Raw genomic sequence first — 54268 nt, forward strand, 5'->3', positions numbered from 1 at the left:
ACGCAGCTACAGCAACGCAAGACCCTGCTCGATGCGCCGCAGCGAGCCGGCGATACGCCGCTCGTCGCGAGCGCCGACACGCCCGGTCGACGGATGATCCGCCAGCGTTTCGAGCGCCGCGCCGGCAAAACCGAAGGCGAGTTCTTCCAGTGCCGCCGCTTCCGTCGCTACGGCGAGGCCGCTGGCGAACGGCAGCAGTTCGGGCAACGGTGGCAGGCGCGGCTGCGCGAAGTCTGCATGGCGCGCGCCCGGCACCGCGGCCACCACGCCCTCCCAGCAGGCAGCGTCGAAATGCACCGACAGGCAGCGGTCGCCACGGCCGTGCGCGTGGCCGCATTCGAAGCACTGGCCCTGGTTGCCCAGCAGCACCGCACCGGGCGCAAGCAGCGCGCGACCGTTCGGCGCGCGGTACTGGAACGTGCCGGCCAGCACCGCGGCCAGGCAGTACGAACCGTGCTGCTCCTCGAACACTGGGTCGGCAGGCCCTGCCGTGCAGCACACGTCGAACACCCTCCAGCCGGGGCCCGAAGCAAGCGGTGTCGAGGTGATCGCCATGCGCCGGAACATAGCAATTTTTCCCACGCCACCGCGCGACGCCCGAGGTACCTTGGCCGCTCCGCAACGAGGAAAGACCATGAACCGTTTCACCGACGCACTGCTCGCGCCCGGCCCGGCCGCCGACCGCGCGGCCGCGATGGACACCTACGGCTGGCTGGTCGGCGACTGGACGTTCGATGCCCGGGTGGTCGCCGAAGGCAAGACCACTGCCGTCGTCGGCGGCCGGATCCACGCCGCCTGGGTGCTGGAAGGCCGCGCCATCCAGGACGTGTGGACGCTACCGGGCGTCTTCGTCGGCAGCACGCTGCGCGTGTACGACCCCGGCATCGACGCCTGGCACATCCTGTGGAGCGACCCGTTGCGCCAGTACTACAACCGCCAGACCGGCCGCCGCGTGGGCGATCGCATTGTGCAGGAAGGCACCGACGCGACCGGTTCACCGACCCGCTGGAGTTTCCTCGACATGGCCGCCGACCGCTTCCGCTGGCTCGGCGAACGGCGCGCAGCCGACGGCGCGTGGGAAACCGTCGCCGAGTTCGCCGTGCAGCGCAGCTGATCCGATGCTTTCCAGCCCAAGGAGTCCGCAGATGATCGATCACCTTTCCCTTGGCGTGCGCGACCTTGCCGCCAGCCGCCGCTTCTACGACGCCGCGCTCGCCCCGCTCGGCTATCGCTGCCTGAGCGAGGACCCGGCCTCGCTGGGCTATGGCAGCGACACCGCCGTGCTCTGGCTGCTGGCCACCGACCAGCCGGTCGCCTCCGACCCGCGCTCGGGCCTGCACGTATGCTTCAAGGCACGCGATTCCGCCGGCGTCGACACCTTCCACGCGGCCGCCCTCGCGCACGGCGGCCGCGACCACGGCGCGCCGGGGCCGCGGCCCGACTACGGCCCGGACTACTACGCCGCGTTCGTGACCGATCCGGACGGCTACCGCCTGGAAGCGCACGCAGGTTGACGTCTCTCGCGGCGCCGGCCGAACGGGTGTTGCCTCTAGACGGGCCTGTCATCGCGAACCGGCGATCCTGACGCTTCGTCGCGTTCGCCGATATCGAAGCCGGAATGGACCCAGCGCAACACAGCCGCCTTTCCACCGCGGGCACGGCCGCCGATGCCACCGACGGCGACCCGCTGCTGCACTACTGTCGCCTGGCCGCCGACGGGATCGGCCTGTTCGCCGACAGCATCGAAGCGATGGCCGCCCAGATGCACGAGAGCGAGGCGGCGCACCTGTCCTCCCACGTGACGGACATGGCGGACGGCCTGCGCCGCCTTTCCGGCGGATTGCGCAGCCAGGGCGCCGAACAAATCCTGCGCGATGCACAACGCCTGGCGCGCGAACATCCGGCCCTGCTGATCGCCGGTGGCATCGCGGCGGGCCTGGGACTGGCGCAGCTCACGCGGGCATCCGTGGCGGAAGTGGCTGCGCTCGGCGACCGCTTGCGCTCGGGGATGGTCGAGCCCGGCGGGAGCGACTACCGGATGGATGACGACGCGGCCGATCCCCCTCCCGACGCATCCATCAGACCCGACACCGACGGATCGCACGACTAGGAACGACGCGGCCGCACTGCGCCCGGCCATGCGCACCACCTCGACCGAAAGGCACGACCATTGCGCAAGCGCGACCTTCAGCGCAGGCCTTGCCAGATCGCGTCCACCAGCTCCCCTTGCGGGTCCTGCGTCTGCTCCCAGTACATGATCCCGCCCAGTCGCTGCGCCTTGACGTATGCGGCCTTCGCCGCGATCGACTGCGGATCGTCGTAACTGATGAAAGCACGCGTGCGCGGGTTCCACAGCCAGGGCGCCATGGCCTTGGCATCCCAGTGGCGCACGAAGCCCTTGCGGCCGATGTAGTCACGCTTCAGTTGCGGCCACGGGTGCTCGCCCTGGTAATGGCCGTAGGCCTGGTAGACCCCGTCGTGCGCGGCCTGCACGTCGTCGAACTCGCGCCCGTAGAACGCCGCGCCGAGCAGCAGCTTTCCCGGTGGCACGCCGGCGGCGATGAACTGGCGAACCGCGGCATCCCCGCTGCGCGCATCGGCTGGCGCCAGCGGCGAGCGGTACAGCCCGGTGTGGTGGCCGGTGGTGGGCGTCATGCGGTTGACGAAGTCGTAGGTCATCAGGTTGAACCAGTCCACCACCGGTGCGACCGCGGCGATGTCGATGCCATCCACGAACGGCCCGTCCGCTACCGCGATGCTGATCGCGTAGTGGCGGCCGTCCTTGCCCGACTCGCGGTCCAGCGCCTGGCGCAGCGCCTTCAGCAGCAGCGTGAAGTTGCCACGGTCGGCCGGGCTGGAGGCGATGCCCGATTCGTGGTGGCCGGGGTATTCCCAGTCCACGTCCAGCCCGTCGGCACCGTGCGAGGCGACCAGTTGCGCCGCGCTCTGCGCAAAGCGTTCGCGGCCGTCGGCGGTCGCCGCGGCTTCGGAGAACCCGCCCGCGCCCCAGCCACCGACCGCGATCGTGACCTGGAGCGACGGCTTGCCGCGCTTGAGCGCAAGCACGCGTTCGAGCCGCGGAAGCGCACCGTCAGGCAGGACCACCCGCCCTTGCTCCACGTGGGCGAAAGCGAAGATCAGCGTGTCGATGCGATCGAGCGTGCGAGCATCGGTGGCGTTCCAGTCGGTGGCATAACCGACCACGCGGTAGTGGCCGGCCTGCGCGTCAGCGGCCGCACCGGCCGGCACGCATGCGAACAGGAGCAAAAGAAACGCGGACAGGCGCAGAGCCATGGCATGGATTCCTCGGTGGCCATGGGCCAGCATGCCATGCCGCGTCGAAATGATGACGAGTCGGCATCGCGGTCGCGAACAGCAGGGGCCATCGATCGAACAGCCCCTGCGATCGGTTTCAACCCTCTTCGCTTTTTTCGCAGTGGTCATTGGGACAGGCGAAATCCACTTCAGCGCCGCGCCCGACCTTGAGGCTGATGTTCGAGCGGGTATCGACCGGCTTGCCGTCCTTCTCCAGCGTCACCGTGTAGATGCCAAGCGGCAGCCGGCCAATGGAATACTGGCCGCTGTCCTTGACCTTGGCATGCCGTCGCGTACCCGATGTCACCCCTTTGACGGTGACGGTCTGGCCGGCCGGCGCCCAGCCAAAAATGCTGCCGCCGGTTTCCTGCGCCTGGGCAGGCATCGGTCCAAGCACGGCGGCGAAACCAGCAGCAGCCACGGCGGCCAGCATCCGGCCGCGAGTGGCGGGGCTGAAACACTTCCAATCATTCATCAGCATTTCTCTCCCTGTTCGCATAGCGCCGGAGTCGATTCCGGCAAGCGCAGGATACGGGAGACCGCCGAGCCGGAGATAGCAGGCCGGGCTCGAGGTTGGACTCGTCAGAAGCAGGCTTGCATGCGGCCTGCGCGCTGGTACCTTCGCCTGCGCGTTTTCCGCTTTCCCAAAGGACGATCCTCGTGGACGCAAGCTTCTGGCTCGACTGCTGGCGCGAAGGCCGCACCGGCTTCCACCGTTCCGAGGTGATGCCGCTGCTGGAAAGGCACTGGCCGGCGCTGGAGGTGCCCCGCGGCACGCGCGTGCTGGTGCCGCTGGCCGGCAAGACGCTGGACATGCTGTGGCTGGCCGCGCAGGGCCTGCGCGTGCTCGGCGTGGAACTGTCGCCGCTGGCGGTGCAGGCGTTCTTTGCCGAGCACGGGCTCGAGCCGCAGCGGCATGCCTCGGCCATTGGCGAACACTACGTGGCCGGCGAGATCGAGGTGATCCAGGGCAACGTGTTCGACCTGGACGCGGGCACCCTGGCCGGCTGCACGGCCATCTACGATCGCGCCGCGTTGATCGCGCTGCCGCCGGCGATGCGCCAGCAGTACGTGCAGTCGGTCTATGCGCGCCTGCCGCCGGCGTGCCGCGGCCTGCTGATCACGCTGGATTATCCGGCCGGCGACATGGACGGTCCGCCGTTCGCGGTGCCGCCGGCCGAGGTCGAGCGACTGTACGGCCCGCTCTGGCACATCGCGACGCTGGAGCATCGCGACATCCTCGCCGAACAGCCGGGGCTGGCCGCTCGCGGCCTGAGCGCGCTGGCGACCGACGTCTACCGGCTCGACCGCCGCGGGTGAGGCGCGCGGGCATCACGACCGCGTGCCTCCATGCGGCCATCATCCTCAGCTGGTGTGATCGAGGATGATCTTCCAGCCGCCGGCCGTCTTCTCCCACAGCAGCGAATAGATGCCGTCGTCCTGCGCCACTTCGCCATGCGCGGTGCGATCGAGGTGGAAGCGTCCGGTGACCACCGCATAGCGCACCTCGCCACCGGCGCCGGGCAGCAACCGCACGTCCAGGTCCGAATAGGTCAGCCGGCCCATCTGCGCGCGGGTGGCGTAATGGCGCCGATAGCTTTCCAGGATCGCCCGGTAGCCCTTGCGCACCGTGCGGCCGACGAAGGTCGTGTCCGGCGCATCCTTGTAGGTCTGCATGAACGCATCCACGTCGCCACGGTTCCAGGCGGCCTGTTGCGCGGCCATGGCCTGGCGGATCGCCGTCGCTTCATCGGAAGCCGCCATCGCACGCGGCGATCCGGCGAGCAGTAACAGCAGCAGCGCGAGCGCGCTTCCCCAGCGTGAATTCTTCATCGGTGCCTCCCTCCCTCTCATGGGACCGCCACGTCGAACGTCACCACCCGGTCCAGCGCCGGCGGCCCATCCGCGCGCAACCAGGACTCGCCGGCAACGATACGGCTGCACGGGCCGAAGGTGCACACCCGGATCGGCCGCCGGGCGGCCTGGGCGCGCAGCGCATCGAGCACCGCGCGCAGCACCGATCCACCGAAGGGCGTGTAGAGGAAGAACACCGTTCCTGCAGAGAGATCGACGTCGCGCGCGTCGGCGGCCACGAACCTTACGGCTTCCAGGCCCAGCGCGCGCGCCGCGTGCCGGGCGCAGGCGACATAGGCCGGCTGCCATTCCACGCCCAAGGCACGCGCACCGGTGCACAGCGCCGCCAGCATCGGCACGTGGCCCAGCCCGGAGCCCAGGTCCACCAGCACGTCCCGCGGGCCGAGCGCGGTGCGAACGAGCATGTCCAGCACGTGGCGCGCCGGCGTCGGCTGGTAGAACACCATCTCCGGCGCGAGCGGCCGCAGCTCGCTCCCCGGATCGGACAGCCGCAGCACGCCGGCGACCATCTCGTCCAGAGCGTCGTAGCCCTCGCCGCGCAGCGCCGTGTCCGCCTCCTCTCGCCAGCGCTGGAAGAGCGTAGGTCCAAGGCCGACACGGACCATGGCGCGAAGGCGCCGGTGCAGCAGGTCGTCGGCATGCTCCAGCCGCGCACGCAGCGCCTGCGCCGTGGCGTTTCCTGCCAGTTCCAGCCAGGCGCTTTCCATCCATTCGAGCGCCGCGGCGCGCCGCTGCCACTGGTCCGGCGCATCGAGCGCGGTATCGCAGGCTAGGCGGGCAAGCCTGGCGTCGGTGTCGTCTGGGGAGCTCATCGCGCCGCAGCATCGCACCGCGTGCGGCGATGCGCGAGCACCAAGGCCGAGGGAGTCGCGTTCCCGCCAGCGCCGGTGCGTCGCCTGTCGGCCCCTGCGCTGCAGCATGGGCAGGCCCTGCTTCGTATGGGACCGCTGGCGGGCGTGGCATGTCGCCAGAATCCACCCATTCGGAAATCCACTGAAGCCCATCCAATCATTTCATTGGGAAATGGCGCATCGGCTCGATAAGGTTGAACGTCGCCTGCCGGAGACCACCGCGCACGGCTGCATGCCGTGCTCCCCACGGAGCCTCCGCGACCCATCGGAGCACACCATGTTCGACCGCCTTTTCGACAACGCCGTCGACCGCTATGGCAACGCACTGCGCCTGGCCGTCCAGGATGGACGCATCGCCCGCCTCGCCTCCACCGGCGAGGCACTGCCGGCCGCGGAAACGGTCGACCTGGGCGGGCGGCTGGTGCTGCCGGGCTTCGTCGACGGCCATATCCACCTGGACAAGAGCTTCGTCGGCGACCGCTGGCAACCGCACCTGCCGGCGGCGACCCTGCGTGAGCGGCTGGCGATCGAGAAGCGCCTGCTGGCCCGCTCGCGCCCCATGGCGGAACGCGCCAGCGCCCTGATCGCGCAGGCCGCCGCGTTCGGAACCGTCGCCATGCGCTGCCATGTCGACGTGGACGCCAGCACCGGGCTGTCCCATCTGCATGCGGTGCTGGAGGCGCGCGAACGGTGGCGCGGCATCGTCGACATCGAGATCGTCGCCTTTCCGCAGGCCGGCGTGGTCTCCTGCCCCGGCAGCGCAGCCGTGCTCGAGGCCGCCATGCGCGAGGGTGCGACGGTGATCGGCGGCATCGATCCCACGACGTTCGACGGCGATGCCGAAGCGCAGCTCGACGTGGTCTTCGGCATCGCCGAGCAGTACGGCAGCAAGGTCGACATTCACCTGCACGAGCCGGGCGTGCAGGGCGTCGGCCAACTGCTGCGCATCGCGCAACGCGCCAAGGCGCTGGGGATGGCAGGACGCGTGGCCGTCAGCCACGCCTACTCGCTCGGGGAAGTGCCGCCCGAGGCCGTCGACCGGGCGGCGCGTGCGCTGGCCGATGCCGGCGTCGCCATCATGACCAACGCGCCCGGCGATCGTCCCTTCCCGCCCGTGCTGCGCCTGCGCGAGGCCGGCGTCCGCGTGTTCGCCGGCAGCGACAACATCCGCGACGCCTGGTGGCCCTACGGCAACGGCGACATGCTGCAGCGGGCCATGCTGGTCGGCTACCGCTCCGGCTTCTACACCGACGAGCACCTGCACGTCGCGCTGGACATGGTCACCCACGCCGGCGCCGAAGCCATCGGCCAGTCCGGCTACGGGCTGGCGGTCGGCAACGAGGCGACCTTCGTCGTCGTCGACGCGCCCAACGGCGCCGCGGCCGTGGCGGGCGCTCCCGCCGGCCGCCTCATCGTGCGGTGCGGCGAGTTCGAACGACCGGCGTCGGCCTGACGGTCCCGGCCGCTATCCGCGCCAGAGGCCCCGGCGCTCAACCGCGGTGCCGCCCGAGCATCAGGGCCAGTTCGCGTCCCAGTTCCCGGATGACCGGATCCGCCATCGGGCGATGGAGCATCGCGATGTCCATCGATTCGATCGACGGCAGCCCCTGTCGCCGCGTCAGCACCCGATGCTCGGACGTCGCCGCGCGGGCGGGCAGCAGGCTGATGCCGAGCCCGCCGGCCACGGCCGCCTGCACGCCGAAGAGGCTCGAACTGGTGAAGCTGATCCGCCACTCGCGCCCCTGTGCCTCGACCACCTTGATCATCTCGTCCCGATAGAGGCCGCGCGGCGGAAAGGTCACCAGCGGCAAGGGATCGAGGTCGATGGCGGGATGCCGTGCGCTGTCGATCCAGACCAGCTTCTCGGGCCAGCGGGCGACCGCTTCGCGGCTGTTGCGCCGCTGCTTGACCAGGACGAGGTCGAGCTCGCCATGGTCGTAGGCGTGTGCGAGGTCCCGGCTCAGGCCCGTGGTCACTTCGAGCTTGACCTGCGGATGCTTGCGGTTGAAGCCTGCGAGCAGGCGCGTGGTGCGTCCGGCGACGAAATCCTCCGGTACGCCCAGCCGCAGCGTCACCGCAGCGGCGCCGGCCAGCGCGTCGAGCATCTCGTCGTTGAGCGCCAGCATGCGCCGCGCATAGGCCAGCAGCTTCTCGCCCTGGTCCGTCGGCCGCACCTCGCGCTTGCCACGCACCAGCAACGGGTGGCCGGCCATCTCCTCCAGCCGGCGCACCTTCTGGCTCACCGTCGACTGCGTCGAATGCAGCCGCGCCGCCGCCGCGGTGAAGCTTCCGCAATCGGCCACCGCCAGCAGCGCACGCAACAGGTCGAGATCGAACAGCGACCGGTTCGCCTTTCCACCAACGGCCATGCGGGTCTCCGCCTTCGCTCCGGGTTCGCGACAGCTTCTACCGAGGCGCCGGCCGCGGACAAGCCTTCGCGAGGCGTGGTGCGGTCGGACGGCACGCCGCCTATGCGGCCCAGAAGCTCGCCACGGTGACGGCCGTCAGTCCGGAATCTCCGCCTCCACCAGCTTGCCCAGCAGCACGAGCGATTCCTGCCAACCCAGGTAGCAGGCCTCCGTCGGGATCGCCGCAGGGATGCCCTCCTGCACCACCGTGAGCTCGGTGCCGCAGGACACTTTCGCCAGCGTGACGGTGGTGACCATCTCGCCGGGCAGGTTGGGGTCGTCGAAGGTATCGGTGTAGCGCAGCCGCTCGCCCGGCTGCAGCTCGAGGTAGGTACCGCCGAAGGCATGGCCGTTGCCGGTCGAGAAATTGGTGAAGGACATCCGGAAGCTGCCGCCCACCCTGGCGTCCATGTGGTGCACCTTGGCGGTGAAACCGTTGGGCGGAAGCCACTTGGCCAGGGCATCCGGGTCGACGAACGCGCGGTAGAGGCGCTCGGGCGTGGTGCGAAGGACGCGGTGCAGTTTGACGGTACCCATGTCTTACTCCTCGTGAGGTGGCACGTGCTCGGGGTTCTTGCTCGGGTGAGAAGGAACACTGGCACGACGCTTTCGGGCCCTCGTTTTCGACAAGGCCACTGCCCGCTTCGTCTGCGGACCCGCAGCGTCCACCCTTCCGCCGCGAGGTACAAGCCGACCCCGAAGACCAGATGCGCGACCACGCTGCGCCGCCGCGCGGCGCTGGGACGCGGCGTGCGACGCCGCCACGCGCTCACAACGTCGCAAGGCTGCGCGCTGAACGCTGGCCGGTTCGAATACCGTCGCGTCGAGCGGCAGCTCAGTCCGACTGCGCGGCCGTATCGACGCCGAACGGACCACGCATCAGCAGCGCCGCGTAGACCAGCGCCAGCGCCCCGAACAGGAGCGTGAGCAGGCGCAGCACCGGCGGCGCCCCGGCGGTCATCGCCGGATGTCCCGTGCTGAAGGCGCTGACCATGTACAGCGCCAGGTTGGCGAGCACCATGGGCCGGCCGTAGATGCCGCCGATGACGAGATGGCGCTGGCTCCAGTCGAGCCACGCGACCGCCAGCCAGCCGGCGGCCACCAGTTGCCCCAGCACCGTGGCGCTGGTGGGCGTTCCCGGGATCAGCCGGGGAAGCAGCTCGTCGGAGGCGAACAGCAGGGCCACGCCTCCCGCGGCAAGTACGCAGGCGCTGAGCATGGTGATGGCGGTCGATGAGCGGGCAGCGTTCATTCCTTGACTCCACTGGCTTGTGTCGGTGGTGCGTGCCTCGATGGCGCGGAAAGCATGCACGGGCTCGAAGAGGGCACTCTACACAGTTCCATTGGCGGGCTTTTCGCAAACCCCAAAGGACGGCCCCGCGCCAGGCGGACGCCGCTCGCGACAATCGGCCCCTCACCCCAACCCTCTCCCCCGCAGGGGAGAGGGAGCGAGTCGGCGCGTGCGGGAGTCTCACGTTCCAGACAGCGCTTCGCCCCTTTCGCAATGGGAAAAAGCCCCGCGCCAGACAAGCGTCGCTCGCGACAATCGGCCCCTCACCCCAACCTCTCCCCGGTGGAGAGAGGGAGCGGGTTGGCGCGTGCGGGAATCTCCACATTCCAGGACAGCGCTTGGCTCCCTCTCCCCACCGGGGAGAGGGCTGGGGTGAGGGGCGGTTCTTGCGCCGGCATTTGGAGGAGCGATTGGCTCTTGTCGCTCCAGTCGCGCTACGGCAGCCTGTGCACTCTCCCGGCGAAAGCAGACCCATGTCCCGACCGACGCTCGACATCCCGCGCCTGACCACCGACCGCCTCCTGTTGCGCGGCCTTGCCCCGGACGATTTCGAAGCCTACGCGGCCATGATGGCCAATCCGGAAGTGACCCGCCATCTGGGCGAGGGGCGCCCGCTGGCGCGCGCCGATGCCTGGCGCCAGATGGCGATGATCACCGGGCACTGGGTGCTGCGCGGCTTCGGCTTGTGGGCCGTGGAAGAGCGCGCCACCGGGCGTTTCCTCGGCCGGATCGGCTGCCAGGAACCCGAGGGATTCCCCGCCTTCGAGATCGGCTACACCCTTGCCCCCGAGGCCTGGGGCAAGGGCTACGCGCGGGAGGGCGCGGCGGCGGCGTTGCGCTATGCGCGCGAGGTGCTGCGGCATCCGGCGATCACCAGCATCATTCGTCCCGCGAACACGGCCTCGATCCGCGTCGCCAGCTCGTTGGGCGCCGTGGCCGGCGAAACCGTCGAATTCTTCGGCGCGCCGTCCGTGCTCTTCCGTTATCCGCCGTGACGAACACTGGCGGATGAGGCCTTCGCCTGGGCGCCGATCGCATCCAACTCCGCCGTCACCACCGGATCCAGGTGCACCGACGCCGCCGCGAGGTTCTGGCGCAGGTGCGCCACTGACGAGGTGCCGGGAATGAGCAGGATGTTGGGCGCGCGCGCCAGCAGCCAGGCCAGCGCGACCTGCATCGGCGTCGCCCCGATGCGGCGGGCAATGGCCGACAGGCCGTCGGACTGCAGCGGCGTGAAGCCGCCCAGCGGGAAGAACGGCACGTAGGCGATGCCTTGCCGGCCGAGCGCATCGATCAGCGCATCGTCGCCGCGATGCACGAGGTTGTAGTGGTTCTGCACGCAGGCGACCTCGGCGATACCCTGTGCCTGCGCCACCTGCGCGACGGTGACGTTGCTCAGGCCGAGGTGGCGGATGAGCCCGCGCTGCTGCAGCTCGGCCAGCGCGGTGAACTGCGGCTCGATCGAACCCTCGCTGGGCGCGTGCACGCTGCCCATGACGCGCAGGTTCACCACGTCCAGCGCATCCACGCCGAGGTTGCGCAGGTTGTCGTGCACCGCGGCGGTCAGCTCGGCCGGGCTCTGCGCCGGGTTCCACGAGGCATCCGCGCCGCGCACTGCGCCGACCTTGGTCACGATCACCAGGTGCTCCGGATACGGGTGCAGCGCCTCGCGGATAAGCCGGTTGGTGACGTGCGGTCCGTAGAAGTCGCTGGTGTCGATGTGGTTCACCCCGCTGGCCACCGCTTCGCGCAACACCGCCCGCGCGGCCTCGGGATCCTTCGGCGGGCCGAACACGCCCGGACCGGCCAGTTGCATGGCGCCGTAACCCATGCGGTCGACGGTGAAACGGCCCAGGGCGTAGCTGCCCGCGTTCGTCGGCTTGCTCATGTCGTTCTCCAGGGAAAGGGCGGAGGATGCCCCATGGCGCGCACTGTACGGACAACGCGGCTGGCTGATAATCCGTTGCAATCGGCACGGCCGTACGGATATCCGGACAATGGACGCAGAGCTGCGGGATCTCTTCGCTTTCCTGGCGGTGGTGCGGGCCGGCGGCTTTCGCCAGGGCGCGCGCGCCAGCGGCGTGTCCGCCTCGCGCCTGAGCGAGAGCGTGCGGCGGCTGGAAACCCGGCTGGGCGTGCGCCTGCTCCACCGCACCACGCGCAGCGTCGCGCCGACCGAGGCAGGCGCGCGACTGGCCGAGCGGCTGTTCCCCGCCCTGGGCGAGGTGGAAGCGGCGCTGGACCTGGTCAACCACTATCGCGACCGTCCCGCCGGCACGCTGCGGCTCAACGTGCCCGCCACCGTGGCGCGACTGGTCTTGCCGCCGATCGTCGCGCCCTTCCTCAAGGCCTATCCCGATATCCGGCTGGACGTCGTCGTCGAGGAGAGCTTCGTCGACCTGCCGGCCGCCGGCTGCGACGCCGGCATCCGCTACGACGAGCGGCTGGAAAAGGACATGATCGCCGTGCCGATCGGGCCGCGCTTCCAGCGCATGGCCACCGCCGCGGCGCCAGCCTACCTGCAGGCCCATGGCCGCCCGCGCCACCCGCGCGACCTGCTCGACCATGCCTGCCTGCGCGGCCAGTTCGCCAGTGGCGTGATTCCCGCCTGGGAGTTCGAGCGCGGAGGCGAGATCGTGCGCGTCGACCCGACCGGACCCTTGCTGGTACGGCTCGGTGCGGGTGCCGACCTCGCGCTGCATGCGGCCATCGAAGGCCTGGGCATCGTCCACCTGTTCGAAGGCTGGCTGCAGCCGTACCTGGACAGCGGCGTGCTGGAACCCGTGCTCGAACCCTGGTGGCAGCGCTTCACCGGCCCCTATCTCTACTACCCGGGACGCAAGCACCTGCCCGCGCCATTGCGGGCGTTCGTGGACTTCGTGAAGCACGGGTCCTGAGGAAACGCCGCGGCGCTTCGGCTCGCGCCGGTCATCCCGGCCGTTCTCGAAACTGCCGATGGCCAGCACGGCGTCGGCCAGGACCTCGGCGATACCCCGCGATGCCCCGCGCGCCATGGGAGGATCCGCATGACGATGGGTTGCCGACTCACGGACCGTGCAGGCGCTGGGCCGGGCATGCCAAGATGCCTTGCGGCGGACACCGGGGGCGGTGAGGTCGCCAACGAACCATCGGGGGAAAACACATGCAAAGCTTGCGTGGAAGGCTCGGCCGCATCGGCAGGGAAGCGGCCGCATGGGCATGGATGCTGATCCTGCCGATCATTTGCGCTGTCCATGCCGTGCCGGGGCACGCAGCCACACTCGACCCGTCGCTGCTGCCGGGCATCCAGGCGGCCACGTTCGAGGTAGTGCAGGCCAAGCCCACTTCCGATCCGCTGACCTACGAAAAGCCGCTGCCGCTGAACCTGCTGCCTTTCCAGGAGCGCAACGACAAGTACTACTCGATCGGTACCGCCTTCGCCATCGGCAACAACCGCTACGTCACCGCGGGCCATGTGCTCCTCGCCGGCATGGACAGCCTGTGGGGCCCGCCGCAGCTGCGCGACGCCGCCGGACACGTGTATGCGATCGACAAGATCGTGAAGTTCTCCATGGGCAAGGACTTCGTGGTCTTCACGCTGGCGGGCAAGACCGGCGGCGACGTGCTGGCCACCAACGCCAGGCCCGAGCTCAACCACATCGTGTATGCCGTGGGCAACGCGCTGGGCACCGGGGTGGTGATCCGCGACGGGCTTTACACCTCCGACACGCCCGAGGAGCAGGACGGCAGCTGGAAGTGGATGCGCTTCTCGGCGCCGGCCTCGCCGGGCAACAGCGGCGGCCCGCTGCTGGACGAACACGGCAAGGTGATCGGCGTGGTGCTGGCCAAGTCGCCGAACGAGAATCTCAACTACGGCCTGCCGATCGGCGAAGTGCTCGACGCACCGGACAACCGCGCCGTGGTCGACAGGAATACCGTCTACCAGCTCGACATTTTCGACGCCCTGCAGAACGGTCACTGGAAAACCGATTTCGCCTTGCCGCTCGGGCTCGATGAGTTCTACCGCACCCTGCAGTCACGGTCCGATGCCAACGGCGCTGAGCAGCTCAAGGCCCTGCTGGCCAGGGAGGCGCCCAACCTGTTCCCGGCGGGCAAGGGTTCCACGCGGCTGCTGGTCGAGCAGACCCGGTTGTACGCCTTCCCCACCCTGATCGTGCGCGACGACAATGGCCAATGGCAGCGCGAGGGTCGGGCAGCCAAGCGTTTTTCGCTGGACGCCAATGGCTTCGTGGATCTGGGCCAGGTAGGCCATACGATGCTGCTGCACGTGAGTCGACCCGACAACATGGACGCGGCGCTGTTCTACAGCAATGCCAAGGCGCGCATGGACCTGCTCGCCAGCGCCGGCCTGTTCCAGCGCGCGGTGGCAGGCGAAAAGATCACGATCACCTCATTGGGCAAGCCGGCCACCGAATCCAGCTATACCGACCGCTGGGAGCGGCCGTGGCTCGTCGACACCTGGCCCTTCCCGTATCTCAACGGCGTGGTCGTGGCGTACACCCTGCCCGTGCCGGATGGCTGCGTGATGATGATGCGCATGGCGCCCGCCGCCCAGGAAAACGGCAACCGGCTGGACATGGACCAGCTCGCCAACTTCATCTACGCCACCTACCAGGGAACGCTGGCGCAGTGGAAGGACTATCTCAAGGCGCCCGCCGCCTTGCCGGCGGCCTTCCACAACATCCATCTGGACGCCGATTACGGCAAGCGCTTCGCCTACCGTTCGCAGCGGGTGGCGTTCTCCTATAGTTCCGCCGTGCAGCCGGTGGAACCGGAAAACCTGCTCAACCTCGGCTTCCGCTTCTTCATGGATCACGACAAGCCGGTGTGGGACGTGGGCGATATCCAGATCTGGAAGGACTCGACCCAGGACGACCAGGACAACATCAACGTGCAGCGCTATGTCGTGCCGCCGCAGGGCCTGGACACGGACCTGACCAGCCGCTGGCAGAAGTTGTCCGGGCGGCAGTATCCCTACAACGGCGTGGCGCGCTTCGAAGACAACCTGATGATGATCAACGCGGTGGTCGCGCCGCAGGACACCGAAAGCGCGCCTTCCACGGTGCTTTACACCGCCTTCTACGGGATAGGCAGCACCCGCCCGCAGGACTTCATGCACGAAAAGCTCGGCCTGCTGCAAAAGGACATGCGGGTGCTCGAGCACTGATCGCGGGCGTGCCGGTACGCGTCACCATGCGCGTGCCGGCACGCCCCGGATCCTCCAGGACCGGATCGGCGCCGCACGCAGGCATCGAGGCCCCGCCCTAGAAATCGGAGATGCCGAAACACGCCACACCCTTGTTGTGGCCGGGCGGATCCAGCGTATCCAGGTCCAGTTCGAGCGGTGTGCCGATCCACTCGGCCAGGCGGGTGTGGTCGGCCAGGTCGTCGTCGGTCAGTGGATGGACCAGGGCCCGGAGCCCGGTTGCGCGGAGGAACTCGCGCACCACCGGCAGCGCATCGGCGGTGAAGTGGATCTCGAACTGCGACTGTGGATGCGGACCGGCCTGGCCGTCGCGCAGACTGCCGACGAACAGCAGTTGGGCAAGCTCGCCCGAAGCCATCCGCTCGCGCAGCACGTGCTGCGCGGTCTCGGCCAGCGGCCGGCTGTCCGCGTCGTAGTAGATGTGCGCGTGATAGGGCGCGTGTGTCTGGCTCAATGCCTTTTCCTTACGTCCGGGAGCGCAGCCGGTGCGGACGCCTTCCCTGCCGGTTGCAAAGGTTGCGCTTCCCTGATCGATCCGCTGGAGCTACGCCATCGCGCCCACGGGTCCATGTGGCCACGGCTGCGGATCCCGAGCTTCCCGCCCGGACGCCCTGCCCGCAAGCCTGTCGTCCGGAGCTGGCGCACGGTCAGCGTCGGCAGGGCAAGCCTTGCCGCGGCCGGGCTTGCCGCCGCGCGGCGCGCGTTCGATCCAGTCGATGCTGGGAATGTCCAGGTGCAGGCTCGGCATGGTGGCGCTCCTCACGTCGGGAAGGCATGCGCACAGGATGAATCCACACCGGAGCTGGATAAACGTGCCAGACTTTGGTTCATACCAAACCCAATGGTTTTGAGTGATGAACAAGCTGGCCGGGATGGAAATGTTCGTTCGCGTGGTGGAATGCGGCAGTTTCGCGTCCGCGGCCGAGGCGAGCGGCGTATCGGCGACGATGGTCGCCAAGCACATCGCCGCGATCGAGCAGCGCCTCGGCGCGCGCCTGCTTCATCGCACTACCCGCCGGCAGCAGCTTTCCGACGTCGGCCACCTCTATTACGAACGCTGCAAGCAGGCGCTGGCCGAAGTCGCACTGGCCGACGCCAGCGCCTCGGAACTCCAGGCCGCCCCACGCGGACGGCTGCGGCTGGTGGCGCCGGTCGGATTCGGCAGCCACATGGTGCCCGTGCTGGCCGAGTACATGGCGAGCCACCCCGAGGTGAGCATGGAGCTGACCCTGGACAATCGCGCGCCGAGCCTCGCCGACGGCGGCTTCGAACTGGGCATCCTGGTCGGCGAGCCCACCGAGCCAGGAGTGGTGGCGCGGCCGCTGCGGCACTACCGGCGCATCCTCGCCGCCTCGCCGGCCTACCTGGAGCGCCATGGCCACCCGGCGCACCCGGACGAGCTGGTCCATCACCAATGCCTGGGCCTGTCCTACTGGCGCCGCTCGGACCGCTGGCGCCTGGTGGGCCCGGACGGGGCGACCTGCACCGTCAGCGTGCGGGGCCGCTTCACCGCCAACCAGGGCAATGCGTTGCGCATCGCGGCATTGAGCGGCATCGGCATCGCGCTGCAACCCGAGCCGCTGCTGGCCGAGGATCTCGCCGCTGGCCGCCTGCACCCGGTGCTGCCCGGCTGGTCGCTCACGCCCTCGCCGATGTACCTGATCTACGCGCAGGACCGCCGCCCCACCGCCAAGCTGCGCAGTGCGATCGATTTCCTGCTGGCGCGCTACGGGCAACACTCCCCGACGCCGGGCTGAGTTCGCCGCGGCTTGCGCATCGCGCCGGGCTTCCACACCATGCCGGCCATGAACACCGTGACCTACGAAGCGAGCGCGGACATCCACGCACCCGCGGAGCGCGTCTGGCGCCTGCTGTCCGCCGTGGCCTCCTGGCCGGAGCTGCTGCCGACGGTGACGAGCGTCGAGGCCCTCGACGGCGCGCTGCTGGAGCCCGGCCGGCGCTACCGCGTCGAACAGCCGAAACTACGCCCGGCCGTGTGGACCGTGACCATGCTGGAGCCCGGCCGCCGCTTCGTGTGGCACGTCCGTTCGCCGGGCATGACGATGGTCGCCGACCACATCGTAGATGCGATCGGCGTCGATGCCGCCCGCCTGCGCCTGTCGTTCGCCTTCGAGGGCTGGCTCGGCGTCCTGCTCGGCCGGCTGTTCGGGCGGCTCACGCGCGAGTACCTGGCGCGGGAGGCCGCGGCCCTGAAGCAGAAGGCTGAGGCTGGCTGACCAGCGCGTGCGGGGCGAGCCGCCGCCCGTCACCCGCGGACGGCGCAGCTCCCTTTCAGGCCGACATGTCGATCCGCGCGCCTGTCGCTCGTCGCAGGTGTGAGGAAACATCCTCGCCCCCCCTGAATCAGGAGACCCGCAATGGCCAGCAAGAACACGATCTGCCTCTGGTATGACCGCGACGCCCTGGAAGCGGCGACGTTCTACGCCAGGACGTTCCCGGACAGCGCCGTGGGCGCCGTCCATCACGCCCCGGGCAACTATCCCTCCGGCAAGCAGGGCGACGTGCTGACGGTCGAGTTCACGGTCATGGGCATCCCGTGCCTGGGCCTGAATGGCGGGCCGGCGTTCCCACACACCGAGGCGTTCTCGTTCCAGGTGGCAACCGACGACCAGGCCGAAACCGACCGCCTGTGGAATGCGATCGTCGACAACGGCGGCCAGCCCAGCGCCTGCGGCTGGTGCAAGGACCGCTGGGGCCTGTCCTGGCAGATCACGCCGCGCGCCCTGACCGACGCGGTCACCGATGCCGACCCTGCCGCGGCCAAGCGGGCGTTCGACGCCATGATGGGCATGACCAAGATCGACATCGCCGCGATCGAGGCCGCCCGGCGCGGATGACGCGCCCGCCGGTTCTGCCACATGCCAGAGCCGGTAACGGAATCCAGGCGGCGCGCGGGTCCGGCGCCGTCGCCAGCCCTGCCCGACGCCCTCGACTCCAACACGGAACCTGCCGATGACCCCCACCATCACCGCCTTTGAACAGTCGCCCGATCGCGGCCAGGGACTCGCGCGCGACACGCGCGTCCGCTGGGCGCTCGAGGAAGCGGGCCAACCCTACGAGGTGCGCCTGCTTTCCTTCGCCGCGATGAAGGAACCCGCACATCGCGCACTCCATCCGTTCGGGCAGATCCCCACCTACGAGGAAGGCGACCTGGTGCTCTTCGAGTCGGGCGCGATCGTGCTGCACATCGCGCAGCACCATGCCGGCCTGCTGCCGGACGAAGCGAACGCCCGGGCACGCGCGATCGCGTGGATGTTTGCCGCGGTCAACACGGTGGAACCGCCGATCCTCGAACTGGTGACCGTCAGGATCCTGGAGGGCGACCGGCCCTGGGCCGAGCAGCGCCTGCCGCTGGTGAAAGATCGCATCCGCAAGCGGCTGGACGAGCTTTCCGCCCGGCTTGGCGACGCCGAATGGCTCGACGGCGCGTTCAGCGCCGGTGACCTCATGATGGTGAGCGTGCTGCTGCGCCTGAGGCCCTCCGGCATCCTGGACGAGTACCCCAGCCTCGCGGCCTATGTCGCCCGCGGCGAGGCGCGGCCGGCCTACCAGCGCGCCTTCGCCGCGCAACTGGCGGTGTTCAAGGGCAGTCCTGCGGGTGGATGAGCGGGCCCGCTGCCACTCCTTCGTGGCAGCCATCTTCGAAAACGCCAGGTACTGCAGGGCCATCGGCTGATTCCGCCGGGCGCGCGCCGCCGGCCATGGCCGCGGAACAGGAATGCTGGCCGTTACGGTTGCCGCACGACCTTCGCCTTGTCCTGCTGCAGCGTTTCGTCCAGCTTGATGGCGGCCGCCGCCGCATAGGCGCGGCAGGCGCCAGGATCGACCAGCGGCATGCTGTCCGCATCCGAGGTACGACGCGCCACTTTCTGCCAGAAGCCGCTCGCGTCGGGATGCGGGGTCAGCAGGATGTCGCAACGCAGCGCGGCCACCGTCGCGATCGACCGGCGGAACGCTTCGACCCGTTCCGGGTGATCGCTGTAGCGGAAGCCGGGTGCTTCGAGCGCAGTGAGGCTGTCCGCATAGACCATGTGCAGGCAGCGGCCTTCGCTGCACGAACGCCAGGTCCACGACGTGCTGCCGGGCGTATGGCCGGGCGTTTCGTGCACGGTGATCGCCACCTCGCCCAACTGCAGGATCTCGCCGTCGCGCACCGGCCTCACCTGCCGGACCGGCGGATAAGTGGATGACATGCCGTACTGCGGATCGGCCGGATCGGCCCCGCCGAGCGCCAGCGCACGCGCGCCCTCCGCGCTCGCGATCACCTGCGCCCCGCTGGCCCGCTGCAATGCCGCGATGCCGCCGGCGTGATCCGGATGCGCGTGCGAATTGAGGATCCATTTGACGTCGCGCACGTGGAATCCAAGTGCGCGGAGGTTCGCCTCGATGAGTGGCGCGGAAGCCGGCAGGTCGCCGTCGAGCAAGGCAAGGCCATGCCCGGTGTCGACGACCAGCGCGGACAGGCCGCGGGGCCCGACGTACCAGGTATTGCCGTAGATGCGGAACGGCTTCTGCGGCGCGTTCCACTGCTCGCGTGGAACGGCGTGCGAGGCCGCCTGCGGCGGTTGTGCGCGCGCCACCGGCGTTCCGAAGACCAGGCCGGCGCCCAGCGCGAGGCCGGACAGGATGCGCATGTGCATGGGGATGGCTCCTTGAGGAAGTCGGAAGCATGGCCGGCGCATCTGGCATGAAGCCGGCGGAATGAAGGCGCTACGCAGACGCGCGCGCCTTACTGCACGAGGGCAGCGGGCAGCACGAATCCGGCGGCGCGCCTTCCTTCCCCTCGCCGCCGGATCATCTCGGGAATGCGGCGAGCGCCTGCCGCAACGCGCCGCGCAGGTGATCCAGCGGCGCGGCGAGGCGGCCATCGGTCGCCCGGTGGACCAGCCAGGCACCGACCTCGGCCTTGAACTCCGGCACCTCGATGACGCGCAGGGCCTTGCGGTACGGGCTTGCCTTGAGCATCTCGCCGGCCGTAAGCCCGACGCCGAGGCCGCGCGCGATCAGCGAATGCCGCAGGATCGGGTCGAACGCCTCCACCGCCACGTGGAACGGCAGTTGGGCCGCCTCCAGCGCACGCCGCAGTACCCGCCGGAAGCCGCAGCCGTCCTGGTTGAGCACCCAGGGCTGGTCCGACAGGTCGCGCAGCGTGACGCGTCGCGGCAGCTTCAACGTGCGCGGCACGAGCACTCTCACGCCGATGCGGCACAGCCGCTCGCGCTCGAAGCCGGCGGGCGGTTCGTTGTCGCCCGGCAGGTAGACCAGGGCCGCATCGATCCGGCCGGCGTCCAGATCGGCCAGCAGCTCCGCCGACCAGCGGCTGGAAACGCGCGTGTGCAGCGCCGGGAAGGCCTCGCTCAGGGAACACAGCGGCTCCTCGAGCGCGATGTCGGCCAGGAACGGCGTAATGCCGAAGCGGAACTCGCCACGCACCTCTCCGCCGCTCGCCACGCCGGTGCGCAGGTCATCCAGCGAAGCGAGCACGCGCCGGCCCAACTGGTAGGCGTCGCGACCCGCGGCCGTCGGCCGCAGCGGCTTGGACTGGCGATCGAGCAAGGCCACGCCCAGCGTGTTCTCCAGGCTCTGCACCCGCCGCGTGACGCCGGGCTGGGTCAGGTGCAACTGGGCAGCGGCGGCGAGGATCGATCCGTGGTCGACCACGGCGACGAAGGCTTCGAGATCCCGTGTATTCATGCGAACTCCGCATAACGTTGATGCGTCATTTTAATTGGACGCATATTCACAGCAGGCATAGCTTACGCGCTCTTCTTGCACCTGAAGCATATTCCATGAGCGCCGTCGATCCCGCCGTCACCCCGCGTACCGCCCCAACCACGCACACGCCCACCGCCCGCGAACTCACGCCGCTGTTGACGCTGGCCTGCGGCGTCATCGCGCTCAACCTCGCGGCGACGCAGCCGCTGGTCGGGGTAATCGCCCACGCGCTGGGCCTGGGCCTTGCCGCCGCCGGCCTGGTCACCACGGCAACGCTGTTCGGTTACGGCGCGGGCATGATCTTCCTCGTGCCGCTCACCGACCTGGTCGAGAACCGCCGGCTGGTGCTGCGGGTGCTCGCGCTGGACATCGTCGCGCTGGCGATCTCGGCCTGGGCGCCCGGCCCCGTGATCTACTTCGTTGCTGCTTTTGCGGTCGGGGCCGCCACCAGCTCGATCCAGATGCTCGTGCCGCTGGTGGCCTCGCTCGCCCCCGAGGCGGAACGGGGGAGCGTGGTCGGCAACGTGATGAGCGGGGTGATGATCGGCATCCTGCTGTCGCGCCCGCTGGCCAGCCTGATCGCACAGGCGTTCGGCTGGCGCGCCGTATTCATCGTGTTCGCGATCGCGATCGCCGCCATTGCGCTGGTGCTGTGGCGCGCGCTGCCGACGCTGCGGCCGCTGCACAGCCTGCGCTATGCCACGCTGGTGCGCTCGCTGTGGCCGCTGGCGCGCGGTGAGCGCGTCCTGCAGCGCCATGCGCTGAGCGCGATCCTGGTGTTCGGCGCCTTCAACGTATTCTGGACCATCGTGGCGCTGCGCCTGGCGCAGCCGCCGTTCGGGCTCGGCGCGCATGGCATAGCGGCCTTCGCCATGGCCGGCGTCGGCGGTTCGGTCATCGCGCCCATTGCCGGGCGGCTGGGCGATCGCGGACTGACGCGTCCGGCCAACGTGGTGATGCACGTGCTGGTCGTGGCGGCGTTCGTCGTCGGCGGGATCGCAGGTGGCCTGGCGCCGGTGGCCGGTCTTGCCCTGATGGTGGCCGCCTCGCTGTTGCTGGACGTGGGCACGGTCGGCGACCAGACGCTCGGCCGGCGCGCGATCAACCTGGTGCGGCCGGAGGCCCGCGGTCGACTCAATGGCCTGTTCACCGGCGCATTCTTCGTCGGCGGCGCAGCAGCCTCCTCGCTCGCCGGCCTGGCCTGGGCATACGGCGGATGGGCGGCGACCTGCGCGCTCGGCGCGGCGCTCGGCATCGGCGGGCTGGTGGTTTCGCTGTCCGCCTACCGGCGCAACGGGAGCGGCTGAAGGCCGTCGTTCGGTGGCGAAGGGGCACGGCGCGCGGGCCTCGCGACCGAAGCTTCTTGGTGGCGAAGGCACGACGGCTGCCTCAAGCGAGCTCGGCGCGACTTCCGCGGCGTCCAACGGACAATGAAGCCGATCCCTTTTCTTGATCGGGCGATAACGTGCGCGGGCACACGCTCGCGTCCGGAATCCGGGATCGCCGGCCACCCCCAACGGGAGGCCATCATGCGTACAGCAACCTCGATCCGGCGAGCGGCCCTTCCCGCTGCGTTGCTCCTTTGCCTAGGCACAGCGCAGGCCACGGATTCCAAGTCCATGGCCAAGCCGATGAGCGACGCGCAGATGATCGCAAGTGCGATGCGCGCCGCACCGGCCAATGTCGGCAGACACGCCACCATCATGGCGATGGACGCCCAGGGCAAGATGCGCACCCTGCGCCAGGGCACCAACGGCTTCACCTGCATCCCCGACGCACCGGCCACGCCCGGCAACGACCCGATGTGCGCCGACAAGGCGGCGATGGGCTGGGTCAACGCATGGCTCACCCACACGACGCCACCGAGCGGCAAGGTAGGCCTGATGTACATGCTCGAGGGCGGCACCGACGCGAGCAACACCGATCCCTACGCCAAGCAACCGAAGGGCGAGCACTGGATCAAGACCGGCCCGCACGTGATGGTGGTGGGCGCCGACGCGGCGTTCTACGACCAGTATCCGAAGCAGGCCGATCCGGACACCGGCGCGCCTTACGTGATGTGGGCGGGTACGCCCTACCAGCACCTGATGGCGCCGATCCGCTAGCCGCGGAGCGTCTGGCGACGGCTCGAGCCACGCGGGATGCCTGCATCGCCGATGGCGCGTATGCGGCGAGCCGTCCCGCGGCGGTTCGCGTTCGTGCCCGCGCATCTGGCAATGCGCGTGTCGGCAGACGACGTGCACGCCGGCCCTGACGCGGGCCGGCAGGACGCATCGGTCCACCACGCTGCCGCCGCTGGGCAAAAGGCGCCTGTCATCCTGCCGGGAGCGAACCTGCCGGTTCGCGCGCGGCAGGTTTGCTGCCGCCTGCAGGAAAGTCCGGCTTGGTTTTCCATGCCGGCACACCAATGCATGCAAAACCATTTGATTCGCCGCAGATGCAATGTCATTTGATTCGCAGCGCCACAGTCACTACTGTGGCAGGGCTGAGTTTCAAGGGTCACGCGAACTGTGGCCTGATGCTGTAGAGAGCAGTTCCACTACACCGTTGCACCGTTTCCTCCTTGCGACCAGCTCACGCCGCGCCATGCGGCTCCCATCCGTTCCAAGGAGATACAACGATGTCCCAGACCGAAACCGGTACCGTCAAGTGGTTCAACGATGCCAAGGGCTTTGGCTTCATCAGCCGCGCCAGCGGCGATGACGTGTTCGTGCACTTCCGCGCGATCGTGTCCTCGGGTTTCAAGAGCCTGCAGGAAGGCCAGAAGGTGTCCTTCGTCGTGACGCAGGGCCCGAAGGGGCTGCAGGCCGACCAGGTCCAGCCGCTCTGAGGGGTTTGCGCCCGTCCCGAAAAGCCCGGCCTCGCGCCGGGCTTTTTCTTTGTTGGCCCTGCCGGGCAGCCCCCAGGCCCGGTCCGGGGTCGGGGAAAACCGCGCGCGACACGTCACCCGCCCGATTGGCCGCTGCGCACCGCAGCGGGTCTGCCGGTTCGTCGTCGCGGACATGACTCGACCCGCCTCGCTTTGATGCGATCATGGCGAATGACCGACTTCGCCACGCTTGCGCTCAAACCTGCCCTGCTCGCCAGCCTCGACGCCCACGGCTACGCCGCCATGACCCCGGTACAGGCGCAGAGCCTGCCGCCGATCCTCGCCGGACGGGACGTGATCGCGCAGGCGCGCACCGGCAGCGGCAAAACCGCCGCGTTCGGCCTCGGCCTGCTGCAGGCGCTGGACGTGGATAGCATCCGGCTACAGGCACTGGTGCTGTGCCCCACCCGCGAACTTGCCGACCAGGTGAGCAAGGCCATCCGCCGGCTCGCCGCCAGCATGCCCAACGTCAAGCTGCTGACCCTCTGCGGCGGTATGCCGCTGGGCCCGCAGCTGGCCTCGCTCACCCACGATCCGCACATCGTGGTGGGGACGCCCGGTCGCGTGCAGGAGCACCTCAGGCGCGGCAGCCTGCATGGCGGCGGCATCAAGGTGCTGGTACTGGACGAGGCCGACCGGATGCTCGACATGGGCTTTGGCGAGGCCATCGACGACATCGTCGGACGCATCGCAAAGCACCACCAGACCCTGCTGTTCTCGGCCACCTACCCGGAAGCGATCCGCAACGCCAGCCGACGACTGCAGAAGGAGCCGGCGGAGGTCACCGTGGAGACGCCGGCCGAAGCGAAGCCGGCGATAGAACAGCAGTTCGTGGAAGTCGAACCGGCGCACAAGATCGACATGCTCGCCCAGTTGCTCGCCCGCGACCGCGACCAGCACGCCCTGGTGTTCTGCAACATGCGGCGCGACGTCGACAACCTGGCACGGGAGCTGGACTGCCGCGGCTTCTCCGCGCTCGCCCTGCACGGCGACATGGAACAACGCGACCGCGACGAGGTATTGGTGCGCTTCGCCAACCGCAGTTGCAACGTGCTGGTGGCGACCGACGTCGCCGCGCGCGGCCTGGACATCGCCGCGCTGCCACTGGTGGTCAGCTACGACATCGCGCACGACCCGGACACCCATACCCATCGCATCGGCCGTACCGGCCGCGCCGGCCAGCCTGGCCTCGCGATCACCCTGTGCACGCCGCGCGAGCGGCCCAAGGCCGGGAACATCGAGCAGGCACAGGGCGGCCCCCTGCCCTGGCGTTCGCTCAAGCTCGCCCCGCCACGCGGCAAGAGCCTGCACCTGGCACCGATGAAGACCCTGGTGATCGATGCCGGCCGCCAGGACAAGCTGCGCCCCGGCGACATCCTCGGCGCGCTTACCGGCGATGCCGGCCTCGCGGCCGGTGACATCGGCAAGATCGACGTCTTCGCCACCCGCGCCTACGTCGCCATCGCCCGCACACTGGCCGACAAGGCGCTCGATCGCCTGCGCGCTGGCCGCGTAAAGGGACGCAACTTCCGGGTGCGGGCGCTCGGCTGACGCCCTGTTGCAGGACGGGCATCGATGGGGTGGAGGCACGCCTGCCTTGGCGCCTTCCGTGCCCTGCTAGGCCTCGCGCCTCAGTCGCAGGTCGTTGAACTTGCGGCGCTCGATCAATGCCTCGATGCGGCCCTGGCGGTCGCGACGGAAGATCAGCAGGTTGCGCTCGTCGTCGCTGCCCATGAAAACGTCCTTCGCGATCGGGTGCAGCACGTTCGCCGTGCCGCCCGCATGCGAGGTGTAGCTGAGCACGCCGTCGCGGTCGCTGACCGTCCACGCACGCCCGGGTCCGTAGCTGTAGGTGCCGACGTAGTCGCTCGCCACCAGGCCGTCGACGTGCAGTTCCGGCGGTGCCGTGGGGATGGTGACGTCCTCGTAGCCGGCCAGCTTCCACGCACCCGACTGCCGCACGAAGGTGAGCAGGGTCTGGTAGCGCACGACCAGTTTCTGGCCGAACACGGTTTCGCGTTCGTACTGCTCGACCTGCATGAGCGCGGTGTCGCCGTACTGGCGCACGTGCGCGTCGCGCAGTTCGATGCTGCCGGAGAAGCCCGTCGGGAACGGGCGCAGCGAGGCCACGGTATCGGCCTTGTGCGCGATCCGGCCGAACTCGTCGATGATCACCGCATCGTCCGTCACCAGCGCATTCCAGGGCGTGCGGTCGCCGAGCGGAATCGCGTCGACGAGGCGTTGCGTGATCTGCAGCAGTTCGCCGCGCAAGGCCTCGGGGGACGCTTCGGCGCCGTACGCCGCGCTACCTAGGCAAAACGCAGCGAACCCCAGCAATGCTCCAAGATGACGCAGGCGCATGGCCACCTCCACGATGAAGGGGGCAGCCTGCTCTACGCGACGGAACGGGCGCATGTGCCCGAAGTCACGCGGCCGCGCAGCGGACGCAGGGCGGCTTTGCGTATCGGCTCGGCAGGCGGATTGCCTGCATCCGTCCGTGCAGGCACAGTGCGCCCTCCCTGCCCTGCGCGCCCCGCCATGTCCCCTCGAACGTCCCGCTTCCACCACCGCGCCGTCCCCGTCGTGCTGGCCGCCGTGGTCATCGACGTGATCGGCTTCGGCATCGTCATGCCGGTGCTGCCCGCGCTCGTCACGCAGCTTGGCCACCTGGAGCTGGAGGCGGCCACGCGTGTGGCGGGCTGGCTGCTGGCGGTGTTCGCGGTGGCGCAGTTCTTCGCCGGCCCCGTGCTCGGCCACCTCGGCGACCGCTTCGGCCGGCGTCCCGTGCTGATCGCCGCCATGCTCGGCTTCAGCCTCGACTACCTGCTGATGGCCTGGGCGCCCACGCTGGGATGGCTGTTCGTGGGCCGCGCGATTGCCGGCATCACCGGCGCCACGTTCGGGCCCGCCGGCGCGGTCATCGCCGACGTCACGCCGCCGCAGAAGCGCGCGAGCGTGTTCGGCCTGCTGGGCGCCGCCTTCGGCGTCGGCTTCATCGTCGGCCCGGCGTTGGGCGGACTGGTGGCCTCGTTCGGCACCCGCGCACCGTTCGTCGTGGCGGCGGCGCTCGCCGCGCTCAACGCGGTGGCGATGGCGTGGCTGCTGCCCGAGACGCTGGATGCCTCGCACCGCCGCCCGTTCCGCCTGCGCGACGCACACGTGGTCGGCGCCTTCCGTCCGCTCTTCCACGCAGGCAACGCCACGCCGCTGCTGCTGGCCTGGTTCCTGTGGCAACTCGGCGGGGTGGTGTATCCGTCGACCTGGGCGTTCTGGGCGTCGATCCGGTTCGGCTGGAATGCCACGGCGATCGGCTGGAGCCTGGCCTGGGTCGGCTTCCTGACCGTGATCGTGCAACTGGCGGTGACGCGGCGCGTGGTGGAACGCCTCGGCGAACGGCGCACCGCCATCGTCGGCCTGGCCTGCGGCGGGGCCTGCCTGCTCGCCTACGCGTTCACGACCCATGGCTGGCAGGTCTACGCGTTCTTCCTGGTCGGTGCGCTGGGCGCACTGGTGTATCCGGCGATGAACGGGATCCTCTCGCGCATGGTCGACGCCAGCCGGCAAGGCGCGCTGCAGGGCGGCATCGGCAGCATGAACTCGGTGGCGGCCGTGCTCGGTCCGCTGATCGCCTCGCAGTCGCTGGCCTGGGGCGCGGCCAGGGGCTTCGACGGCGCGGCCTTCGTCGTGGCGGCGATGCTGCTGCTCGGTGGCATGACGATCATCGTCCGCCTGGTGCCGCACCGTCCCGTGGCGGCGGAGTTGCCGGAAGGCGGTTCCTGATGCACGGTGCCAGCAACGCCCGTTTGCGCCCGCCGGGGCAGATGCGGAATCCCGGGCAACCATGCGCGCTTCGCAATCCAGGCACCGCATGCGATTGGCACTGCTTTTCGACGTGACTGCATGAAACGAAAATGCAGGCGCGCATGAACGCGCCTGCATTTTCAATGGGCCGGGCGCGTCCCTTGCCGGACGCGCGTTGCCGTCACCAGATCCGCACGCGGTCCTCGGGCTTGCGCCACATCGGCTGGCCGGGCTTCACGCCGAACGCCTGGTAGAACGCGGGAATGTTCGACATCGGGCCGAGTACCCGCCACTTCGCCGGGGCGTGCACGTCCGACAGCAGGCGCTGGCGCAGCCGCTGCTCGCGCTGCTGGCTCATCCAGCCCAGCGCGTAACCAAGGAAGTAGCGCTGGGTCGGCGTCAGGCCGCCGATCTTCTCGCCCTTCTTGTATTGCCCGGTCTTCTCGAAGGCTTCCAGGCCGAGCAGCACGCCGCCGTAGTCGGCGATGTTCTCGCCCAGGCTCGCCTTGCCGTTGATGTGCAGGCCCGGCAGCGGCTCGTACGCATTGAACTGGTCGACCATCTTCTGCGCGGCGGCGTTGAAGCGCGCGGCGTCCTGCGCCGTCCACCAGCCGGACAGGTTGCCCTGCGCGTCGTACTGACGGCCCTGGTCGTCGAAGCCGTGGGTGATCTCGTGGCCGATGGTGCTGGCCGCGACGTAGCCGTAGGCGACTGCATCGTCCACCTGGTCGTCGGGCACGCCGGGCACCATGAAGATCGCCGCGGGCAGCACGATCTCGTTGTTCGACGGGTTGTAGTAGGCGTTGTAGGTCTGCGGGGTCATGTCCCATTCGGTGCGGTCGACCGGCTTGCCGAACTTGGACAGGTTGTCCTGGAACTGCCAACGGCGCGCCGACATCACGTTGGCCGCGTAGGACTCGCGTCCGACCACCAGCGCCGAGTAGTCCTTCCACTTGTCCGGATAGCCGACCTTGGGCGTGACCGCCGCGAGCTTGGCCAGCGCCTTGGCCTTGGTGTCGGCGCCCATCCAGTCGAGCCGCTCGATGCGGTCGTGGAAGGTGCCGCGGACCGCCTCGACCATCGCCTCGTAGCGCTGCTTGGACGCCTCAGGGAAATACTGCTTGACGAAGATGCGCCCGAGCACCATGCCCATGGCATCGTTCTCCTCGTCCAGCGCGCGCTTCCAGCGCGGGCGCTGTTCCTGCTGGCCCGACATCGCGCGGCCGTGGAAGTCGAAGTGCTCCTCGTCCAGCACGGTGGACAGGAACGGCGCATAGCCGTCGACCAGGTGATAGCGCAGGTAGTCCTTGAGCACCGGCAGCGGCGTCTCGCGCAGCAGGCGGTCCTCGGCGGCGAAGAATTCCGGCTGGCCGACGATCACGTAGGAGGGATGGATACCCCAGCCCGCCAGCCGCCGGGTCCAGTCGATGGACGGCGTGTACTTCGCGGTGAAGTCCACGGGCGTCATCTTGTTGTAGTTCTTCTCCGGGTCGCGCAGGTCCTCGAGCTTGCGCGAGGCCTTCGCCAGCGCCGTCTCGAAGGCCATCACCTGCGTCGCGGCCGCCCTGGCCGCGGTCGGATCGCGGCCGAGCAGCACGAAGATGCGCGCCATGTGCTCGACGTAGGCGACGCGGATCTTCGCCACGCCCGCTTCCGGGTTGAAGTAGAAGTCGCGGTTCGGCAGGCCCAGTCCGCCCTGGGCGACCTGTACCGCCATCGTCGCGCTGTCCTTGTCGTCCTGCGCGATGCCGATGCGGAACAGTGCGCCGACGCCGATCGGCTTGGACGCGAACACGGTGTCGAGCACGCCCTCGGGCGAGGCGATCGCGTCGATGCGCGCCAGTTCATCGTGCAGCGGCTGCAGGCCCAGGCGATCGGCCTTCGCCACGTCCATCGCGGTGGCCCAGAAATCGCCGATCTTCTGCTGGTCGCTGCCGGGCGCGGCCTGCTGCTTCGCCGCCGACTCGCTGATCCCGCGCAGGCGGGCATACAGCTCGTCGTCCACCTCGTTGCCGATGCCCCACGCCGCCTCGGACGCCGGGATCGGATGCGCCTTCAGCCAGGCGCCGTTGGCGTACTGGAAGAAATCCACGCCCGGATCGACCGAGGTGTCGATGTGCGCGGCGAGGAAGTCCTGATGAGGCGTGGCGTCCGCGGCGAGGGCGCCGACTGAGGTGAACGCCAATGCAGCCGACAGCAGCGTGGCGCGGAGGGAAACTAAGCGGGTCATAGGCCATTCCATGAAGGGAATGCGTGCGACTTTGCCCGTAGCGGAGCCGTTTGTGTAGACGTCGGAGGTCATGGGACGGCCCGGCTCTGGCGCGCTTGCAGAAAGAAGCTGCTTCTTGCTTCGGCCATCGCTTATCTTGAGCGATCAGACAGCCGTCCGACCGGGCCGCCCGAAGTGAAGCTGGTTCCACGGACAGCCCATCCCCCGCCCATCCAAGGAATTGCCATGAGCTACCCCCGAGAGCTTCCCGCCACTGCGACCTGCCGCTGCGGAGCCGTTCGCCTGCGCATCACCCGGCCGGCGCTGCTCACCATGGCCTGCCACTGTCTCGGTTGCCAGAAGATGACCGGCAGCGCCTTCTCGCTGACCGTGGCCCTGCCCGCGGAGGGCGTGGAGGTGCTGGAAGGGAATCTGGTCCGTGGCGGCCTGCAGACGGAGCACGCGCACCTGTATTGCGACTTCTGCAAGTCGTGGTTGATGACCCGCCCGGCGGGCATCGACTGGCTGGTCAACCTGCGCGCTTCGGCGCTGGATCCGCACGTGGACTACGAGCCCTTCATCGAAACCTTCACTGCCGAGCGGCTTCCCTGGGCAAGCACCCCGGCACGCCACAGCTACCCGGGGTTCCCGCCGCCGGAGGACTACCAACCCTTGATGGAAGCGTTCGCTGCGCAGGCGTGACGCCCGATTCTCCGCTGCTACATCCCGGCGCAAGCTCCCCTTCGGCGCGGGCGGCGTGATGCCGTCCATCATCGACGCCCGCGAGAAGGCGATCGCTTGCCGGCAAGGGCGCAATACGGCCCCAGGGCCGGTTATCCGCTCAAGGCAACAACGGACTCCGCGCCCGACGGGACAGCCCTATTTCTCGCGCTGGACGGCGTCGATCAGCGGCTTGATCAGCTCCAGCGGAAGCGGGAAGACGATCGTGGATGACTTGCCGCCGCTGGTCATGTCGGACAGCGTTTGCAGATAGCGCAGCGACAGCGCCTGCGATTGCTGCGACAGCATCGCGGCGGCGTCGCGCAGTTTCTCCGCGGCCTGCAGTTCGCCCTCGGCGTGGATCACCTTGGCGCGGCGCTCGCGTTCGGCCTCGGCCTGGCGGGCGATCGCGCGCACCATGGTTTCGTTGAGGTCCACGTCCTTGATCTCCACGTTGGTGACCTTGATGCCCCATGGGTCGGTCGCCTCGTCGAGGATCGCCTGCAACGTCTGGTTGATCGAATCGCGCTGCGACAGGATCTCGTCCAGCTCGTGCTGGCCCAGCACCGAGCGCAGCCGTGTCTGCGCCAGCTGGCTGGTGGCCTGCAGGAAGTTCTCCACCTGCAGCATGGACTTGTCCGGTTCGACGACGCGGAAATACACCACCGCGTTGACCCGTACCGAGACGTTGTCGCGCGAGATCACGTCCTGCGGCGGCACGTCCATCACCGTCACGCGCAGGTCCACCCGCATCATCCGCTGGATCACCGGCACCAGCAGCACCAGCCCCGGTCCCTTGGTGCCGGTGTAGCGGCCCAGCGTGAGCACCACGCCGCGCTGGTATTCCGGCAGCACCTTGATCGCCGAGACCAGCAGCGCGACGGCGAACACCACCAACACACCGGCAAATCCGAACATGAGCGTTCTCCTGTGGAGAGGATCAGGCGGGTTCCACCCATAGCAACAGGCCTTCACGGCGCACCACCCGCACGCGGGCGCCGGCAGGCAGCGCCACGGCGCAATGCACGCGCCATCGCTCGCCCTGGACGACTGCCCAGCCTTCGCCGCCTGCACCCACCGGTTGCAGCAGTTCGCCGAAGGTCGCCTGGATCGACTGCCCGCCGCTGAAGTGCGGAGCGGCCCGCGCGCGCATCGCCAGGCGCAGCAGCACACCGAGCCCCAGCACCGCACAGCACGCGATGCCCGCGATCACGCCCACGTTGACCGCATAGCCGGGCACGCCCGTGCGGAACAGCATGATCGAGCCGATGACGAACGCGATCACGCCGCCGATGCCCCATGCGCCCACGCTCGGATTGAACGCCTCGGCCAGCAACAAGCCGATGCCCAGCGCCATCAGCGCCAGTCCCGCGTAGTTCACCGGCAGCAATTGCAGCGCATAGAGGCCGATCAGCAGACAGATGCCGCCGGTGATGCCAGGCAGCAGCGCACCAGGATGGAACGCCTCCAGGACGAGCCCGTAGATGCCCGCCAGCAGCAGCATGTAGGCGATGGTCGGATTGGTGATGGTGGCGAGGAAGCGGTTGCGCCAGTCCGGCGCGTAGTCGCGCAGCGGCAGGCCTGCCAGATGGAGAGTCCGTACACGCTCGCCGACGCGTACCGTGCGGCCGTCGGCCTGCGCCAGCAGCGCCGCGGCGTCGGCGGCGACGAAGTCGATCACGTGCTTGTCCATCGCCTCGCTGGCGGTCAGCGTGGCCGCACCCCGCACCGCCCGTTCGGCCCATGCCGCGTTGCGTCCGCGCAGTTGCGCCAGCGAACGGATGTAGGCGACCGCGTCGTTGAGGACCTTGTCCGACTCGGCATCCGGGCCCTGCCCGGGCGTCGGCTTGCCGCCTTCCTTCGATGCGCCACTGCTGTTCGACGACGCTGGCTGGTCGCCTGCGGCCGGCTGCGGCATGGGTGTGCCGCCGCCGAGCGACACCGGCGTGGCGGCGCCAAGATGGGTGGCCGGCGCCATCGCGGCGATGTGGCAGGCGTACAGGATGTAGGTGCCGGCGGAAGCCGCGCGCGCGCCACCGGGTGCCACATAGCCGAGCACCGGCACGTCCGAGGCGAGGATGTCGGCGATGACCGGCCGCATCGAATCAGCCAGGCCGCCGGGCGTGTCCATCTGCAGCACGATCGCCGCGGCACCTTCGGCCGTGGCGCGCCGCATCGCGGTGTCCACGTACTCGGCGGCCGCCGGACCGATCGGGCCGGTCAGCTCGATCCGCGCCACGAACCCATCGGTACGCGGGCTACCGGCGGGCGGCTCGGAGGCGAACACCCCCAGGCCCGCTGCCAGGAGGAGCGCGGTACTCCACAAGGTCCATGCCCGTCGCGCCATGGCACATGCCTCCCGTAACGGCCATGCCACTGTGCACCGGGCAATCTGGTTTTCGCGTTAAGCCAGTCGGTGGTTGTCCGCTTGTCGCGACGTGAGCCGAGGCGGCTCCGTCGGATTCCATGCAGGCTTCAAGAGGGACGCCGGCATGATGGGAAAGTCGGATCGGTTCACCATCCGGCCCTCTGCCGCTTGCCAGGTCGATCCCCGTTCGCTCTCATCGGTGCCATCGACAAGAGGAGGCCATGCGCCAATGAAATCCCCGTTCATTCCCCTCGTGTTGCTGTTCGTGGTGGCTGCTGCACTGCCCGCATCCGCCCAGTCGATCTATCAGTACCGGGCGCAGCAGCCGCGCTGGATCAGCCCGGAAAACCGCACGTCGGCTCCCGGCGCCGGTGCGCTGGAGAACCGTGGCGCCAAGGGTCATGCGTTCGACTCGATCCCGGCCGGCCAGTCGCTGGAGCTGGGCCGGATCGAAGGTTCGGGCGTCATCCGCCGCCTCTGGATGACAGTGAGTGACCGCTCGCCACGCATGCTGCGCGCGCTGCGGCTGGACATCTACTGGGATGGCGCCAACACGCCGGCGGTATCGGTGCCGCTGGGCGATTTCTTCGGCCTGGGGCTGGATGGCGCCCGTCCGTTCGAGAGCGAGCTGTTCTCCAGCCCGGAGGGCCGCTCGTTCGTGAGCGTGGTGCCGATGCCGTTTCACCGCGGCGCGCGGCTGGTGGTACGCAACGAATCGGGCACCGACCTCGACGCCATCTTCTACGACATCGACTACACCCGCGAGCCGGTGGGCCCGGACGCGCTCTACTTCCACGCGAGCTGGCATCGCCAGAATCCGACCACGCTGGGCGAGGACTTCCGCATCCTGCCCAGGGTGCAGGGCCGCGGCCGCTACCTGGGCGCAAGCATCGCGGTGGTCGGCAGTCCGGCGTACGGCGACAGCTGGTTCGGCGAGGGCGAGGTGAAGGTCTTCCTCGACGGTGACCGCGAGCACCCCACCCTGGCGGGCACCGGCACCGAGGACTACGTGGGCTCGGGCTACGGCCTGGAGCGGCCCTACGCGCAGCGCAACGAAGGCCTGCTCGTGGCGAACCCAAAGGCCGGCCACTGGCTCTTCTATCGCCTGCACCTGCCCGACCCCATCTATTTCAGCCGCGACTGCGAAGTGCGCCTGCAGCAGATCGGCGGCGCGCCGCGGACCAAGGTGCTTGCCTTGCAAAAGGCCGGCGTGCCGCTGCGCCCGGTGACGCTGGACCCAGGCGGACGGGCGCACTTCGTCCAGTTGCTGGACGGCAAACCGCACACGCTGGACGACCCGGACCTGCCCGACGGCTGGACCAACTTCTACCGTCGCGACGACGTGGCCGCTACCGTGTACTACTACCTCGACCGCCCGGATGCGCCACCCGGCGAGACGCTCGCGCCGGTGGCCCAGCGCGTGGCCGGGATCCTCAGGACGCCCTGAGCATGGGGCTAGCTTGCCCTGGCCCCCTGATGACGCTCACGGCCAGCACACCCAATGCGGGAGCGCGCGTTGCTGCGGCTGGACCGCACAGGAGACGCAGGAGGGCGACCGCCTGCGTCGTTCCGCGGCCGTCTTGTTCGTCGATGGCCGCGACGGCGGTCGCCACCCTGCCGGTGCCGGGCGCCTGCCGGGGGCACGGCAGCGAAGCAGGCACGGTCTCCCCTGCATGCCGCCTCAGGTCTCAGCGCAAGGTCCCATGCGCTCCCGGCCACACGCGGAACATCGCGACGGCGTGGGTCGGCACGCTCGCCTCGATGCGGCCGTCGCCGCGGGCCTGGGTGTGTTTCCAGAGGTCGCGGACGGTGTAGCTGCCGGCCGCCTTTGCGCCGATCTCGCGCGCGGTGGCGGCGATGGATACCGGGCCGCGCCCTCGGTTGAGCAGGATCACCGCCACCGAACCGTCAGACATCGGCTTGGCCCATACCTCGGTGTCGCCGTCGTCGCGCAGCTTGGCCCCTTGGCGGCTGCCCCAGTCCTGGTCGACGGCGATGACCTCGCGGTTGGTGAGGACGGCGCGCACCTCGTTGGACAGATGGCGCAGGTCGTTGCCGGCGATCAGCGGTGCGTTGAGCAAGGCCCACAGGCTGAAATGCGCGCGGTTCTCGTCGTCGGTGAGGTAGCCGTTGCCGACCTCGAGCATGTCCGGATCGTTCCAGGCGCCCGGGTGCGAGGTGCCGGCGAGCGCCGCCTGCTGGTCGAGGATGTCCAGGATGCCCTGCGGATAGCCGTTGGCCGGCTGGTCGGTCGCCCAGCGCGGGGTGATGTCCTGGGTGGTGCGCCACAGGTTGCCGATGGCCGGCGCCCAGTCCCACGGCGATTCGTTGCCCCACTCGCAGATGCTGTAGACGATGGCGCGACCGCTTCGAGCAAGCGCTTCGCGCATGGCGGTGTAGCGCTGCGGGTAGGTCTGGCCCCGCTTGTCGCCGCAGTTGTCGTACTTGAGGTAATCCACGCCCCAGCGTGCGAACTGCGCGGCATCTTCCTTTTCGTGGCCGATGCTGCCGGGATAGCCGGCGCAGGTGGTGGCGCCGGCCGATTCGTAGATGCCCAGCTTCAGGCCCTTGCGGTGCACGTAGTCGGCCACCGCCGCGATGCCGTGCGGGAACTTCGCCGGGTCCGGCACCAGCTCGCCATGCGCGCCGCGCTGCTTGAGCAGCCAGCAATCGTCGATGTTGACGTAGGTGTAGCCGGCCTCCTTCATGCCGGAGGCGACCATGGCGTCGGCCGTGGCCTCCACCAGGTCGGCGCTGACGTCGCAGTGGAAACTGTTCCAGCTGTTCCAGCCCATCGGCGGCGTGCGCGCCAGGCCGTTGTCCAGGGCGCGGACCGGCATGGCCGCAAGGGTGGCCAGAAGCACCGCGAAGGCTGCGATGAAAACCTTGTGCCGCATCGACATGGTCGTGTTCCCGTAAGCGGACGGAATGGAGTTGTCCGGCGTCAGTGCGCCGAACCGGCCTCGATCACCGCGCGGTTGATCGCGCGCACGCGCTGCTCGTCCACCTTCTCGACCTTGCGGTCATAGGTGAACAGACCGTTGTGCTCGCCCTCGACGTCGGTAATCTGCGTATAGACGCTGCCGGACAGGCCGCGCGGCACGCCCTTGTCACGCAGCACCGCGGTATTGGCGACGTAGCCGTCGTCGAGCGCGGCGCGATCCTTCACCGCGCCGTAGGGGTTGATCGGCGTGCCTGGCCAGACGTGTCCGGCAATGCCCAGCGTCAGGCCGCCGTGCTCGCCGTCGATCGCGGCACGGGTGGCGTCCGGCTCGGGCGTGCCCGGACCCTGGTAGTCGTGCACGTCGATGATGTCGCCGCCGCCGGGATCGCCCTTGGTGTCGCAGCAGTTGTAGCCGCTGCGCTCGTCGACCAGGCGCGAGGGATCGAGCCGCTTCACCTGCGCGGCAACGTCGCGCGCGGCCTGCAGGCTCCACTGTCCCCAGCCTTCGTTGAACGGGATCCAGCCGATGATCGACGGTACGCCGCGCAACTGCTGCACCATCGCCGCCACCTCGGCGCGGAAGTTGCTGCGTGCCGCTTCGCCGAGCTTGTCGTTGCGGCCGTTGGGCAACGCCGGCGCATCCTGCCAGACCATCAGGCCGAGGCGGTCGGTCCAGTAGTACCAGCGTGCCGGCTCGACCTTGATGTGCTTGCGGATGGTGTTGAAGCCCAGGTCCTTGGTCTTCTGGATGTCGAACTTCAGGGCCGCGTCGGTGGGCGCGGTGTAGATGCCGTCCGGCCAGTAGCCCTGATCCAGGGTCGCCAGCAGGAAGGTCGGTTTGCCGTTGAGCACGATGCGGTTGCGGCCATCGACCTTCTTCACGGCGATGGTGCGCAATCCCGCGTAGCTCTCCACGCGATCGACGGTCTTGCCCCGGCGCAGCTCGGCGCGCACGGTGTACAGGAACGGATCGTCCGGACTCCACGTGCGCGGATGCGCGACTTCGAGATCCAGTGGCTTGCCGGCCGGCCCGCTCGCGTGGCCGACCGCCTTGCCGGCGGCATAGGCGGTGACGGTCAGCGTGGCGCCTTGTGCATCGCCGTCGATGCCCGGCTCGACCGTGAAACCATCGAGCGTCGGCGTCGGCACCAGGGTCAGCGCCGCCAGGCTGGTGGCCGGCACCGGTTCCAGCCACACCGTCTGCCAGATGCCGGAAGCGGCGGTGTAGAAGATGCCCTCGGGCTTCAGGCGCTGCTTGCCGACCGGCACGTCGGCGCCGTCCACCGGCGCGTGCACGGCGACGACGATCTCCTGTGGGCCTTCCTTGCGCAATGCATCGGTGATGTCGGCCCCGAACGCGGTATAGCCGTCCGTGTGGTGCGCGACCTTCGTGCCGTTGACGTAGACCGTCGCCTCGTAGTTCACCGCGCCGAAGTTCAGCCGCACGCGGCCGCCGTCGGCGGTGTAGTCGGCCGGGATCTCGACCTGCCGGCGGTAGAGCATGTCGTCGGCGTGCTTCTGTACGCCGGAGAGCACCGACTCGACGGGAAACGGCACCAGGATGCGGCCGGCCAGCGACTTGCCGAAGGCCGGCTTCGCGGCACCGTGGGTCGCCTCGTACTGCCACAGGCCGTTGAGGTTCATCCACCGCGGATGCGCCAGCGAGGGACGTGCGAGCTGCGGGCGCGGGTAGTCCGGCAACGCGTTGTCCGGCGATACCTTGGACGTCCAGGGTGTCGCCAGCGGCGCACGCAGGCCGCTCCAGGTGATGTTTGCATCCGTTGCCGACGCCGTGGACGACATCGCCGCAGTTGCCGTGATGGCCGCCAGCGCGACCCATGCCATGGCGCGGCTGCGCGCCCGTGCATTGCCCGTCATCGATCGCCTCCCTCTGCCATGCGAACGCGCCGGCCGTGCAGGCGCATCCGGCGAAGGTGGTCGATTGTCATACAAAAAGCCAGCGTCGCAATGTGAACCGGTCGCCCGTCAGGCCACGAAGTGATTCAATTCGTTCCGGTAGCTGGAACCCGGATGCCGGACCGACGGCGTTCCGGCACGCCCCTGTAACACGAACCTTCGCCACCATCCGGAACGGAGAACGCATCATGGGCCTTGCCTCGCTTCGCACTCTGCTGCTGCCCTGCGCCGTGACGCTGCTGTCCGTGCCCCAGCTCGCCGCCGCCCGAGGCATGACCGCCACCAGCTCCACGGCGCCGGGCGCCAGCACCGTGAGCACCCCCGCTTCACCAGCCGCGCGACCGGCCGACGTGGCATCGATGGACGCGATCATGAACGCGGTCTATGACGTGATCTCCGGTCCCGCCGGCCAGCCGCGCGACTGGGATCGCCTGCGCTCGCTGTTCGTTCCGGGCGCACGGCTGATTCCCGCGCATACCGGCAAGGACGACGTCACCATGACGCGCGTGCTGAGCGTGGAGGACTACATCCGGCTGGGCGAGCCCATCGTCAGGAAGGAGGGCTTCTTCGAACGCGAGGTGCATCGCACGGTGGATCGGTTCGGCAATATCGCGCAGGTGTTCGACACCTACGAGTCGCGCCACGCGGCGACCGACGCCAAACCGTTCCAGCGCGGCATCAACAGCTTCCAGTTGCTGTTCGACGGCCACCGCTGGTGGATCGTCACGATCTACTGGCAGGCCGAGCGGCCGGACCTGCCGATCCCGAAACAGTACGGCGGCTGATCCGGCCCGCCGGGCACCGCCTCACCGCCGCAGGATCTTCTCCATCGGTCGGCCCTTGGCAAGCTCGTCGACGAGCTTGTCCAGTTGGCGGATCCTGCGCATCAGCGGATGGTCGACCTCTTCCACCCGCACGCCGCAGACGGTGCCCGTGATCAATGCGGCATCCGGGTTGAAGGCCGGCGCCTGGGCGAAGAACGTTTCCAGGTCGCTGTCGCCCTCCACCTGCCTGCGCAGTCCCGCCGGCGTGTAGCCGGTGAGCCAGCAGATCACCTGGTCCAGCTCCTCCTGCAGGCGACCCTTGGACTGCGCCTTTTTCAGGTACATCGGGTACAGGCTGGCCCACTTGAGGGCGAAGACCTTTTCCTGGCGCATGCGCTCTGCGTGCCCTATGCCGACGCCTTCGCCTCGCAGTTGACCATCCAGCTCACGCCGAAACGGTCCACGCACATGCCGAAGCGTTCCGCCCAGAAGGTCTTCTCCAGCGGCATGGTGACCTGGCCGCCTTCGGAAATGCCGGCAAAAGCGCGCTCCGCTTCGGCCACGTCGCGGGCGTTGACCGACAGCGAGAAGCCGCCGAACGGCGTGCCGTACTGCGGCGGGCAGTCCGCGCCCATCAGCATCGACCCGTCGGGGAACTGCAGCGAGGCATGCATGATCTTGCTGCCGTCGCCATTCGGCGCCTGGTCCGCCATCGGCGATTCTCCCCAGGTCATGGAGAACATGCATTTCGCGCCGAACACCTGCTGGTAGAAATCGAAAGCGGCCTTGCAGTTGCCATTGGGGAAATTGAGGTAGGGGTTCATGGCCAGCCTCCCTGGCGGATGACGGGACGGGAAATCGTGCGTGTCGGTCCGTTAAGGACGGGACATTGCCGCCTTACTTTATTGTCTCGCGGGCCCGGTGGACACGATCGTGCATCGCGCCTTCCGGATGGCGGACAGTCCGCGGGCCTGGCGTCCCGCGTCGCCGGTCGCCCGGCTTCCGCCCTTGCCGAAGGATCGCAGGACCCGGAGGCTGCCACGTTCGGACCTCGACCGCGCTAAACTGTTGGTTTTGCCCCGGAAACCATGGCGCAAGCTGCACTCCGCCCGACGGTTCGCGGGCCCACGTTCATCCGTCTGCTGGCGCGACTGGCAGAACTCGACGTGGCCCCGTCCGGCCAGTCGCTGCCCGACCAGTTGGGCCAGTGGCTGGACTGGAAGCACGCACTGTCGCTCGCCGCCGCACTCGACGGCCGACCGGCCGCGCCGGCGACGGCTGCCCCGGCGCCGGACGACCTGCACGCCGAGTGCGCGCGGGCACGCGAGACGCTGGCGACGGCGATCCGGGACGAGCCGCTGCTCGCACCCGGCGCATCGGTGAGCGCCGAGCCGGACTACGCCGCTTTCCGCGCGACCTACCTCGCCCGGCAGCGCGCCATGCAGGCCACCGTCGGCCGCCTGCGCGGCACGCTGCGCGACGCGCTCGCCCGGACGCCGCCCGACCTGGCACGCCTGGCCGAGGTGGACGCGGTGATGGAGGCGGCGCTCACCCCGCACGAGCATGCCCTGCTCGCCCGGGTGCCGGAGCTGCTGGGGCAGCGCTTCGAACGGCTGCGCGCCGCCCGGCACGCCTCCCACCACTGGCTCGACGGCTTCCGTCGCGACGTGCAGGCCATGTTGCTGGCCGAGCTGGATCTTCGTTTCCACCCGGTCGATGCGCTGCTCGCGGCGCTTCGCACCTCCTGACGCGGTACTCCATGTTGAAACGTCTGCTTCCCCTGTCCGTCTTTGCCCTGGGCCTGCTGGCCATCGGCTGGATCCTTGTCGGCTACGCCGGCAGCAACCCGCTCGGCACGGCCGTCGCCCTGCTGATCGGCGCCTGCTACCTCGCCGGCGCGTTCGAGCTGTTCCGCTACCGGCAGGCCACTGCCACGCTGCGCCAGGCCGTGGCCGAACTGACCACGCCACCCGCCGAGCTCGGCCGCTGGCTGGAGCGCCTGCATCCCGGCCTGCGCCACGCCGTGCGCCTGCGCGTCGAAGGCGAGCGCGCCGCGCTGCCGGCGCCGGCGATGACGCCCTATCTGGTCGGCCTGCTGGTGCTGCTGGGCATGCTCGGCACCCTGCTCGGCATGATGGCCACCTTGCGCGGCACCGGCACGGCGCTAGGGAGCGCCTCCGACCTGCAGGCGATCCGCGGCTCGCTGGCCGCGCCGGTCAACGGCCTGGCGTTCGCCTTCGGCACCTCCATCGCCGGCGTCGCCAGCTCGGCGATGCTCGGCCTGCTCTCCGCGCTGGTTCGCCGCGATCGGCTGCAGGCGGTGCACGTGCTGGATGCGGCCATCGCCACCACCCTGCGCGTCCACTCGCAGGCGCACCGTCGCGAGGAAGCCTTCCGGCTGCTGCAGCAGCAGGCCACGGCGATGCCCGCGCTGGTCGACCGCCTGCAGGCGATGGCCATGGCGCTGGAGCAGCAGAGCGCCGCCGCCCACGAGCGCCAGCACGCCGACCGCGAGGCGTTCCACCGCCACACCGAGGAGACGTACACGCGCCTGGCGCGCTCGGTCGAGCAGTCGCTGCAGGCGAGCGTGGCCGACGGCGCGCGCACCGCCGCCGGCGTGCTGCAGCCGGTGGTCGAATCCACCCTGGCCAGCCTCGCCCGCGAGTCCGCCGCGATCCAGGCCAGCGTAGGCGACGCCGTGCAGCGCCAGCTCGAGGGCCTGTCCGCCGGCTTCGACGCCACCGCGCGCACCGTCACCGGCATCTGGGCCGATGCGCTCGCCCAGCACCGGCAGGCCAACGAAGCCCACGCGCAGGCGCTGGGCAGCGCCCTCGCCCGCTTCGCCGACACCTTCGAGCAACGCTCGTCCGCCCTGCTGGACGGCGTCGCCACGCGGCTGGACACAAGCGCCGAACGCACCACCGCGGCGTGGCAAGGCGCGCTGTCGAAACAGGACGCCGTCCATGCCGACCTCGCCGATCGCAACCGGCAGGCGCTGGCCGCCGCCGGCGACGCCTTTGCGTCGCACGCGGCCGCGCTGGTGCAGGCGGTCGACCGCTCGCACGCGGAATTGCAGTCGGCACTCGAAGCGCGCGACGAGGAGCGCCTGGCCGCCTGGGCGCGCAAGCTCGACGCCATCACCGCCGAACTGGCCACGCAGTGGAAGGCGGCCGGCGAAGCCAGCGCGAGTCGCCAGCAAACCATCTGCGACACGCTGGAACAGACCGCCGGCGCCATCGCGGCGCAAACCCAGGCCCACGCCAGCCAGACCCTCGCCGAGATCGCGCGCCTGGTCGAGGCCGCGTCCGAAGCGCCGCGCGTGGCCGCCGAAGTCGTCGGCGAACTGCGCCAGCAGCTGTCCGACAGCATGGTGCGCGACACCGCCATGCTGGAGGAACGCAGCCGCCTGCTGGCCACGCTGGAAACCCTGCTCGGCGCGGTCAACCACGCTTCCACCGAACAACGCAGCGCAATCGACGCCCTGGTCAGCACCTCGACCGAATTGCTCGACCGCGTCGGAACGCGCTTTGGCGAGCAGGTCGAAGCGCAGGCCGGCAAGCTCGACACCGCCGCCGCGCAGGTCACCGCCAGCGCCATCGAAGTCGCCAGCCTGGGCGAAGCCTTCGGCGCTGGCGTCGCGCAATTCGGCCAGGCCAACGACGCGCTGATGGAACGGCTGCAGCAGGTCGCCTGCGCGCTCGACGCCTCGCTCGCGCGCAGCGACGAGCAGCTCGCCTACTACGTGGCGCAGGCGAAGGAAGTGGTCGAGCTCAGCGTGCTCTCGCAGCAGCAGATCATCGCCGACATGCAGCAGCTCGCCGGCCGCGGCAAGCCTGCGAAGGCGGCCAAGGCATGAGCGAGGAGGTCGAGTTCGAGGGCGAGTCGACCGCGCCGATCTGGGCCTTCGGCGACCTGATGTCGGTGTTGCTGGGCGTGTTCGTGCTGATCCTGGTCGGCGTCATCGGCGTGCAGCTGCAGCTTTCGCACAAGCTGGAGGTGGCCCAGAAGCAGCGCCTGGCCGAACAGCAACGCCGCACCGCGCTGGAGCAGGCGCTGGCCACACCGCTGGCACAGGGCCGCGTGACCCTGGTGAACGGCCGCATCGGCATCCGCGGCAACCTGCTGTTCGCGCTCAACTCCGATCGGTTGCAGCCCGAAGGTCGCCAGCTCATCCAGAGCCTCGCCGCGCCGCTGGCGCAGTACCTGCAATCGCGCGACGAGCTGCTGATGGTCAGCGGCTTCACCGACGACCAGCCCGTGCACGGCGACAACCGCCAGTTCGCCGACAACTGGGAACTCTCCGCCCAGCGCGCGCTCACCGTCACCCGCGCGCTGATCGCCGCCGGCGTCCCTGCCGACGCGGTGTTCGCCGCCGCCTTCGGCGCGCAGCAGCCGGTCAGCACCAACGACGACGAAGCCGGCCGCGCGAAGAACCGCCGTGTGGAGATCGCCCCGATCCCGCGCTCCTCGGCCGCCAACGCCACGCCGAACCAAGCCGCCTCCGGCCATGCGCCCTGACGCCGCCTCGGCCATCCGCGCGCAGTTGGTCGCGGCCATGGAACGACGCGCCGCCGCCCTCGACGGCGAAGCGCGACGCGCGCTGGATACACGGTTGGCCGAACTTCTTTCGCCTGGTGCTGACACACCCGACGGAACACCGGACGCCAACGCATCCCCAGCGCATCCGGGCCCGCTGCGCGAACTCGTCGACCAGCTCACCTGCGAGGGACCGTCCGGGCGCGCCGCCTACCCGGACATCCCCGCGCTCGCCGACTTCCGCCAGCTCTGGTCCACCCTGCGCGCCGACAGCCAGTTGCGGCAATCCGTCGCCCACGCCGCCACCGACGCGGGCCCGCTCAACTCCACCGCCCTTGCCAGCCGCGCCATCGCGCTGATGCGCGAGCTGTCGCCGGGCTACCTGCGATCGTTCATCGCCTACGTCGACGAACTGGCGTGGCTGAAGGCGCTGGGGAATACCAGCCCCGCCACGGGCAGCGCGGCGCCGAAGAAGCGCGCTTCGCGCAAACGGCACACCTAGTAGCCGGCCGGAAAGCGCCGGCGGGCTCCCGGAGCTTCGCGCCCACCCGGTCGTATGTCGGCCTGCGACCACACCGCGTGATTGGAACTCACGACTCCGGGACACCAGGCCGCTCGTCCATCCGGGTTTCCAGCCGCAACGGGACCACCCATACTGGAATCACGCCCACACGCCGAGCGCCGACCCGGCCCCGTCAATGATCCCCAAACTGCCCCCGCCTGCCGAACTGCTGGACCTGATGCCTGATGCGGTGTGTGTCGTCGATGCCGACGGGTGCGTCCTGTTCGTCAGTGCGGGCTTCGGACGCATCCTGGGCTACGCCCCCGACGAGGTGGTCGGGCAACCGATATTCCGGCTGGTCCATCCCGACGACCGCGCCTCGACCATCCAGCAGGCCGCGCGCGTCATGACCGGCGCGCCGCAGCGTCACTTCCGCAACCGCTACATCCACAAGGAGGGCCACAGCGTGGACATCCAGTGGTCGGCGCGATGGCTGCCCGAATACGGCGTGCGCATCGGCGTGGCGCACGAGGTGACCGAACTGCGGCGCGCCGAGCGCGAACTCGAGCACCGCGCCACCCACGACCCGTTGACCGGACTGCCCAACCGCCACCGCCTGCAGCAGGAGCTGCACTACGCCCTCGAGCATGCGGCCCGGACGGACAACGGCCTGGCCGTGCTCTACCTGGACCTGGACGGCTTCAAGCGCATCAACGACGAGCACGGCCACGACGTCGGCGACCGCCTGCTGCGCGAAGCCGCGCAACGCCTGCAGTCGGGCTCGCGCCAGGACGACCTGATGGCGCGGGTCGGCGGCGACGAGTTCGTCGCGCTGCTGCCCGGATGCCGCGATGCGCGGGCCGCCGGCATCGTCGCCGAGAGCCTCCGCGCCAGCCTCAGGCTGCCCTGCCACCTCCCCGAAGGCACGTTCCGCCTCGACGCCAGCATCGGCATCGCCTGCTTTCCCGGCGATGGAAGCGACCCGGAAACCCTCCTGACGCGCGCCGACCGCGCGATGTACGAGGCCAAGCGCGACAACCAGCGCAAGGGCGACACCGACCAGGTTAGCGACGACACGTAAGAACCCGGAGTCCGCATCTCGGGCCGACACTTTCCAGCACTCCCGGAAGCTCGACGACGGGCCATCGCCAAGTCAGCCCGGTGCCAAGCCTCACCGGACACCCTCGATCACGACCAGCTCGGAGGTTTGCGGTAGCGGCAACGTCACTGCCAGGCCCGACGTCATCAGCTCCTGTCCGTCCACTACTCGGTCGGTTGAGGAATGGTCGCGGAAGTGCACGCGATAGCGATGTCCCGCGCGCAATCCGCGCAGCCTGAACCGGAACGCGCGCGATGCAGGATCGCTGCCATGGAACGCGAAGAGCACGCCCTGGTCGCGCGCGCCATCGAAGTACTCGGTGCCGTCCCAGCCCTTGCCGTCCGGACGCGGGCCGACGTGGTAGAGATCGGCGGCGCGGATCAGCGGCCGCAGCGTCGACTGGTAGAACGCGATCTCCCTCGCCGCCGCAGCGTGCTGTTCCGAGGTCCACCCGCTGGTGTCGATCATCACGGTGAACCAGCCCATCATGCCGCTACGCAGCATGTAGCGGAAATTCCCGATCCGTGGCGTGGGCCATGCCTTGACGTAGGTTTCGAGCATGGCCGGCGGCAGCACGTGGCTGGCGTCGTAGAAGGCCTGCCGGTTGGACAGCGGATCGTAGGCGTCGACGATGGAGAAGTAGTCGCCATGGGCGGCGCTGCCGAAATCGACCATGCGCCCGCCGTCGTTGCAGACCTCCAGCAGCAGGCCCGGGTGCCGCCGCTTGAGCGCGCGCTGGATGGCGTAGTACGCACGCGTGGCGTGCAGGCTGACGTCGGTCGCGTTGCTGCCCTCGACCCAGAGGAAGTCGTCGTCGCGGTAGCGATGGATGCGGGCGGGGTCGGCCGGCGCATGCGGATGGTCGTCGCGGTCGCAACCCTGGGCGACGACGTAGCCGTCGTGTTCGAGCATGTCGAGGTGGTAGTCGCGCACGAGGCGATCGGTCTCGCCGGTCGCCCACGCCCGCGCCGCCGGCACGCCCAGGTCGATGGTCATGCCCTTGAACTCGGCGGGCTTCCAGCCGGCTGGCGGATCGGTGGTCAGCCAGTCGCGCACCTTCGGATCGGCGACGTCGAGCGCACCCTTGGCCGTGCTGGTGCCCGCCTGGGCCCAGTCCGCCCAGAGCCCGAACTTCAGGCCCCGGCGGTGCGCGTAATCCGCCAACGCGCCGATGCCGTGCGGGAATTTCTTCGGATCCGCGTGCCAGTCGCCGACGGCGCGAAACCAGCCCGCGTCCAGGTGGAACATCTCGAAGCCCAGCCGCTTGGCGTCGTCGATCATGCGCCGCGCCTGCGCCTCGTCGATCGCCATCGCGCTGCCCCAACTGTTGTTCGTCACCAGCGGATAGGCCGGATCGGCGAGCGTCGAGGGATCGCCCAGCACCTCGCGCACCCAGCGCCGCAGCGTGTTGCCGGTGTCGTCGAGATCGCCGTCGCTGGCGCCGACGAAGACCGTTGGGGTGGCGAAGGTAGCGCCGGGTGCTAGGCGGGTGCGGAACGGGCCGGGCTCCGGGTCGAGTCCGACCGTGCCCGCCAGCCTCGTGCCCGTGCGCTTCAGGCTCATCGCCACGCGGCCGCTGAATTCCACGCCCACGTACCAGCCGCCGATGCTCGCGTCCTCGCTGCGGACCAGGAACCAGGGAATGATCTCGCGCGCCTCGCCCGGACGCGGATGCGCGAAGGTGCTGGAGGTGCCGCGCCAGTCGTGGCGGTCGGCGATGGCCACGCGGTGCGTTCCCACCGGCGGGGCCTCGCCGGCACCCTTGTCGATCCACACCTGCTGCAGCGGCCGGTCCGCTGCCACGTTCCAGGCGAACTGCAGGCTGGATTGCAGCGGAAGCCAGACCTTGTGCCCGCTGCGGTTCTCGATGCGGATGACGTGCTCGATCGGGCCATGCGACGCGCGCGCACGCCATTCCCAACGCAGTCGCAGTCCGGCTGCGCGGTCCTCGTAGACCAGGCTCGCGGCATCCTTCCGCTGACGGCTGGCGTCGGGGGCGTAGCGCCAGTGCAGCGCCACCTCTTTGCCGCCGATGTCGGCATGGCCGATCAGGACTACCGCAGCGCCGCCACGCCAGGCCACACCGCCCGGGCGCGCCAGTTGCAGCAGTTGCGGGGCCTCTGCTTCGGCTTCCACGACAATCCCATTGTCGAGATTGCCGATACGGATTGGCGCGGACTGCGCCGTAGCCACCAGCGGCCACGCCGCCAGCAGGCCGAGCACGAGGCAGGTCCATGCGGGACGAGTGGTCATGTGGCCTTCCGGATGATGCCGTCGCGACCCGCCGGATGATCACCCTTGTCCGCAAGCGATGCCAGCAGATGGGGGTCGGAAAGGCCGCGTTCGCTCGGCGCCTTCGGGAAGCGGGCGCGGCTGGCTCCGCTATCCGGCCACGGCCCGATAGGCTTCCGCGAGCCGGGCCGCGGCCCGCTTGAGGCTCGCCTCGGAGACCCCGGCATAGCTGAGCACCAGCGTGACGTGGTCCGGCGGCAGCCGGTGGAAGCGCTCGGCGGAGCGGATGCGCACGCCACGCACCAGCGCCTCGGCCATCAATGCCCCGGTGGCGCTGCGTGGCAAGCGCGGCAAGTGCACGAACAGCGAGCCTCCTGCCACCGAGCCGGTCACCTCCATGGCGTCGCCCAGGCGCGCCTGCAGCGTGGCGTGCAGGGCCCGGTGGCGAGGAGCCAGGCGCAGTGCGATACGCCGCAGGTCGCGCAGGTACTGGCCGCTGGCGATGCACGAGGCGAGCACGTGCTGCTGCATCGAGATGCTGCCGCGATCGGCCAGCCACTTGACCGCCAGGAAGCGCTCGCGCAGCGCGCGCGGCACCAGCATGTAACCCAGTTGCAGCGCCGGAAACATCGAGCGCGCAAAGCTGCTCACGTGGATCACCCGGCCATGGCGGTCCAGCGACCACAGCGACGACGGAGCGCGCACGCCGAAGCGGTGCTCGCAATCGAAGTCGTCCTCCACCAGGCAGGCGTCGTGCGCATAGGCCCATTTCAGCAGGGCCCTGCGCCGCTCCTCCGGCATGACCACGCCGGTCGGGAACTGGAAGGACGGAGCCACGCTGACCAGCCGCACCCCATCCAGCGCCGACGCATGAAGGTCGATGTCCATGCCGTGCGGGCCCACCTCGCACGGCACGATCCGCGCGCCCAGCGCCTCGTAGGTGTGGCGCACGCTCCAGTGGCAGGGTTCCTCCACGCCTACGCCGTCGCCTTCGTCGAGCAGGACGCGGGCGATGAGGTCGCGCGCCTGCTGGGCGCCGCTGACGATCAGGATGTCGTCCGGATCGACCTCGATCGCGCGCTCGACACCCAAGTAGCCGGCCACGGCCCTGCGCAGGCCGATCGCGCCCTGCAGTTCGGGGAAGTCCGGCGCATCGCGACGACGCAGCAGTGCCATCAGGTTCTGCATCCACGCCTTGAGGCTGCGCGGGTCGGACTTCACGCGAGGCTGCGCGAGATCGATCACCTCCCCTTCGGGCGCCGCCAGGTTCGCCTCGGGAACGGCAGGCAGCACGGCCCGCCGGGCCAGACGGGACAGCCGCGGACCTTCCGGCGCCTCGACCCGTTCCTCCACCGGCGTCTCGCATGCGGACACGCCGGCGGGGCGCGCGTTCACGTAGGTACCGCTGCCGGATTGCGAGCCCAGGTAGCCCTCGCATTCCAACTGGTCGTAGGCCATTAACACGACCGTACGGGAAACCCCCAGGGCGACCGCCATCGAGCGGCTTCCGGGCAGGCGCGCGCCCGTCTGGAAACGTCCCGAGTCGATGTCCCGCCGGATCGACCCGGCGATCCGCACGTACATCGGTTCGTCGTCTTGCCGCCTGTTCGCCATCCCCTGCCCCCTCGACCGGATCGAAGTGGTCACATCGAAAAAGCCCGCGACCGGTCATTTACCGATTTGCCCGTCCCGAAGAATCATCATGTCACGGCCAGCCGGGTACCGATTCACGCGAGCCCGCCGCCGCGACCGCCCGCTACGGGCAGGCCATCCAGGGAGAACCGCCATTGACGATGACAGACGACACCGGGCGAAGCCCCGGACGGCCCGGTGTGCCCGCCGCCGTACCCGCCATGGGACGGGGAACTCACGTGCCCGCATGCCACCACTGACTAAGGAGATACCAGGATGAAGCTCTCGACCTTGTCTGCATGCAAGCTGGCGGTGGTCTTGATCGGTTGCGCGGCGCTCCCCGGGATCGCCGGCGCCCACGGCGTCGACGATCACAGCACCGATCCGGCCTACGCCCGGTACTACCAGCAGCCGGTGAACTGGGGCGGCTGTCCGCCCTCGCTGTTCACCGACGGCAGCACCATCCAGTGTGCCCTGGTCACGGTGCCGGTCGACTGGGCCGACCCGAGCCGGGGCGACATCACCATCGGCATCTCGCGGCCGCTCGATCCGCCCGCCCACACCCGCCTGCTGCTGGTGAACGCGGGCGGCCCGGACAACTCCAGCGCCTCCATGGCGGAAATGCTCGAGCAGTTGCAGCCGCAGGTGCAGGTCGACCACCTGGTGGTCGGCGTTGACCTGCGCGGCATCACCGACGGGCTGGGCACGCAGGTGAGCTGCGACTACGCGCAGCGCAGCGGCGACGAAAACTTCATGGACGGCGACAGCCGCAATCCGACGGCTGCGAGCGTGCAGGCGCAGCAGGATTGGTGGAACCGGTCGATCGCCGCCTGCCTGCAGCAGCATGCGACCTTCCTCGAAGGCATCAACACGCCCAACCACGCGCGCGACCTGAACCTGGTGCGCGCGGTGCTGGGCTTCCGGCATGCCGACCTGCTGGGCGTATCGAGCGGCAGCAGCCTCATGGCCTATGCCAGCCGCATGTTTCCCGAGCGCTTCGAACGCGTGGTGCTCGACAGCAACATGAACTGGGTGCACCTGGACTGGCAGCGACAGGCGGTACAGCGGACGCGGATGGATCAGTTGAACCTGCAGCAGGCGTTCATCCCGTTCATTGCCCGGCACGACGAGCAGTTCCACATGGGCACCACGCCGCTGCAGGTGATGACCACCTTCCAGCAGATCTATCAGGCCACCTCGGAGCATCGCATGGGCAGCGTGACGCCGGACCAGGCGCTCGGTTCGCTGGACGGCACCGGCATGTGGGTGTTCTGGGACCTGCTCGTGTCGCCCTCGCTGAGCGCGATGTCCGCAGCACTGGATGGCGATCCGGCCCACATCGCCTACGCCGAACAGATCGCCGCCATGACGTTCGCCGACCTGCGTACCCGGCCAAGCTTCAACCCCATGGCCGACGCCCTGCAGTGCAACGACTCCGGCTCGACCGATCCGCGCAGCATCGCGCAGAAGATCGCGGACGTCCGCACGTACTGGGCCATCGGCGCCTCCACCCTGGTGGACAAGTGCCAGCACTGGCCGTGGCGGCCGGCGCTCGACCGCAGGCTGGAGTCGCGCACCCGGGTGCACGCGCTAATGGTGCAGAACGAGTTCGATCCGTCCACGCCGTACTCGCTGGCGTTCAGGGACCGGCGCGAGAACGGTCCTGCCGCGCGGATGGTGCTGGTCAACAACGCCACCACCCACGGCGCCATGTTCGACGACAACGCCTGCACCACCGATGCCGAGTTCGCCTATCTGAACTTCGGCGTCATGCCGGCCAGGGACCTGGTCTGCCAGGCCAAGCCGATGCACTCCTTCGCCATGCAGGACACCGTGACCTACGAGTACGGCCATCCTGCCGCGGGCTGGTGGCTGCCCGCGCCGCCGAACGTCCACCAGGTGAGCTGGCTGCTGGTGCCCTGAGTCACGTCGCCACCGGGGACGGAGGCAACGGATTGCCTCCGTCCCTTTTTGCTGTCGACTCCCGGCGAAACATCCAAGCACTGGCTCGTCGGATGGGATCGCAGTACAACCCACGGCCGACAGGGGGCTGGCAAAGGGGACTCATGCGCAGGCGCCAAGGTCTTGCGATCCTGCTGGGCACGGTGCTCTCCGTTGCCGCCCTGGGACAATCCGTCGCGCCGGCGACAAACCCGGCAGCGCTTGGCGCCGGGTCCCATCAGCCCCATCACCAGACCCGAAGCAGCACGTACACCAACAGCGCAGGCGTTCGCGTTCGACGCCCGATGCAGACAGTTAACGAATCAGCTCCGGCTGGCGCGACGGCACAGTGCCGCGACGGCTCGTACAGCTTCAGCCTGAGCCACAGGGGAACATGCTCGCACCACGGCGGCGTGGCCCGCTGGCTTTGAAGACCGGTGGTTGCCGGAGCTGATTGGCGCCCGTTTCGCGCTGGATGGGCAATGACCGCCGGCTCCGCTCAATGAGCCCCACCCACTGACGTTGCCGCTCCACAGCCAAGCGGGGACTCCGATCCCGTCATCGCGTCCGCGCCACGCATGCGCTCCAGATGCGCCACGCCCCACACCCTTGCCTGTTCCACCAGGGGCAACACCGTTTCCCCATAGCCGCTCAAACGGTACTGCACCGGCGCCGGCACCGGCCCGGTCACCTGGCGCTCGATCAGCCCGTCCGCCTCCAGTTCGCGCAGTTGCTCGGTCAGCACCTTGTGCGAGATCGGCGCGACGCGCCGCAGCAGCCCGGAAAAGTGGTTGGGCTCGCGCGCGAGCCAATACAGGATCGTGAGCTTCCATTTGCCGCCGACCGCGACGAAGGCCGCGTGCAGCGGGCAATCGGCCAACGGGTGGGACTTGGCCAACAGATACGCACCTCGAAGTGCCGTCTTGTGGGCGGTCATGGCTGCCTCTAGCGTTCGATCGATCAACCCACTGGAGCATGCCATGTCGAGTCGTCCCCGTGCGTTCACACCGTGGCTGGTCGCCTTCGGGCTGCTTTGCCTGACGCCTCCAGTGCTCTGCGCGCGACCGGCGACGCAAGCCGCCCAGAGGCCTGCACAAGCACCCCGCGACGGCCAGCACGACTTCGATTTCGAGATCGGCACATGGAAGACGCACCTCAAGCGGCTGGTGCATCCCCTGTCCGGGTCCGACGAATGGGTGGAATACGAAGGCGTGACCACCGTGCGCAAGGTCTGGAACGGCCGCGCGAACCTGGTCGAGCTGACGGCCGACGGCCCTGCCGGCCACTTCGAGGGCCTGAACCTGCGCCTCTACAACCCTCAGTCGGGCCAGTGGAGCCTCAACTTCGCCAACAGCCGTAAGGGAACGCTGGGCCAGCCGACGATCGGCGGGTTCGCGAACGGTCGAGGGGAGTTCTACGACCAGGAAGACTTCGACGGACGCGCGGTCTTCGTCCGTTTCATGATCATTCCGGTCGATGCCGACACCATCCGTTTCGAACAGGCCTTTTCCGCCGATGGTGGCAAGACCTGGGAGCTCAACTGGGTGGCGACGGATACACGCTTGAAGTAGCGCGGCCGAAGAACGCGGCTGGCAGGCACGCTGGCGGCCAGCCGGCATCCGCGTCGCGCGTTTGCACTGGATGCGCCACGGCTTCGCGTGCCGTCGCCATTGGAAGAGCTTCTGATATTGACGCGGCAGCGCCGGCTCGTTGACGTCGCTTTCGGCCTTTCGTCACCCCTGCGCCAACAGTCTGGATAGCGCATGAACCCTTGCGGCCCATGCGCTTGCGCCGCCGTGTCGCGGGGAACAGGCTGGCCTGGCTGAGCCAGGGGCGGTCCATTTGCCGAAGGAGAGCCACCATGAAGCGATCGGTCTGGTTTGCCGCACTGGCGCTCCTTGCGGGCATCCCGGTGCAGGCCATGGCCGCGGACGGCTACGTGACCGGCGACGTCAAGCTGCGCGCCGGGCCGGACATCAGCTATCCCGCGGTCGACATGATTCCGGCGGGCGCGCCCATCGGCATCGAGGGTTGCACGGACGGCTGGGAATGGTGCGACGTGGTCTTCGACGGCGAGCGCGGCTGGGTCGCCGGCAACTTCATCCAGGACGAGTACGACAGCCAGCCGGTGCTGGTTCCGGCGTACGGCGAACGGCTCGGCATTCCGATCGTGTCGTTCTCGATCGTTACCTACTGGGATCGCTACTACGTCAGCCGGCCGTTCTATCGCGAACGCGAGCGCTGGTACCACCGCCCGCCACCGCATCACGCGCCGCCACCGCCACCCCGTCGGCCCTGGGCAAACCCGCAGCGTCGGGACGACAACCGCGCGGATCACGATCGCGACGACAGGCGCAGCGCGCCTGCGCCCTACCGTCGCGCCGAACCCGCGTCGGGTCACGCGCCGCCCTACGTGCCTGCCGGGCGGCAGGGACCACCCGCATCGATCCCGGCGTCGCCACCGCGCGGTACGCCTGTTCCCCATCCGCCCGCCGGCCATGCGGCACCAGCCGATCAGCGCAAGGACGCGCACCGTGGCAAGGCTCATCCTCCTGGCCACGACAAGGATGACCAGCGGCCGCATTGAGCTTCGAGCACATCGAGGGGCAATCATCGCCGGCGTGGAAGTTCGTGCCGGCTGTCTCGCCCCATCACGACAGCTTGGGCGAGCCTTGACTGATTTCCCGGATGCCGCGACGGCAAAACGCCCGGAATGAGCGCGTCCGACCTCGCCGCGGCGCGCCCGTAGCCCGATAGGCACGGTTGATCCGATGCCCCGCGCGGCCCTTTACTAGCCTGTCGCCCAGCCATCGCCGAGGCGCGCCCATCGATCGTTGCCACTTGGAAAAGGACCTACCCATGAAACCTGTCGGCCAGCGGATCCTGATGATCTATTCCGGCGTACTCACGGCGGTGTTCGCCGTGACGGTGCTGAGCGGCTTCGTGCAGCAGCCGAAGAAGATGTCGCTCGACGAACTGGACGTGCAGCGCATCAATCTGCGTGAGCCGGACGGCACACTGCGGCTGGTGATCTCCGACGCCGCGCACGCGCCGGGCGTCATCATCAAGGGCAAGGAATACGCGCATCCGAACCGCAAGGGCGCCGGCCTGGTCTTCTACAACGACGAGGGCACCGAGAATGGCGGGCTGATGTTCGGCGGCGAGAAAGACAAGGACGGCACCAGGGAATCGCACGGCCACCTGTCCTTCGACGCCTACGAGCAGGACCAGACCCTGGCGCTGGATTCGCACCAGGAAAAGGACGGTCGCTGGAGCCGCCTGCAGATCAACGATCGCCCGGACTACTCGATCATGGAAGAAATCCAGCTGATGTCCGCCATCAAGGATCTGCCGCCGGAGCAGCAGCAGGCGCGGATCAAGGCCTTCACCGATCAGCACGGAAGCCTGACCCGTCGCCTGATCCTCGGCCGCGACACCGACGGCAGCGTGCAGTTGGCCATGAACGATCTCCAGGGCCGTCCGCGGCTGGTGATCCGGGTGGACAAGGACGGCACGCCGTCGCTGCAGATGCGTGACGCCGACGGCAAGGTGACGGACGAGCTGGTGCCCAGGCACTGAGCCTGGAGGATCGAGCCCGGCGGGACCCACCGGGCAGTTCCCGTTCTCCCGCTCAATCTCGGGCGGGAGCCGGTTCGACGTGGAACCGGCGGGTGAGCTCATCGAACGCAGGCAACTCGATGCCCTCCGCCAGACCGGCTTCGTACTCGCTGCGCAACGAGTCGAGAATGCCGTCGTATTGCACGAGCATCTCCTGCACCCGCATCCGGTCCTCGAGCTCCTCGTCGGTCAGCTCGCCGACCCGTGCCTGGCCGGCGCGCAGTTCCAGGGTGAGCTCGCGGATCTTGGCCGCGAGCAACGGGATGACGACCGCCAGGTCACGCTCACTGATGGCTCGCACGAGGTATGCCTCATCCTCTTTCCAGGACTGAAAAACCGGCGATATCCGGACCGCTCCGGACTATTTCATTGATGCGACGTGCTCGACCAATTGATCGAGGGCGATCTCGGTGCCCTCTTTCCAGCCGGACTCC

Annotated in this window: 55 protein-coding genes (1 of these 55 cut by a window edge); 30 read left to right on the top strand and 25 right to left on the bottom strand. The window is 69.2% G+C overall.

What is annotated here, in order from left to right:
• Positions 1-6: 6 nt before the first annotated feature.
• A complete protein-coding gene (locus AAIL17_RS09715) occupies positions 7-567 on the bottom strand; it encodes a hypothetical protein (RefSeq protein WP_424682633.1) in 561 nt (186 codons plus the stop codon).
• Positions 568-634: 67 nt separating this feature from the next.
• Here AAIL17_RS09715 and AAIL17_RS09720 point away from each other — a divergent pair, with 67 nt between their 5' ends.
• The 3 genes from AAIL17_RS09720 (at position 635) to AAIL17_RS09730 (ending at position 2110) form a co-directional block, all read left to right on the top strand.
• Complete coding sequence (locus AAIL17_RS09720; protein ID WP_424682634.1) at positions 635-1114, top strand: hypothetical protein; 480 nt, start codon at positions 635-637, stop codon at positions 1112-1114.
• Between the two features lie 31 nt (positions 1115-1145).
• Positions 1146-1514 (top strand): VOC family protein, encoded by a 369-nt coding sequence (locus tag AAIL17_RS09725; RefSeq protein WP_424682635.1) that lies wholly within the window; start codon positions 1146-1148, stop codon positions 1512-1514.
• Between the two features lie 104 nt (positions 1515-1618).
• The gene (locus AAIL17_RS09730) at positions 1619-2110 is read left to right on the top strand and encodes a hypothetical protein (protein ID WP_424682636.1); all 492 of its coding nucleotides are present in this window, start codon (positions 1619-1621) and stop codon (positions 2108-2110) included.
• Positions 2111-2187: 77 nt separating this feature from the next.
• Here the strand turns inward: AAIL17_RS09730 and AAIL17_RS09735 are convergent, their stop codons facing one another.
• The gene (locus AAIL17_RS09735; RefSeq protein ID WP_424682637.1) at positions 2188-3294 is read right to left on the bottom strand and encodes a glycoside hydrolase family 18 protein; all 1107 of its coding nucleotides are present in this window, start codon (positions 3292-3294) and stop codon (positions 2188-2190) included.
• Positions 3295-3412: 118 nt separating this feature from the next.
• Positions 3413-3796, bottom strand: coding sequence for a carboxypeptidase-like regulatory domain-containing protein (locus AAIL17_RS09740; RefSeq protein WP_424682638.1), 384 nt, complete (start codon positions 3794-3796; stop codon positions 3413-3415).
• A 179-nt stretch (positions 3797-3975) separates the two neighbouring features.
• Here AAIL17_RS09740 and AAIL17_RS09745 point away from each other — a divergent pair, with 179 nt between their 5' ends.
• Positions 3976-4635, top strand: a complete 660-nt coding sequence (locus tag AAIL17_RS09745; RefSeq protein WP_424682639.1) for a thiopurine S-methyltransferase — start codon at positions 3976-3978, stop codon at positions 4633-4635.
• 45 nt (positions 4636-4680) lie between these two features.
• Here AAIL17_RS09745 and AAIL17_RS09750 read toward each other — a convergent pair whose 3' ends face one another.
• Together AAIL17_RS09750 and AAIL17_RS09755 are read right to left on the bottom strand one after the other, a co-directional pair.
• Entirely contained in the window at positions 4681-5148 is a 468-nt protein-coding gene (locus AAIL17_RS09750; protein WP_424682640.1) for a YybH family protein, read from the bottom strand.
• Between the two features lie 17 nt (positions 5149-5165).
• Complete coding sequence (locus AAIL17_RS09755) at positions 5166-6002, bottom strand: hypothetical protein (RefSeq protein ID WP_424682641.1); 837 nt, start codon at positions 6000-6002, stop codon at positions 5166-5168.
• Positions 6003-6318: 316 nt separating this feature from the next.
• Here AAIL17_RS09755 and AAIL17_RS09760 point away from each other — a divergent pair, with 316 nt between their 5' ends.
• On the top strand, positions 6319-7494 hold the full coding sequence (locus tag AAIL17_RS09760; RefSeq protein WP_424682642.1) for an amidohydrolase family protein: 1176 nt from the start codon (positions 6319-6321) through the stop codon (positions 7492-7494).
• A gap of 37 nt (positions 7495-7531) precedes the next feature.
• Here the strand turns inward: AAIL17_RS09760 and AAIL17_RS09765 are convergent, their stop codons facing one another.
• The 3 genes from AAIL17_RS09765 to AAIL17_RS09775 all read right to left on the bottom strand — a co-directional run bounded on the left by AAIL17_RS09765 (position 7532) and on the right by AAIL17_RS09775 (position 9701).
• Positions 7532-8410, bottom strand: coding sequence for a LysR family transcriptional regulator (locus AAIL17_RS09765; protein ID WP_424682643.1), 879 nt, complete (start codon positions 8408-8410; stop codon positions 7532-7534).
• A 135-nt stretch (positions 8411-8545) separates the two neighbouring features.
• Entirely contained in the window at positions 8546-8986 is a 441-nt protein-coding gene (locus AAIL17_RS09770; protein ID WP_424682644.1) for an SRPBCC family protein, read from the bottom strand.
• A 298-nt stretch (positions 8987-9284) separates the two neighbouring features.
• Positions 9285-9701: a hypothetical protein gene (locus tag AAIL17_RS09775; RefSeq protein WP_424682645.1), complete on the bottom strand. Its 417-nt coding sequence runs from the start codon at positions 9699-9701 to the stop codon at positions 9285-9287.
• 512 nt (positions 9702-10213) lie between these two features.
• Between AAIL17_RS09775 and AAIL17_RS09780 the strand changes: the two genes are divergently transcribed.
• Positions 10214-10735, top strand: coding sequence for a GNAT family N-acetyltransferase (locus AAIL17_RS09780; protein WP_424682646.1), 522 nt, complete (start codon positions 10214-10216; stop codon positions 10733-10735).
• Here the strand turns inward: AAIL17_RS09780 and AAIL17_RS09785 are convergent.
• Positions 10723-11628: an aldo/keto reductase family oxidoreductase gene (locus AAIL17_RS09785; protein WP_424682647.1), complete on the bottom strand. Its 906-nt coding sequence runs from the start codon at positions 11626-11628 to the stop codon at positions 10723-10725. The genes AAIL17_RS09780 and AAIL17_RS09785 overlap by 13 nt on opposite strands.
• A 109-nt stretch (positions 11629-11737) precedes the next feature.
• On the opposite strand from AAIL17_RS09785, the gene AAIL17_RS09790 reads away from it, so the two are divergent.
• On the top strand, positions 11738-12637 hold the full coding sequence (locus tag AAIL17_RS09790) for a LysR family transcriptional regulator (protein ID WP_424682648.1): 900 nt from the start codon (positions 11738-11740) through the stop codon (positions 12635-12637).
• A 245-nt stretch (positions 12638-12882) separates the two neighbouring features.
• On the top strand, positions 12883-14907 hold the full coding sequence (locus AAIL17_RS09795) for a trypsin-like peptidase domain-containing protein (protein WP_424682649.1): 2025 nt from the start codon (positions 12883-12885) through the stop codon (positions 14905-14907).
• Between the two features lie 97 nt (positions 14908-15004).
• Here the strand turns inward: AAIL17_RS09795 and AAIL17_RS09800 are convergent, their stop codons facing one another.
• On the bottom strand, positions 15005-15400 hold the full coding sequence (locus AAIL17_RS09800; RefSeq protein WP_424682650.1) for a DOPA 4,5-dioxygenase family protein: 396 nt from the start codon (positions 15398-15400) through the stop codon (positions 15005-15007).
• A gap of 400 nt (positions 15401-15800) precedes the next feature.
• Between AAIL17_RS09800 and AAIL17_RS09805 the strand changes: the two genes are divergently transcribed.
• The 4 genes from AAIL17_RS09805 to AAIL17_RS09820 all read left to right on the top strand — a co-directional run bounded on the left by AAIL17_RS09805 (position 15801) and on the right by AAIL17_RS09820 (position 18573).
• Positions 15801-16703, top strand: coding sequence for a LysR substrate-binding domain-containing protein (locus AAIL17_RS09805; RefSeq protein ID WP_424682651.1), 903 nt, complete (start codon positions 15801-15803; stop codon positions 16701-16703).
• Between the two features lie 48 nt (positions 16704-16751).
• Complete coding sequence (locus tag AAIL17_RS09810) at positions 16752-17183, top strand: SRPBCC family protein (RefSeq protein ID WP_424682652.1); 432 nt, start codon at positions 16752-16754, stop codon at positions 17181-17183.
• 141 nt (positions 17184-17324) lie between these two features.
• Entirely contained in the window at positions 17325-17804 is a 480-nt protein-coding gene (locus AAIL17_RS09815) for a VOC family protein (protein ID WP_424682653.1), read from the top strand.
• A 115-nt stretch (positions 17805-17919) separates the two neighbouring features.
• Positions 17920-18573: a glutathione S-transferase family protein gene (locus AAIL17_RS09820; protein WP_424682654.1), complete on the top strand. Its 654-nt coding sequence runs from the start codon at positions 17920-17922 to the stop codon at positions 18571-18573.
• A 122-nt stretch (positions 18574-18695) separates the two neighbouring features.
• Here AAIL17_RS09820 and bla read toward each other — a convergent pair whose 3' ends face one another.
• On the bottom strand, positions 18696-19607 hold the full coding sequence (gene bla, locus AAIL17_RS09825) for a subclass B3 metallo-beta-lactamase (RefSeq protein WP_424682655.1): 912 nt from the start codon (positions 19605-19607) through the stop codon (positions 18696-18698).
• A gap of 154 nt (positions 19608-19761) precedes the next feature.
• A complete protein-coding gene (locus AAIL17_RS09830; protein WP_424682656.1) occupies positions 19762-20661 on the bottom strand; it encodes a LysR family transcriptional regulator in 900 nt (299 codons plus the stop codon).
• A 95-nt stretch (positions 20662-20756) separates the two neighbouring features.
• Between AAIL17_RS09830 and AAIL17_RS09835 the strand changes: the two genes are divergently transcribed.
• From AAIL17_RS09835 to dbpA, 4 genes are all read left to right on the top strand, one after another.
• Positions 20757-21989: an MFS transporter gene (locus tag AAIL17_RS09835; protein WP_424682657.1), complete on the top strand. Its 1233-nt coding sequence runs from the start codon at positions 20757-20759 to the stop codon at positions 21987-21989.
• 312 nt (positions 21990-22301) lie between these two features.
• A complete protein-coding gene (locus tag AAIL17_RS09840; RefSeq protein ID WP_424682658.1) occupies positions 22302-22787 on the top strand; it encodes a hypothetical protein in 486 nt (161 codons plus the stop codon).
• Positions 22788-23302: 515 nt separating this feature from the next.
• Complete coding sequence (locus AAIL17_RS09845) at positions 23303-23512, top strand: cold-shock protein (RefSeq protein WP_424682659.1); 210 nt, start codon at positions 23303-23305, stop codon at positions 23510-23512.
• Between the two features lie 210 nt (positions 23513-23722).
• Positions 23723-25102, top strand: a complete 1380-nt coding sequence (dbpA, locus tag AAIL17_RS09850; protein WP_424682660.1) for an ATP-dependent RNA helicase DbpA — start codon at positions 23723-23725, stop codon at positions 25100-25102.
• 66 nt (positions 25103-25168) lie between these two features.
• Here the strand turns inward: dbpA and AAIL17_RS09855 are convergent, their stop codons facing one another.
• On the bottom strand, positions 25169-25912 hold the full coding sequence (locus AAIL17_RS09855; protein WP_424682661.1) for a nuclear transport factor 2 family protein: 744 nt from the start codon (positions 25910-25912) through the stop codon (positions 25169-25171).
• A gap of 177 nt (positions 25913-26089) precedes the next feature.
• On the opposite strand from AAIL17_RS09855, the gene AAIL17_RS09860 reads away from it, so the two are divergent.
• Positions 26090-27331: a TCR/Tet family MFS transporter gene (locus AAIL17_RS09860; protein ID WP_424682662.1), complete on the top strand. Its 1242-nt coding sequence runs from the start codon at positions 26090-26092 to the stop codon at positions 27329-27331.
• Positions 27332-27533: 202 nt separating this feature from the next.
• Here the strand turns inward: AAIL17_RS09860 and AAIL17_RS09865 are convergent, their stop codons facing one another.
• The gene (locus AAIL17_RS09865; RefSeq protein ID WP_424682663.1) at positions 27534-29582 is read right to left on the bottom strand and encodes a M13 family metallopeptidase; all 2049 of its coding nucleotides are present in this window, start codon (positions 29580-29582) and stop codon (positions 27534-27536) included.
• A 225-nt stretch (positions 29583-29807) separates the two neighbouring features.
• Between AAIL17_RS09865 and AAIL17_RS09870 the strand changes: the two genes are divergently transcribed.
• On the top strand, positions 29808-30263 hold the full coding sequence (locus AAIL17_RS09870) for a GFA family protein (protein ID WP_424682664.1): 456 nt from the start codon (positions 29808-29810) through the stop codon (positions 30261-30263).
• A 177-nt stretch (positions 30264-30440) separates the two neighbouring features.
• Here the strand turns inward: AAIL17_RS09870 and AAIL17_RS09875 are convergent, their stop codons facing one another.
• Complete coding sequence (locus tag AAIL17_RS09875) at positions 30441-31199, bottom strand: slipin family protein (RefSeq protein ID WP_424682665.1); 759 nt, start codon at positions 31197-31199, stop codon at positions 30441-30443.
• Positions 31200-31221: 22 nt separating this feature from the next.
• The gene (locus AAIL17_RS09880) at positions 31222-32628 is read right to left on the bottom strand and encodes an NfeD family protein (protein WP_424682666.1); all 1407 of its coding nucleotides are present in this window, start codon (positions 32626-32628) and stop codon (positions 31222-31224) included.
• A 250-nt stretch (positions 32629-32878) separates the two neighbouring features.
• Here AAIL17_RS09880 and AAIL17_RS09885 point away from each other — a divergent pair, with 250 nt between their 5' ends.
• Positions 32879-34096: a glycoside hydrolase family 172 protein gene (locus AAIL17_RS09885; protein WP_424682667.1), complete on the top strand. Its 1218-nt coding sequence runs from the start codon at positions 32879-32881 to the stop codon at positions 34094-34096.
• A 241-nt stretch (positions 34097-34337) separates the two neighbouring features.
• On the opposite strand, the gene AAIL17_RS09890 is transcribed toward AAIL17_RS09885, so the two are convergent.
• Together AAIL17_RS09890 and AAIL17_RS09895 are read right to left on the bottom strand one after the other, a co-directional pair.
• On the bottom strand, positions 34338-35552 hold the full coding sequence (locus tag AAIL17_RS09890) for a glycoside hydrolase family 27 protein (protein WP_424682668.1): 1215 nt from the start codon (positions 35550-35552) through the stop codon (positions 34338-34340).
• A 41-nt stretch (positions 35553-35593) separates the two neighbouring features.
• Positions 35594-37471: a glycoside hydrolase family 2 protein gene (locus AAIL17_RS09895; protein ID WP_424682669.1), complete on the bottom strand. Its 1878-nt coding sequence runs from the start codon at positions 37469-37471 to the stop codon at positions 35594-35596.
• Positions 37472-37698: 227 nt separating this feature from the next.
• On the opposite strand from AAIL17_RS09895, the gene AAIL17_RS09900 reads away from it, so the two are divergent.
• Positions 37699-38295, top strand: a complete 597-nt coding sequence (locus tag AAIL17_RS09900) for a hypothetical protein (protein WP_424682670.1) — start codon at positions 37699-37701, stop codon at positions 38293-38295.
• Positions 38296-38316: 21 nt separating this feature from the next.
• Here AAIL17_RS09900 and AAIL17_RS09905 read toward each other — a convergent pair whose 3' ends face one another.
• Complete coding sequence (locus AAIL17_RS09905; RefSeq protein ID WP_424682671.1) at positions 38317-38667, bottom strand: DUF2200 domain-containing protein; 351 nt, start codon at positions 38665-38667, stop codon at positions 38317-38319.
• A gap of 14 nt (positions 38668-38681) precedes the next feature.
• Positions 38682-39098, bottom strand: coding sequence for a VOC family protein (locus AAIL17_RS09910; protein WP_424682672.1), 417 nt, complete (start codon positions 39096-39098; stop codon positions 38682-38684).
• A 264-nt stretch (positions 39099-39362) separates the two neighbouring features.
• Between AAIL17_RS09910 and AAIL17_RS09915 the strand changes: the two genes are divergently transcribed.
• The 5 genes from AAIL17_RS09915 to AAIL17_RS09935 all read left to right on the top strand — a co-directional run bounded on the left by AAIL17_RS09915 (position 39363) and on the right by AAIL17_RS09935 (position 44393).
• Positions 39363-40022: a DUF3348 family protein gene (locus AAIL17_RS09915; protein ID WP_424682673.1), complete on the top strand. Its 660-nt coding sequence runs from the start codon at positions 39363-39365 to the stop codon at positions 40020-40022.
• Between the two features lie 11 nt (positions 40023-40033).
• A complete protein-coding gene (locus AAIL17_RS09920) occupies positions 40034-42130 on the top strand; it encodes a DUF802 domain-containing protein (protein WP_424682674.1) in 2097 nt (698 codons plus the stop codon).
• Positions 42127-42792, top strand: coding sequence for an OmpA family protein (locus AAIL17_RS09925; RefSeq protein WP_424682675.1), 666 nt, complete (start codon positions 42127-42129; stop codon positions 42790-42792). Before AAIL17_RS09920 ends, AAIL17_RS09925 begins: the two co-directional genes overlap by 4 nt.
• Positions 42782-43312 (top strand): DUF2894 domain-containing protein, encoded by a 531-nt coding sequence (locus AAIL17_RS09930; protein WP_424682676.1) that lies wholly within the window; start codon positions 42782-42784, stop codon positions 43310-43312. Before AAIL17_RS09925 ends, AAIL17_RS09930 begins: the two co-directional genes overlap by 11 nt.
• 196 nt (positions 43313-43508) lie before the next feature.
• Complete coding sequence (locus tag AAIL17_RS09935) at positions 43509-44393, top strand: diguanylate cyclase domain-containing protein (protein WP_424682677.1); 885 nt, start codon at positions 43509-43511, stop codon at positions 44391-44393.
• A 90-nt stretch (positions 44394-44483) separates the two neighbouring features.
• Here AAIL17_RS09935 and AAIL17_RS09940 read toward each other — a convergent pair whose 3' ends face one another.
• Both AAIL17_RS09940 and AAIL17_RS09945 read right to left on the bottom strand, forming a co-directional pair.
• Positions 44484-46664 (bottom strand): alpha-galactosidase, encoded by a 2181-nt coding sequence (locus AAIL17_RS09940; protein WP_424682678.1) that lies wholly within the window; start codon positions 46662-46664, stop codon positions 44484-44486.
• A 129-nt stretch (positions 46665-46793) separates the two neighbouring features.
• Positions 46794-48257 carry a PLP-dependent aminotransferase family protein gene (locus AAIL17_RS09945; RefSeq protein ID WP_424682679.1) on the bottom strand — a complete coding sequence of 488 codons (1464 nt, stop codon included), beginning with the start codon at positions 48255-48257 and terminating at the stop codon, positions 46794-46796.
• A 294-nt stretch (positions 48258-48551) separates the two neighbouring features.
• Here AAIL17_RS09945 and AAIL17_RS09950 point away from each other — a divergent pair, with 294 nt between their 5' ends.
• Positions 48552-50198 carry an alpha/beta fold hydrolase gene (locus tag AAIL17_RS09950; RefSeq protein WP_424682680.1) on the top strand — a complete coding sequence of 549 codons (1647 nt, stop codon included), beginning with the start codon at positions 48552-48554 and terminating at the stop codon, positions 50196-50198.
• A gap of 143 nt (positions 50199-50341) precedes the next feature.
• Positions 50342-50647: a DUF3761 domain-containing protein gene (locus AAIL17_RS09955; RefSeq protein ID WP_424682681.1), complete on the top strand. Its 306-nt coding sequence runs from the start codon at positions 50342-50344 to the stop codon at positions 50645-50647.
• A 68-nt stretch (positions 50648-50715) separates the two neighbouring features.
• Here the strand turns inward: AAIL17_RS09955 and AAIL17_RS09960 are convergent, their stop codons facing one another.
• Positions 50716-51153: a winged helix-turn-helix transcriptional regulator gene (locus AAIL17_RS09960; protein WP_424682682.1), complete on the bottom strand. Its 438-nt coding sequence runs from the start codon at positions 51151-51153 to the stop codon at positions 50716-50718.
• Between the two features lie 43 nt (positions 51154-51196).
• Between AAIL17_RS09960 and AAIL17_RS09965 the strand changes: the two genes are divergently transcribed.
• The 3 genes from AAIL17_RS09965 to AAIL17_RS09975 all read left to right on the top strand — a co-directional run bounded on the left by AAIL17_RS09965 (position 51197) and on the right by AAIL17_RS09975 (position 53795).
• Positions 51197-51787, top strand: a complete 591-nt coding sequence (locus tag AAIL17_RS09965; RefSeq protein ID WP_424682683.1) for a hypothetical protein — start codon at positions 51197-51199, stop codon at positions 51785-51787.
• Positions 51788-52077: 290 nt separating this feature from the next.
• Complete coding sequence (locus AAIL17_RS09970) at positions 52078-52803, top strand: SH3 domain-containing protein (RefSeq protein WP_424682684.1); 726 nt, start codon at positions 52078-52080, stop codon at positions 52801-52803.
• A gap of 272 nt (positions 52804-53075) precedes the next feature.
• Positions 53076-53795, top strand: coding sequence for a hypothetical protein (locus tag AAIL17_RS09975; RefSeq protein WP_424682685.1), 720 nt, complete (start codon positions 53076-53078; stop codon positions 53793-53795).
• Positions 53796-53847: 52 nt separating this feature from the next.
• Here the strand turns inward: AAIL17_RS09975 and AAIL17_RS09980 are convergent, their stop codons facing one another.
• Both AAIL17_RS09980 and AAIL17_RS09985 read right to left on the bottom strand, forming a co-directional pair.
• Positions 53848-54135, bottom strand: a complete 288-nt coding sequence (locus tag AAIL17_RS09980) for a hypothetical protein (RefSeq protein WP_424682686.1) — start codon at positions 54133-54135, stop codon at positions 53848-53850.
• 60 nt (positions 54136-54195) lie between these two features.
• Positions 54196-54268, bottom strand: the end of a protein-coding gene (locus tag AAIL17_RS09985) for an SRPBCC domain-containing protein (protein WP_424682687.1). It continues 416 nt past the right edge of the window; only the last 73 of its 489 coding nucleotides appear in the window; its start codon lies off the right edge, out of view — the gene reads right to left on this strand; its stop codon occupies positions 54196-54198.

Origin of the sequence: Frateuria sp. YIM B11624, from assembly GCF_049727805.1 — a bacterium.
Classification (GTDB): domain Bacteria; phylum Pseudomonadota; class Gammaproteobacteria; order Xanthomonadales; family Rhodanobacteraceae; genus Frateuria_A.

What these genes read in the sequence shown, in the direction of transcription:
- AAIL17_RS09715 (WP_424682633.1), bottom strand. Translation starts at nt 567, where the DNA reads ATGTTCCGGCGCATGGCGATCACCTCGACACCGCTTGCTTCGGGCCCC.
- AAIL17_RS09720 (WP_424682634.1), top strand. Translation starts at nt 635, where the DNA reads ATGAACCGTTTCACCGACGCACTGCTCGCGCCCGGCCCGGCCGCCGAC.
- AAIL17_RS09725 (WP_424682635.1), top strand. Translation starts at nt 1,146, where the DNA reads ATGATCGATCACCTTTCCCTTGGCGTGCGCGACCTTGCCGCCAGCCGC.
- AAIL17_RS09730 (WP_424682636.1), top strand. Translation starts at nt 1,619, where the DNA reads ATGGACCCAGCGCAACACAGCCGCCTTTCCACCGCGGGCACGGCCGCC.
- AAIL17_RS09735 (WP_424682637.1), bottom strand. Translation starts at nt 3,294, where the DNA reads ATGGCTCTGCGCCTGTCCGCGTTTCTTTTGCTCCTGTTCGCATGCGTG.
- AAIL17_RS09740 (WP_424682638.1), bottom strand. Translation starts at nt 3,796, where the DNA reads ATGCTGATGAATGATTGGAAGTGTTTCAGCCCCGCCACTCGCGGCCGG.
- AAIL17_RS09750 (WP_424682640.1), bottom strand. Translation starts at nt 5,148, where the DNA reads ATGAAGAATTCACGCTGGGGAAGCGCGCTCGCGCTGCTGCTGTTACTG.
- AAIL17_RS09755 (WP_424682641.1), bottom strand. Translation starts at nt 6,002, where the DNA reads ATGAGCTCCCCAGACGACACCGACGCCAGGCTTGCCCGCCTAGCCTGC.
- AAIL17_RS09760 (WP_424682642.1), top strand. Translation starts at nt 6,319, where the DNA reads ATGTTCGACCGCCTTTTCGACAACGCCGTCGACCGCTATGGCAACGCA.
- AAIL17_RS09765 (WP_424682643.1), bottom strand. Translation starts at nt 8,410, where the DNA reads ATGGCCGTTGGTGGAAAGGCGAACCGGTCGCTGTTCGATCTCGACCTG.
- AAIL17_RS09770 (WP_424682644.1), bottom strand. Translation starts at nt 8,986, where the DNA reads ATGGGTACCGTCAAACTGCACCGCGTCCTTCGCACCACGCCCGAGCGC.
- AAIL17_RS09775 (WP_424682645.1), bottom strand. Translation starts at nt 9,701, where the DNA reads ATGAACGCTGCCCGCTCATCGACCGCCATCACCATGCTCAGCGCCTGC.
- AAIL17_RS09780 (WP_424682646.1), top strand. Translation starts at nt 10,214, where the DNA reads ATGTCCCGACCGACGCTCGACATCCCGCGCCTGACCACCGACCGCCTC.
- AAIL17_RS09785 (WP_424682647.1), bottom strand. Translation starts at nt 11,628, where the DNA reads ATGAGCAAGCCGACGAACGCGGGCAGCTACGCCCTGGGCCGTTTCACC.
- AAIL17_RS09790 (WP_424682648.1), top strand. Translation starts at nt 11,738, where the DNA reads ATGGACGCAGAGCTGCGGGATCTCTTCGCTTTCCTGGCGGTGGTGCGG.
- AAIL17_RS09795 (WP_424682649.1), top strand. Translation starts at nt 12,883, where the DNA reads ATGCAAAGCTTGCGTGGAAGGCTCGGCCGCATCGGCAGGGAAGCGGCC.
- AAIL17_RS09805 (WP_424682651.1), top strand. Translation starts at nt 15,801, where the DNA reads ATGAACAAGCTGGCCGGGATGGAAATGTTCGTTCGCGTGGTGGAATGC.
- AAIL17_RS09810 (WP_424682652.1), top strand. Translation starts at nt 16,752, where the DNA reads ATGAACACCGTGACCTACGAAGCGAGCGCGGACATCCACGCACCCGCG.
- AAIL17_RS09815 (WP_424682653.1), top strand. Translation starts at nt 17,325, where the DNA reads ATGGCCAGCAAGAACACGATCTGCCTCTGGTATGACCGCGACGCCCTG.
- AAIL17_RS09820 (WP_424682654.1), top strand. Translation starts at nt 17,920, where the DNA reads ATGACCCCCACCATCACCGCCTTTGAACAGTCGCCCGATCGCGGCCAG.
- bla (WP_424682655.1), bottom strand. Translation starts at nt 19,607, where the DNA reads ATGCACATGCGCATCCTGTCCGGCCTCGCGCTGGGCGCCGGCCTGGTC.
- AAIL17_RS09830 (WP_424682656.1), bottom strand. Translation starts at nt 20,661, where the DNA reads ATGAATACACGGGATCTCGAAGCCTTCGTCGCCGTGGTCGACCACGGA.
- AAIL17_RS09835 (WP_424682657.1), top strand. Translation starts at nt 20,757, where the DNA reads ATGAGCGCCGTCGATCCCGCCGTCACCCCGCGTACCGCCCCAACCACG.
- AAIL17_RS09840 (WP_424682658.1), top strand. Translation starts at nt 22,302, where the DNA reads ATGGCCAAGCCGATGAGCGACGCGCAGATGATCGCAAGTGCGATGCGC.
- AAIL17_RS09845 (WP_424682659.1), top strand. Translation starts at nt 23,303, where the DNA reads ATGTCCCAGACCGAAACCGGTACCGTCAAGTGGTTCAACGATGCCAAG.
- dbpA (WP_424682660.1), top strand. Translation starts at nt 23,723, where the DNA reads ATGACCGACTTCGCCACGCTTGCGCTCAAACCTGCCCTGCTCGCCAGC.
- AAIL17_RS09855 (WP_424682661.1), bottom strand. Translation starts at nt 25,912, where the DNA reads ATGCGCCTGCGTCATCTTGGAGCATTGCTGGGGTTCGCTGCGTTTTGC.
- AAIL17_RS09860 (WP_424682662.1), top strand. Translation starts at nt 26,090, where the DNA reads ATGTCCCCTCGAACGTCCCGCTTCCACCACCGCGCCGTCCCCGTCGTG.
- AAIL17_RS09865 (WP_424682663.1), bottom strand. Translation starts at nt 29,582, where the DNA reads ATGACCCGCTTAGTTTCCCTCCGCGCCACGCTGCTGTCGGCTGCATTG.
- AAIL17_RS09870 (WP_424682664.1), top strand. Translation starts at nt 29,808, where the DNA reads ATGAGCTACCCCCGAGAGCTTCCCGCCACTGCGACCTGCCGCTGCGGA.
- AAIL17_RS09875 (WP_424682665.1), bottom strand. Translation starts at nt 31,199, where the DNA reads ATGTTCGGATTTGCCGGTGTGTTGGTGGTGTTCGCCGTCGCGCTGCTG.
- AAIL17_RS09880 (WP_424682666.1), bottom strand. Translation starts at nt 32,628, where the DNA reads ATGGCGCGACGGGCATGGACCTTGTGGAGTACCGCGCTCCTCCTGGCA.
- AAIL17_RS09885 (WP_424682667.1), top strand. Translation starts at nt 32,879, where the DNA reads ATGAAATCCCCGTTCATTCCCCTCGTGTTGCTGTTCGTGGTGGCTGCT.
- AAIL17_RS09890 (WP_424682668.1), bottom strand. Translation starts at nt 35,552, where the DNA reads ATGTCGATGCGGCACAAGGTTTTCATCGCAGCCTTCGCGGTGCTTCTG.
- AAIL17_RS09895 (WP_424682669.1), bottom strand. Translation starts at nt 37,471, where the DNA reads ATGACGGGCAATGCACGGGCGCGCAGCCGCGCCATGGCATGGGTCGCG.
- AAIL17_RS09900 (WP_424682670.1), top strand. Translation starts at nt 37,699, where the DNA reads ATGGGCCTTGCCTCGCTTCGCACTCTGCTGCTGCCCTGCGCCGTGACG.
- AAIL17_RS09905 (WP_424682671.1), bottom strand. Translation starts at nt 38,667, where the DNA reads ATGCGCCAGGAAAAGGTCTTCGCCCTCAAGTGGGCCAGCCTGTACCCG.
- AAIL17_RS09910 (WP_424682672.1), bottom strand. Translation starts at nt 39,098, where the DNA reads ATGAACCCCTACCTCAATTTCCCCAATGGCAACTGCAAGGCCGCTTTC.
- AAIL17_RS09915 (WP_424682673.1), top strand. Translation starts at nt 39,363, where the DNA reads ATGGCGCAAGCTGCACTCCGCCCGACGGTTCGCGGGCCCACGTTCATC.
- AAIL17_RS09920 (WP_424682674.1), top strand. Translation starts at nt 40,034, where the DNA reads ATGTTGAAACGTCTGCTTCCCCTGTCCGTCTTTGCCCTGGGCCTGCTG.
- AAIL17_RS09925 (WP_424682675.1), top strand. Translation starts at nt 42,127, where the DNA reads ATGAGCGAGGAGGTCGAGTTCGAGGGCGAGTCGACCGCGCCGATCTGG.
- AAIL17_RS09930 (WP_424682676.1), top strand. Translation starts at nt 42,782, where the DNA reads ATGCGCCCTGACGCCGCCTCGGCCATCCGCGCGCAGTTGGTCGCGGCC.
- AAIL17_RS09935 (WP_424682677.1), top strand. Translation starts at nt 43,509, where the DNA reads ATGATCCCCAAACTGCCCCCGCCTGCCGAACTGCTGGACCTGATGCCT.
- AAIL17_RS09940 (WP_424682678.1), bottom strand. Translation starts at nt 46,664, where the DNA reads ATGACCACTCGTCCCGCATGGACCTGCCTCGTGCTCGGCCTGCTGGCG.
- AAIL17_RS09945 (WP_424682679.1), bottom strand. Translation starts at nt 48,257, where the DNA reads ATGGCGAACAGGCGGCAAGACGACGAACCGATGTACGTGCGGATCGCC.
- AAIL17_RS09950 (WP_424682680.1), top strand. Translation starts at nt 48,552, where the DNA reads ATGAAGCTCTCGACCTTGTCTGCATGCAAGCTGGCGGTGGTCTTGATC.
- AAIL17_RS09955 (WP_424682681.1), top strand. Translation starts at nt 50,342, where the DNA reads ATGCGCAGGCGCCAAGGTCTTGCGATCCTGCTGGGCACGGTGCTCTCC.
- AAIL17_RS09960 (WP_424682682.1), bottom strand. Translation starts at nt 51,153, where the DNA reads ATGACCGCCCACAAGACGGCACTTCGAGGTGCGTATCTGTTGGCCAAG.
- AAIL17_RS09965 (WP_424682683.1), top strand. Translation starts at nt 51,197, where the DNA reads ATGTCGAGTCGTCCCCGTGCGTTCACACCGTGGCTGGTCGCCTTCGGG.
- AAIL17_RS09970 (WP_424682684.1), top strand. Translation starts at nt 52,078, where the DNA reads ATGAAGCGATCGGTCTGGTTTGCCGCACTGGCGCTCCTTGCGGGCATC.
- AAIL17_RS09975 (WP_424682685.1), top strand. Translation starts at nt 53,076, where the DNA reads ATGAAACCTGTCGGCCAGCGGATCCTGATGATCTATTCCGGCGTACTC.